Annotated in this window: 35 protein-coding genes and 1 pseudogene; 14 read left to right on the top strand and 22 right to left on the bottom strand. The window is 70.9% G+C overall.

Annotated features, from left to right (window positions below; all coding sequences use genetic code 11):
- Window positions 1-75, top strand: a pseudogene (locus tag ABZT17_RS34795) (RdlA protein); the annotation flags it as partial.
- 102 nt (window positions 76-177) lie between these two features.
- On the opposite strand, the gene ABZT17_RS34790 reads toward ABZT17_RS34795, so the two are convergent.
- From ABZT17_RS34790 to iolC, 10 genes are all read right to left on the bottom strand, one after another.
- Window positions 178-2,118, bottom strand: coding sequence for an AMP-dependent synthetase/ligase (locus ABZT17_RS34790; RefSeq protein ID WP_356354986.1), 1,941 nt, complete (start codon window positions 2,116-2,118; stop codon window positions 178-180).
- Between the two features lie 70 nt (window positions 2,119-2,188).
- Window positions 2,189-3,793, bottom strand: a complete 1,605-nt coding sequence (locus tag ABZT17_RS34785; RefSeq protein ID WP_356354984.1) for a von Willebrand factor type A domain-containing protein — start codon at window positions 3,791-3,793, stop codon at window positions 2,189-2,191.
- A gap of 171 nt (window positions 3,794-3,964) precedes the next feature.
- Window positions 3,965-4,828 carry an ABC transporter permease gene (locus ABZT17_RS34780; RefSeq protein ID WP_356354983.1) on the bottom strand — a complete coding sequence of 288 codons (864 nt, stop codon included), beginning with the start codon at window positions 4,826-4,828 and terminating at the stop codon, window positions 3,965-3,967.
- On the bottom strand, window positions 4,825-7,500 hold the full coding sequence (locus tag ABZT17_RS34775) for an alpha/beta fold hydrolase (RefSeq protein WP_356354981.1): 2,676 nt from the start codon (window positions 7,498-7,500) through the stop codon (window positions 4,825-4,827). Before ABZT17_RS34775 ends, ABZT17_RS34780 begins: the two co-directional genes overlap by 4 nt.
- A 181-nt stretch (window positions 7,501-7,681) precedes the next feature.
- On the bottom strand, window positions 7,682-9,079 hold the full coding sequence (locus ABZT17_RS34770) for an APC family permease (RefSeq protein WP_356354979.1): 1,398 nt from the start codon (window positions 9,077-9,079) through the stop codon (window positions 7,682-7,684).
- 206 nt (window positions 9,080-9,285) lie between these two features.
- Window positions 9,286-10,788 carry a CoA-acylating methylmalonate-semialdehyde dehydrogenase gene (gene mmsA / locus ABZT17_RS34765; protein ID WP_356354977.1) on the bottom strand — a complete coding sequence of 501 codons (1,503 nt, stop codon included), beginning with the start codon at window positions 10,786-10,788 and terminating at the stop codon, window positions 9,286-9,288.
- Window positions 10,789-10,802: 14 nt separating this feature from the next.
- The gene (gene iolD / locus ABZT17_RS34760; protein ID WP_356354975.1) at window positions 10,803-12,692 is read right to left on the bottom strand and encodes a 3D-(3,5/4)-trihydroxycyclohexane-1,2-dione acylhydrolase (decyclizing); all 1,890 of its coding nucleotides are present in this window, start codon (window positions 12,690-12,692) and stop codon (window positions 10,803-10,805) included.
- Window positions 12,689-13,516, bottom strand: coding sequence for a 5-deoxy-glucuronate isomerase (gene iolB, locus ABZT17_RS34755; RefSeq protein WP_356354973.1), 828 nt, complete (start codon window positions 13,514-13,516; stop codon window positions 12,689-12,691). Before iolB ends, iolD begins: the two co-directional genes overlap by 4 nt.
- Before the next feature lie 7 nt (window positions 13,517-13,523).
- On the bottom strand, window positions 13,524-14,528 hold the full coding sequence (locus tag ABZT17_RS34750; protein ID WP_356354972.1) for a deoxyribose-phosphate aldolase: 1,005 nt from the start codon (window positions 14,526-14,528) through the stop codon (window positions 13,524-13,526).
- Window positions 14,525-15,481, bottom strand: a complete 957-nt coding sequence (gene iolC, locus ABZT17_RS34745; protein WP_356354970.1) for a 5-dehydro-2-deoxygluconokinase — start codon at window positions 15,479-15,481, stop codon at window positions 14,525-14,527. The genes ABZT17_RS34750 and iolC overlap by 4 nt, the downstream gene beginning before the upstream one ends.
- Window positions 15,482-15,606: 125 nt before the next feature.
- Between iolC and ABZT17_RS34740 the strand changes: the two genes are divergently transcribed.
- The 3 genes from ABZT17_RS34740 (at window position 15,607) to ABZT17_RS34730 (ending at window position 18,136) form a co-directional block, all read left to right on the top strand.
- Entirely contained in the window at window positions 15,607-16,524 is a 918-nt protein-coding gene (locus tag ABZT17_RS34740; protein WP_356354968.1) for a sugar phosphate isomerase/epimerase, read from the top strand.
- A gap of 192 nt (window positions 16,525-16,716) precedes the next feature.
- Window positions 16,717-17,574, top strand: coding sequence for a helix-turn-helix domain-containing protein (locus ABZT17_RS34735; RefSeq protein WP_356354990.1), 858 nt, complete (start codon window positions 16,717-16,719; stop codon window positions 17,572-17,574).
- Window positions 17,575-17,935: 361 nt separating this feature from the next.
- Window positions 17,936-18,136 (top strand): MerR family transcriptional regulator, encoded by a 201-nt coding sequence (locus ABZT17_RS34730; protein ID WP_356354966.1) that lies wholly within the window; start codon window positions 17,936-17,938, stop codon window positions 18,134-18,136.
- A gap of 87 nt (window positions 18,137-18,223) precedes the next feature.
- Here ABZT17_RS34730 and ABZT17_RS34725 read toward each other — a convergent pair whose 3' ends face one another.
- Together ABZT17_RS34725 and ABZT17_RS34720 are read right to left on the bottom strand one after the other, a co-directional pair.
- Entirely contained in the window at window positions 18,224-19,267 is a 1,044-nt protein-coding gene (locus ABZT17_RS34725; protein WP_356354964.1) for a zinc-dependent alcohol dehydrogenase family protein, read from the bottom strand.
- Entirely contained in the window at window positions 19,227-21,503 is a 2,277-nt protein-coding gene (locus tag ABZT17_RS34720) for an MMPL family transporter (RefSeq protein WP_356354962.1), read from the bottom strand. The genes ABZT17_RS34725 and ABZT17_RS34720 overlap by 41 nt, the downstream gene beginning before the upstream one ends.
- 130 nt (window positions 21,504-21,633) lie before the next feature.
- Here ABZT17_RS34720 and ABZT17_RS34715 point away from each other — a divergent pair, with 130 nt between their 5' ends.
- The 3 genes from ABZT17_RS34715 (at window position 21,634) to ABZT17_RS34705 (ending at window position 25,191) form a co-directional block, all read left to right on the top strand.
- Entirely contained in the window at window positions 21,634-22,347 is a 714-nt protein-coding gene (locus ABZT17_RS34715; RefSeq protein WP_356354960.1) for a TetR family transcriptional regulator, read from the top strand.
- A 259-nt stretch (window positions 22,348-22,606) separates the two neighbouring features.
- Complete coding sequence (locus ABZT17_RS34710; RefSeq protein WP_356354958.1) at window positions 22,607-22,846, top strand: cation transporter; 240 nt, start codon at window positions 22,607-22,609, stop codon at window positions 22,844-22,846.
- An 89-nt stretch (window positions 22,847-22,935) separates the two neighbouring features.
- The gene (locus tag ABZT17_RS34705; RefSeq protein ID WP_356354956.1) at window positions 22,936-25,191 is read left to right on the top strand and encodes a heavy metal translocating P-type ATPase; all 2,256 of its coding nucleotides are present in this window, start codon (window positions 22,936-22,938) and stop codon (window positions 25,189-25,191) included.
- Between the two features lie 706 nt (window positions 25,192-25,897).
- On the opposite strand, the gene ABZT17_RS34700 is transcribed toward ABZT17_RS34705, so the two are convergent.
- Both ABZT17_RS34700 and ABZT17_RS34695 read right to left on the bottom strand, forming a co-directional pair.
- Window positions 25,898-27,187, bottom strand: coding sequence for a citrate synthase (locus ABZT17_RS34700; protein WP_356354955.1), 1,290 nt, complete (start codon window positions 27,185-27,187; stop codon window positions 25,898-25,900).
- Between the two features lie 179 nt (window positions 27,188-27,366).
- A complete protein-coding gene (locus tag ABZT17_RS34695) occupies window positions 27,367-29,643 on the bottom strand; it encodes an ATP-dependent RecD-like DNA helicase (RefSeq protein WP_356354953.1) in 2,277 nt (758 codons plus the stop codon).
- Between the two features lie 421 nt (window positions 29,644-30,064).
- Here ABZT17_RS34695 and ABZT17_RS34690 point away from each other — a divergent pair, with 421 nt between their 5' ends.
- Complete coding sequence (locus ABZT17_RS34690; RefSeq protein WP_356354951.1) at window positions 30,065-30,970, top strand: MBL fold metallo-hydrolase; 906 nt, start codon at window positions 30,065-30,067, stop codon at window positions 30,968-30,970.
- A gap of 75 nt (window positions 30,971-31,045) precedes the next feature.
- Here the strand turns inward: ABZT17_RS34690 and ABZT17_RS34685 are convergent, their stop codons facing one another.
- The 4 genes from ABZT17_RS34685 to ABZT17_RS34670 all read right to left on the bottom strand — a co-directional run bounded on the left by ABZT17_RS34685 (window position 31,046) and on the right by ABZT17_RS34670 (window position 32,775).
- Window positions 31,046-31,267, bottom strand: a complete 222-nt coding sequence (locus ABZT17_RS34685) for a helix-turn-helix transcriptional regulator (RefSeq protein WP_356354949.1) — start codon at window positions 31,265-31,267, stop codon at window positions 31,046-31,048.
- Window positions 31,267-31,758 (bottom strand): DUF2975 domain-containing protein, encoded by a 492-nt coding sequence (locus tag ABZT17_RS34680; protein ID WP_356354947.1) that lies wholly within the window; start codon window positions 31,756-31,758, stop codon window positions 31,267-31,269. The genes ABZT17_RS34685 and ABZT17_RS34680 overlap by 1 nt, the downstream gene beginning before the upstream one ends.
- A 75-nt stretch (window positions 31,759-31,833) precedes the next feature.
- On the bottom strand, window positions 31,834-32,178 hold the full coding sequence (locus ABZT17_RS34675) for a hypothetical protein (RefSeq protein WP_356354945.1): 345 nt from the start codon (window positions 32,176-32,178) through the stop codon (window positions 31,834-31,836).
- An 87-nt stretch (window positions 32,179-32,265) separates the two neighbouring features.
- Window positions 32,266-32,775 carry a hypothetical protein gene (locus ABZT17_RS34670; RefSeq protein WP_356354943.1) on the bottom strand — a complete coding sequence of 170 codons (510 nt, stop codon included), beginning with the start codon at window positions 32,773-32,775 and terminating at the stop codon, window positions 32,266-32,268.
- 258 nt (window positions 32,776-33,033) lie between these two features.
- On the opposite strand from ABZT17_RS34670, the gene ABZT17_RS34665 reads away from it, so the two are divergent.
- From ABZT17_RS34665 to rbsD, 5 genes are all read left to right on the top strand, one after another.
- A complete protein-coding gene (locus ABZT17_RS34665; protein ID WP_356354941.1) occupies window positions 33,034-34,053 on the top strand; it encodes a LacI family DNA-binding transcriptional regulator in 1,020 nt (339 codons plus the stop codon).
- A complete protein-coding gene (locus ABZT17_RS34660; protein ID WP_356354939.1) occupies window positions 34,050-35,579 on the top strand; it encodes a sugar ABC transporter ATP-binding protein in 1,530 nt (509 codons plus the stop codon). The genes ABZT17_RS34665 and ABZT17_RS34660 overlap by 4 nt, the downstream gene beginning before the upstream one ends.
- Window positions 35,569-37,515, top strand: a complete 1,947-nt coding sequence (locus tag ABZT17_RS34655; RefSeq protein WP_356354937.1) for a substrate-binding domain-containing protein — start codon at window positions 35,569-35,571, stop codon at window positions 37,513-37,515. The genes ABZT17_RS34660 and ABZT17_RS34655 overlap by 11 nt, the downstream gene beginning before the upstream one ends.
- A 70-nt stretch (window positions 37,516-37,585) precedes the next feature.
- Entirely contained in the window at window positions 37,586-38,575 is a 990-nt protein-coding gene (locus tag ABZT17_RS34650) for a ribokinase (RefSeq protein ID WP_356354935.1), read from the top strand.
- Window positions 38,572-38,961, top strand: a complete 390-nt coding sequence (rbsD, locus tag ABZT17_RS34645) for a D-ribose pyranase (RefSeq protein WP_356354933.1) — start codon at window positions 38,572-38,574, stop codon at window positions 38,959-38,961. The genes ABZT17_RS34650 and rbsD overlap by 4 nt, the downstream gene beginning before the upstream one ends.
- Window positions 38,962-39,197: 236 nt before the next feature.
- Here the strand turns inward: rbsD and ABZT17_RS34640 are convergent, their stop codons facing one another.
- The 4 genes from ABZT17_RS34640 to ABZT17_RS34625 form a co-directional block, all read right to left on the bottom strand.
- On the bottom strand, window positions 39,198-40,037 hold the full coding sequence (locus ABZT17_RS34640; protein WP_356354931.1) for an MOSC N-terminal beta barrel domain-containing protein: 840 nt from the start codon (window positions 40,035-40,037) through the stop codon (window positions 39,198-39,200).
- Window positions 40,038-40,153: 116 nt separating this feature from the next.
- Window positions 40,154-40,951, bottom strand: a complete 798-nt coding sequence (locus ABZT17_RS34635; protein WP_356354988.1) for a sugar phosphate isomerase/epimerase family protein — start codon at window positions 40,949-40,951, stop codon at window positions 40,154-40,156.
- 44 nt (window positions 40,952-40,995) lie between these two features.
- Window positions 40,996-42,147: a dihydrodipicolinate synthase family protein gene (locus ABZT17_RS34630; RefSeq protein ID WP_356354929.1), complete on the bottom strand. Its 1,152-nt coding sequence runs from the start codon at window positions 42,145-42,147 to the stop codon at window positions 40,996-40,998.
- Window positions 42,144-43,301 (bottom strand): Gfo/Idh/MocA family oxidoreductase, encoded by a 1,158-nt coding sequence (locus ABZT17_RS34625; RefSeq protein ID WP_356354927.1) that lies wholly within the window; start codon window positions 43,299-43,301, stop codon window positions 42,144-42,146. Before ABZT17_RS34625 ends, ABZT17_RS34630 begins: the two co-directional genes overlap by 4 nt.
- Window positions 43,302-43,596: 295 nt before the next feature.
- On the opposite strand from ABZT17_RS34625, the gene ABZT17_RS34620 reads away from it, so the two are divergent.
- Entirely contained in the window at window positions 43,597-44,658 is a 1,062-nt protein-coding gene (locus ABZT17_RS34620) for a LacI family DNA-binding transcriptional regulator (protein ID WP_356354926.1), read from the top strand.
- Window positions 44,659-44,745 lie beyond the last annotated feature (87 nt).

Genomic DNA, 44,745 nt, shown 5'->3' with positions numbered 1-44,745 from the left:
AAGGGCGACGAGCCGCTCTCGCACATCCTGGACAACATCCCGGTCCTGTCCGGCAACGGCGCCCAGGGCAGCTGATCGCAGAACCTGTGCAGCGGGCCGCCGAGCGTATCGGCGGCCCGCTTCGCTGTGCGCTCGCGCCTGTCGTGCCCGGGTGAGCCCGTTGTGCCCGGGGAGCCCTCAGCGCTTGTAGAGCGCCTCGATCTCGTCCGCGTAGGCGGCGTGCACCGCGTGCCGCTTGACCTTCAGCGACGGGGTCAGCATCCCGTTGTCCTCGGTGAACTCGCCCTCGACCAGGGTGAACGCCCGGATCGACTCGGCGCGGGAGACCGCCTCGTTGGCGTAGTCGACGGCCTTCTGGACGTCGGCGCGGATGCGCGCGTCCTGGGCGACCTCGGACATCGGGGTGTCGGCCGGCAGCTTGCGGACCGCCAGCCAGTGCGCGACGGCCTCCGGGTCGAGGGTGATCAGGGCGGCGACGAACGGGCGGTTGTCGCCGACGACCAGGCACTGCCCGACCGGCGAGCGGCTGCGCATCCGGTCCTCCAGGACGGCCGGGGAGACGTTCTTGCCGCCGGAGGTGACGAGGATGTCCTTCTTGCGTCCGGTGATGGTGAGGTATCCGTCCCCGTCCAGTGATCCCAGGTCGCCGGTGGCGAACCACTCGTCCCGCAGTACGGCGTCGGTGGCCGCCGGGTTGTTCCAGTAGGCGCCGAAGACGATGCCGCCCTTGATCAGCACCTCGCCGTCGTCGGCGATACGGACCGCGGTGCCGGGGACCGGCCGGCCGACCGTGCCGGGGCGGGGTTCGAGGGGCGGGACGATGGTGGCGGCCGCCGATGTCTCGGTCAGGCCGTAGCCCTCGTAGACGATGATGCCCGCGCCGTAGAAGAACAGGTTGAGGTTGCGGTCGAGTGGGGAGCCGCCGCTGATGGCGTATCGCATCCGGCCGCCGAGCTCCTTGCGGACACGGCGGTAGACGAGCAGGTCGTAGAGGGCCCAGGCGGCGTAGAGGGCGGGGCTCGGGCCCTTGCCGGTCCCCAGGAACTTGTCCAGGTACGCCTGCCCGAAGCGGACGCCGACGCGGTCCGCGCGGTCGAAGGAGGCGCCCCGGCCGATCTTCTCGGCGGTCGCGCGGCCGGTGTCGTGGATCTTCTCGAAGAGGTACGGGACGCCGACGAGGAAGGTCGGACGGAACTCCTTGAGGGCGGGCCGGAGTTCGTCGGGCTTGATGCTCGGGAAGTGGCCGATCTCGATCCGGGCCATCAGGCACGCGATCTGGAGGGTGCGGCCGAGGATGTGCGCGAGGGGGAGGAAGAGGAGGGTGGAGGCGGTCTGCCGGGTGACCTCCTTGAAGATCGGGTGCAGCAGCTCGACCATGTTGGCGGCCTCGGCGTACAGGTTCGCGTGGGTGAGGACACAGCCCTTGGGCCGGCCGGTGGTGCCGGAGGTGTAGCAGATCGTCGCGATGGTGTCCGGGGTGAGGGCGGTACGGCGCTTGGTGACCTCCTCGTCGGGGAGGTCCCGGCCGAGGACGGTCAGGTCGTCGATCGCTCCCCCGGCCGCGGCGACTGGCGTCGGGCTCAACTCCCAGATGCGGGGCGGCGTTTGATGGCCCGCGGTGGCGGTCGTCACGGTGGCCGTGTTCTCGGGCGTCTCGGTGACGACGAAGACGGCGCCCGAGTCGCGGACGATCCACTCGACCTGCTCGGCGGAGGAGGTGGCGTAGACCGGGACGGTCTGGCCGCCGGCGGCCCAGATCGCGAAGTCGAGGACCGTCCACTCGTAGCGGGTGCGGGACATCACGGCGACCCGGCCGCCCGGTTGGAGTCCGGCGGCGATCAACCCCTTGGCGACGGCGGTGACTTCGCGGGCGAAGGCGGCGGCGGTGACGGGCTGCCAGCCGTTGTCCCGCCCGCGGCACAGGACCACGGCGTCGGGGGCCTCGGCCGCGTTGGTGAAGGGAAGGTCGGCGGTGCTGCCGGTGGTGGGGGTGGTGGACAGCGGCGCGGTGCGGACCTCGCGCACCACGCCGTCCTCGTCCCTGACCACGTCGATCCTGGTACGGGAGGCCAGGTCACCGCGCTTCTTCGCCCGCTTCAGATCCTTGCGTACGCCCATGACGGCTCCCGGTCGACTGCGACTGGCAGGCCAACTTACTCGCAGGTAAGGAAACGTCAATGGGGCGTGCTCACTTCATGAGGCTCGCCTCGTCGATGGCGTCCGCCAGGTGCTGGACGTCGGTGTCGTCGGTCTGGTCCGCCAACGCGTGGGCTCGTTCGCCGAGTTGGTCGAGGCCGGGGTTGCCGGGGAGGGAGCCGGTCTTGGTGTCGAGTTCGCCGGACCGGTCGTCGCCGGTGCGCAGCGAGTCGGCGAAGTAGGCGGCGACCGCGGTGACCTGGAAGCTCTTCGGGGCCTCCCAGAGGTCCCCGTGGAGGGCGCCGGTCTCCAACTGGCCGCTCTCCTCGTGCGGGGAGCGGGTGTCGGGGTCGAGCCAGCGGACGCTCGCGGTGGCGAGATGGCCGTCGGCGCCGGGCCTGGTGCGGACGGCGTAGAGAGCGGTGACGGTGTGGCCGGGGCCGACCTCGCCGCCGTCGACGTTGTCGTCGCGGAAGTCGTCGTCGGCGACCTTGCGGTCCTCGTAGCCGACGAGGTGGAACTCGGCGACCGTCTCGGGGTCGAAGGCGACCTGCGCCTTGGCGTCCCGGGCGGCGAGGTCGATGTTCTGCGGGAGCTGGTCGACGAAGACCTTGCGGGCGTCGGCGTCGCCGCCCACGTAGGCGGTGTGGCCGTCGCCCTTGTCGGCGAGGCGTTCCATCAGGGCGTCGCCGTAGTCGCTGCCGACGCCCACGCCGAAGAGGGTGATGCCGTGGTCGCGGCGCTCGTGCGCCACACGCTCCAGGATGGAGTCGGCGTCGGTGTCACCGGTGTTGGCGAGGCCGTCGGAGATGAGGACGACACGGTTGGTGGCGCCCTTGCGCAGCCCCTCGGTGGCGGTCGCGTAGCCGGTCTCGACGCCCGCGCCGAGATTGGTGGAGTCCTCGGTCTCCAGGGAGTCGATCGCGTCGTGGACCCTGCCCCGGTGGTCGCCCAGACGGGTCATCGGCAGGACGGTCTTCGCCTCGTCGCTGAAGGTGACCAGGGCGACCGAGTCGTCGTCGCGCAGCTTGTCGGTCATCGTGTCGAGGGACCTCTTGGCGAGGTCGAGGCGGCCGATCTCCTGCATGGAGCCGGAGACGTCGACGACGAAGGTGAGGGCCGCGGGCGGCCGTTCGTCGTCCGACTCGGCGGCGCGGGTGGCGAGGCCGACGCGGACCAGGGACCAGCGTGGACGGTCGGTGCGGGCGCCGTCGACGGTGACCGTGAAGCCGTTGCCGTCGGGCCGCTCGTAGTCCTGACGGAAGCTGTTGATGAACTCCTCGGGCCGTACGTCCGACGGGTCGGGCAGCCGGCCCTCGTCGAGGACGCGGCGGGCGTAGCCGTAGGAGGCGGTGTCGACGTCCAGGGCGAAGGTGGAGAGGTAGTCGGTGGACGGCGAGCGGGTGGGTTCGCCCGTCGCGCGGCGGTTCTCGCCGGCGGCCGCGCTGCCGGCCGGGCCGGGGGCCGGAAGGCCCGCGCTGTGATGGGAGTCCGAGTGGTCGCTGGAACCGGAGCTGCTGGTGTCGCTCGCGCTGCACGCTGTCAGCAGCAGGCCGCTCGTCGCCGTGAGGGCGAGAAGAGCGGTGTGCAGCCTTCGCCGGGTACGGCGGTGCGGTGGGCCGTCCGGCCTTGACGGTGGTGTTCGGTGCCGCTGCATCTTCCTTGCCCCCTCTGTCGTCTGACGCCTCCGAGAACCGGGGTGCGGACCGGGCTCTCAGTGACTGTGACGGCGGAGGGGGGCGGAACGTGCGACACGGGGCATTGCGGATGGATCTCGAAGCGGCCACGATCATGGCCCGTCGAGACCGGTGGGAGATCCTCCGTTGACCTAGGAGACCACGTCCTTGCGGGCGAAACCCCGGAAGGCCAGGGCGAACAGCACCAGCGCGTACGTTATGGAAATCGCCGTGCCCTGGATCATGCCGGACCACTCGGGGTGCGGCTGGACGGCGTCCGCCCAGGCGAACTGCCAGTGCGCGGGCAGGAAGTCGCGCCAGTGGCCGAGGGCCGTCACCGCGTCCAGGACATTGCCGACGATGGTCAGCCCGACCGCGCCGCCGACGGCCCCGAGGGGCGCGTCGGTCTTGGTCGACAGCCAGAACGCCAGTCCCGCGGTGACCAGTTGGGAGACGAATATGTACGCCACCACGACCAGCAGGCGCTGGGTGGCGGTGCCGGTGGCCAAGGAGCCGCCGGTGGGGATCTGCAGGGGCCCCCAGCCGTAGGCGGCCGTGCCCACGGCGAGGGCGACCACGGGCAGCAGGATCATCGCGGCCAGGCTGAGGCCGAGCCCGACGACGAGCTTGGACCACAGGAGGCGGGCCCGGGGGACGGGTGCGGCGAGCAGATAGCGCAGGGAGGACCAGCCCGCCTCGGAGGCCACCGTGTCCCCGCAGAACAGGGCGACCGGGATGACGAGGAGGAAGCCGGCCGACACGAAGAGGTTGACGGCGGCGAAGTTGGCGCCGGACGCGGTGGCCGTGTCCATGAGGGTGATCTGGCCGCCGCGGTCGCTCGGGGTGCCGCCGATCGCGAACGCGATCAGCAGGACGAAGGGCAGGGCGGCGAGGATGCCGGCCATGACCAGGGTGCGGCGGCGCTTCAACTGGCGGACCAGTTCGACGCGGAGGGGCAGGGTGCGGCCCGCCCTGTACCCCGAGGCAGTTTCGGCGCGCTCGACCAAGGTGGTCATGCGGAACCTCCGATCAGGGTGAGGAAGGCGTCTTCCAGGCGGCGGTGGGGGCCCAGGGAGGAGACGGGTACCTCCAGGCGGACCAGTTCCATGAGGAGGTCGGCCGCGGTGGCGGCTGCGCCCCTCGGCGGCGTCGCGGCCAGGCGTACCAGGAGGCCGCCGTCCGTTCGGGTCGCCGAGTCGACATCCGGTAGTGCCGCCACCTTCTCCACCAATGGGTCCGGGATGTCGGTTGCCAGGCCTACCAGCAGGGTGTCACCGGACCCGACGATCTCGGACACCGGTCCCGCCTGGACCAGTCGGCCCCGGTCCATCACCACCAGGTGGGTGCAGGACTGTTCGACCTCTGCCAGGAGGTGGCTGGAGACGATGACCGTGCGGCCCGCGGCCGCGTAGCGGATCATCACCCCGCGCATCTCGCGGATCTGCGGCGGGTCGAGGCCGTTGGTCGGTTCGTCGAGGATGAGGAGGTCCGGGAGGCCGAGCATGGCCTGGGCGATGGCGAGGCGCTGGCGCATGCCCTGCGAGTACGTGCGGACGGCTCGGGCGAGTGCGTCGCCGAGGCCCGCGATCTCCAGGGCCTCTTCCATGTGCGCGTCCTCGGGCGGGCGGCCCGTGGCCTGCCAGTACAGCTCCAGGTTCTCGCGGCCCGAGAGGTGCGGCAGGAAGCCGGCGCCCTCGACGAACGCGCCGACCCGGGAGAGGACGGGAGCGCCCGGGCGGATCGCGTGGCCGAAGACGCGGATCTCGCCGTCGTCCGGCTTGATCAGGCCCATCAGCATGCGCAGGGTCGTGGTCTTGCCCGCGCCGTTGGGCCCCAGCAGGCCGAGGACCTGGCCCTTCTCGACGCGGAAGGAGAGGTCCCGGACCGCGTAACGGTCCGTCGACCTGGCGTACCGCTTGCTCAAGTCGGTGATCTGGAGCGGGACTTCGGCCAGCTCGGGGTCGGGGGGCGGTGCCGTGGTCGTACGGCGGCGGCTGGTGAGGAGCAGGGCCAGGGCGATCAGCGCGCCGGTCAGCGGGAGCCACCAGACCCAGGAGGGCAGGGCGGCGGCCGCGGTCGTGACACCGGGGGCCGTCGGCACCGTCAGGTCGCCCTTGAGGGAGACGGTGTACTTCGCCGGGGCGGTCGGGGAGGCGTAGCCGAGGTCCGTGGAGGCGAGGACCAGACGGAGGCGGTGGCCCTGCTCGATCTCGTGGTCGATCGCCGGGAGGGTGATCGTGACGTCCTTGCCGGACTTGGCGCCCTGGACGCGGATCGGGGTCACCAGCTGCGAGGGCAGTACGGGTGTGCCGCCGCCGGGTCCGACGTCGTAGACCTTGGCGAACAGTACGGCGTCGTCGCTCGTCGAGGTGATGTGGACGGTGGCCGTAGGGGATCCGGTGATACGCAGGCCGCGGCTCACCGGCGCCGACTCGAACCGCGCGTACTGGCCCGGGAAGTCGAGCGAGACGCCTACGCCGAGGGAGGAGAGCTGGGCGAGGCCTCCCGCGCCGCCGAGGCCGGGGAGGGCGGAGACGGCGGGCGGGTCGGAACCGGCCGGGTTGTCGAAGGTCTGCTGCCCGCCGGTCAGGGCGACGGACTTCCGCCCGCTCTCCAGGCCCGGGTAGGTGTCGTCGCTCGCGCCCCGGAGCTGGGCCGCTCCGTCGGTCGAGTCGACGCCTCCGGTGCGGGTGACGCGGAAGGCGGGGCCGGTGTCGGTGGCCTTGTCGTCCTTGAGGTACCGGTCGAACCAGGCACGCACGCGTGACTGGACGCGGCTCGCCTCCAGGTCGCCGCCGTCATGGCCGCCCGCGATCCAGTCGACGTCGACGGGTGCGCCGTTGGCCCGGATGGCCTTGGCGGCGGCGTCGGCCTGGCCGAGCGGGAAGAGGGAGTCGGTCTGGCCCTGGGTGAGGAGGGTGGGGACCTTGATCCGGGACGCCACGGCTTGGGGCGAGCGGGCTTCCAGAAGCTGCTCGGCCTGTGCGTCCGGCCTGCCGGACTCGGCGACCCGCTCGTACATCTGGCACAGCTGTGGTTCGAACTTGTCGCAGCCGCCGCCGGAGTTGACGAAGATGCCGGCCCAGAGCTTCTTGAAGACGCCGTTCGGGAACAGGGCGTCCGCGAGGTTCCAGTACGTGATCGACGGGGCGATGGCGTCCACGCGGTGGTCGTAGCCGGCCGCGAGGAGGGAGATCGCGCCGCCGTACGAGGCGCCCGCGACGCCCACCCGCGGGTCGCCCGCCCTGTCCAGCTGGACCTGGGGCTGTTTCGCCAGCCAGTCGATCAGCCGGGAGACGTCGGCGACCTCGCCCTTGGGGTCGTTCAGGCCGATCTTGCCGGTGGACCTGCCGAAGCCGCGGGCGGACCAGGTGAGGACCGTGTAGCCGTCTCCGGCCAGGTCTTCGGCCTGTCCGCGTACGTCGTCCTTGGTACCGCCGAAGCCGTGGGCCAGCAGGACCGCGGGGTGACGCGAGCCGCTCGGGCCGGACGTGAAGTACGAGGTGTCGATGCGGACGCCGTTCATCGCCATGATCCGGTCGGTGCGGTGCACCTTCGGGGTGGCGTCGGAGGCGGCGGCCACCGTCCAGGTCCCGGCTCCGGCGAGCACTACGACGGCGGCCCCGGCGGCCAGCAGCCTCCGGGGCCTCCGCAGCAGCCCTCGCGGCGCGGGCAGTCGAAGATCCATGCGTCAACGGTACGGGGTGTCTCTGACAGTCGGAGCAGACCCGAGGGTGAGGGGGTGGCCATCCTGTGGGCGTATGGCTGGCAGGCTTGTACCGCGAGTGAAGTACGGCTACTGGGTTGGTGCGTTCGGTGGATCGCCGTCTGCGGGTGCGTGGGGGCTGGTCGCGCAGTTCCCCGCGCCCCTAACCACGCTGGTCCTCGGGGAGTGAGATGAGCCACCGGGTCTCCCTGCGGGGGCGGAGGTACAGGGCCCAGTACAGGGTCGCGGCCGCCGTGATGCCTCCCGTCCACAGCAGGTAGCTCGTCTCCTGCTGGGTGAGGATGTAGGTCAGGACGGCGATCAGGAGGACCGGCATCGCGGGCCACAGGGGCATGCGCCAGGCCGGGGTGTGCTTGTGGTGGCCCCGGCGGGAGAGCAGGGCGGCGACCGCGACCAGGAGGTACATGCCGGTCACGGAGACGCCTGTCACACCGTAGAGGGTGTCGAGGTTCACAAAGCAGAGCAGGGCGCCGGGGACGCCCACGGCGAGGGTGGCGACCCAGGGGGAGCCGAAGCGGCCGAGCTTCGAGAAGACCTGGTTGACCGGGGCGGGCCAGGCCTTGTCGCGGGCGGAGGCGAACAGGACGCGGGAGTTCTGGATGACCATGACGATGCCCGCGTTGATGATCGCGAGGGCCACGCAGAGGCTGACGAAGGTGCCGACCGCCGAGTCGGACCAGGCCGTGACCATGCTGCTGATGTCGCCCCCGGTGAGGGCGGAGAGGTCGGGGGCGCCCATGGTGATCGCCGCGACCGGGATCAGGATGACGAAGGTGGAGATCGCGAGGGTGGCCAGGACCGTGCGGGCCACGTTGCGGCGCGGGTGCTCCAGTTCCTCGGAGAGGTAGACGGCCGTCGAGAAGCCCTGGGTGACGAAGAGGGCGATCGCGAGGCCCGAGACCACCAGCATGGCCGTCACGGTGTCCGTGTGGCCGTGGGCGCCCGCCACCCGCATGGAAGTGAGGCTGCCGAGGCCGCGCTCGCTGTGCGAGAAGCCCAGGACCGCGACCACGCCCGCCGCGACGACCTCCAGAACAAGGAAGATGCCGGTGATCCAGGCGTTGGCGCGCAGGTCGAGCAGACCGGCGAGGGTGGCCAGGAGCATGACCCCGGCGCCGGTGAGGGCCGGGTCCAGATGGACGACCGGGGCCAGGTAGTCCGCCGTACCCATCGCGATCACCGGCGGGACGATCATCACCACGAGCAGGGAGAGGACGAAGACCAGCCAGCCCGCGAGGCGGCCCGCGAGCGTCGACACCATCGCGTACTCGCCGCCCGCGCTGGGGATGAGGGTGCCCAGCTCGGAGTAGCAGAACGCCACGGCGATACAGAGGAGGGAGCCGATGGCGATCGTCAGGGCGGTGGCCGTGCCGAGGGTGCCGAACAGATCGGGGACGACCACGAAGAGCGTGGAGGCGGGCGTCACGCACGAGAGCGTGAGGAGGGTCCCGCCGACGACTCCGATGGAGCGCTTGAGCTTCTGGGGGCTGCCGGACGCCGCGACGGCAGCGGTCTCGACAGGGCGGAGCGTGTCGGTCATACGGCGGTTCCGATCGACTCGTACAGCAGGTCGTACAGCAGGACTGCGCTGCATGGAACCCCGACGAAAACCAGCACGTCAATGGCCCTCAACCTACGAAATCCGTAGATCGAGGGCCATTTCTTTGCCGTATTCGCGATATACCGACCGGGCCTACACGGTTTTCGCGCCCTACGGGAACCGCAGGGCGCGGCCGTAAAAAAACCTCAGTGGTTGCGCGGGAAGCCCAGGTCGACGCCGGCGGGGGCGTCGGCCGGGTCGGGCCAGCGGGTCGTGACGACCTTGCCCCGGGTGTAGAAGTGGGTGCCGTCGTTGCCGTAGATGTGGTGGTCCCCGAAGAGGGAGTCCTTCCAGCCGCCGAAGCTGTGGTAGCCGACCGGGACCGGGATCGGGACGTTCACGCCGACCATGCCGGCCTCGATCTCCAGCTGGAAGCGGCGGGCGGCGCCGCCGTCCCGGGTGAAGATCGCGGTGCCGTTGCCGAACGGCGAGGCGTTGATGAGGGCCACGCCCTCCTCGTACGTCTCCACCCGCAGGACGGACAGGACGGGGCCGAAGATCTCGTCCTGGTAGGCCTTCGCGGTGGTGGGGACCTTGTCGAGGAGGGAGATGCCGATCCAGTGGCCGTCCTCGAAGCCCTCGACGGTGTAGCCGGTGCCGTCCAGGACGACCTCGGCACCCTCGGCGGCGGCGCCCTCGACGTAGGAGGCCACCTTGTCGCGGTGGACCTTGGTGATCAGCGGGCCCATCTCGGAGGCCGGGTCGTTGCCGGGGCCGATCTTGATCTTCTCGGCGCGCTCACGGATCTTCTCGACGAGTTCGTCGCCGATGGAGCCGACCGCGACGACCGCGGAGATGGCCATGCAGCGCTCACCGGCCGAGCCGTAGGCGGCGGAGACGGCCGCGTCGGCCGCCGCGTCCAGGTCGGCGTCCGGGAGGACCAGCATGTGGTTCTTGGCACCGCCCAGGGCCTGTACGCGCTTGTGGTTGGCGGAGGCGGTGGTGTGGATGTACCGGGCAATGGGGGTGGAGCCGACGAAGGAGACGGCCTTGACGTCCGGGTGCTCCAGGAGGCGGTCGACGGCCACCTTGTCGCCGTGGACGACGTTGAAGACACCGTCGGGCAGGCCCGCCTCGGCGAGCAGTTCGGCGATCTTGATCGAGGCCGAGGGGTCCTTCTCGGACGGCTTGAGGACGAAGGTGTTGCCGGTCGCGATGGCGATCGGGAACATCCACATCGGGACCATCGCCGGGAAGTTGAACGGGGTGATGCCCGCGACGACACCCAGCGGCTGGCGGATGGACGAGACGTCCACCCGGCTCGCCACCTCGGTCGACAGTTCGCCCTTGAGCTGCACGGTGATCCCGCACGCCAGGTCGACGATCTCCAGGCCGCGGGCGACCTCGCCCAGCGCGTCGGAGTGCACCTTGCCGTGCTCGGCCGTGATCAGCTCGGCGATCGCGTCCCGGTTCGCCTCCAGGAGCGCGCGGAACCTGAACAGGATCGTGGTCCGCCTGGCCAGCGAGGAGGTGCCCCAGGACAGGAAGGCGTCCTTGGCGGCGGCCACCGCCGCGTCCACCTCCTCGACCGACGCGAACGCGACCTTCGTGGTCACGGCGCCGGTCGCCGGGTCGGTGACCGGGCCGTAGTTCCCCGACGTGCCCTCGGCGGTCTTGCCGCCGATCCAGTGGTTGACGATCTTCGTCATGCCCAGTTGCTCCTTCACAGATGGCGGCGTCGGGTGGAGACGTGCCGTTCGTACAGCTCTCGTGCCTTGACCGCCGACGGTCGGGTCGCGGTCTCGGCCACAGGAACATCCCACCAGGCCTGCGCCGGAGGCGCGCCCGACACAGTGTCTGCGGTTTCGGTCTCGACGTAGACACATGTGGGTGTGTCGGCGGCGCGGGCCTCGGCGAGCGCGTCCCGGAGGTCGCTCACGGTCTTGGCGCGCAGGACCCGCATACCCAGGCTGGCCGCGTTGGCGGCGAGGTCCACGGGCAGCGGAGTGCCCGTGTAGGAACCGTCGGCAGGCGAACGATGGCGGTACGCCGTGCCGAACCGCTCGCCGCCGACCGACTCGGACAGACCGCCGATGGACGCGTACCCGTGGTTCTGGATCAGCAGGATCTTGATCGCGATGCCCTCCTGTACGGCCGTCACGATCTCCGTCGGCATCATCAGATAGGTGCCGTCACCGACCAGCGCCCACACGGGACGGTCCGGGGCCGCCATCTTCACGCCGATCGCGGCCGGGATCTCATAGCCCATGCAGGAGTAGCCGTACTCCAGGTGGTACTGGTCGCGCGAGCGGGCCCGCCACAGTTTGTGCAGGTCGCCGGGGAGGGAGCCGGCCGCGTTGATGAGTACGTCCGACTCGTCCACCAGGGAATCGAGCACCCCCAGCACCTGCGGCTGGGTCGGACGTACGTCCGGTTCGTCGGCTTCGTAACAGGCGTCGACGCGCTGCTCCCAGCGCTCCTTGTCCTCGGTGTACTCGGCGACGTACGCGTCCGTGACCCGGTGGTCGTGGAGCTCCAGCGCCTCGGTCAGCTCCTCCAGGCCCGAGCGGGCGTCCGCGATCAGCGGCATGCCGGCCAGCTTGTGGCCGTCGAAGGGCGCGATGTTGAGGTTGAGGAAGCGGACGCCGTCGCCGGTGAAGAGGGTGCCGGAGGCGGTGGTGAAGTCGGTGTAGCGGGTGCCGACGCCGATCACCAGGTCGGCGGTGCGGGCGAGTTCGTCCGCGGTCGCCGTGCCGGTGTGGCCGACGCCGCCGACGTCCTGCGGGTGGTCCCAGGTCAGACTGCCCTTGCCGGCCTGGGTGGAGGCGACCGGTATGCCGGTGGACTCGGCGAACTCGGCGAGCGCGCCCTCGGCCCGGCTGTGGTGGACACCGCCGCCCGCGATCACCAGCGGCCGGCGCGCGTTCCTGATCGCGACGACGGCTTCGGCGAGTTCGGTGGGATCGGCACCCGGACGTCGTACGACCCAGGTGCGTTCGGCGAAGAACTCGTCCGGCCAGTCGTACGCCTCGGCCTGGACGTCCTGCGGGAGCGCCAGGGTCACCGCTCCGGTCTCGACGGGGTCGGCGAGGACCCGCATGGCGCCCAGCGCGGCGGGGATCAGCGCCTCCGGGCGGGTGACGCGGTCGAAGTACTTCGACACCGGGCGCAGACAGTCGTTGACGGACACATCGCCGGCGTAGGGGACTTCGAGCTGCTGGAGGACCGGGTCGGCGGGGCGGGTCGCGAAGACGTCGCCGGGCAGGAGCAGGACCGGGAGGTGGTTGATCGTGGCGAGCGCCGCACCGGTGACGAGGTTGGTGGCGCCCGGGCCGATGGAGGTCGTGACGGCGTGCGCGGACAGACGGTTCGACTGGCGGGCGTAGCCGACCGCCGCGTGCACCATGGCCTGTTCGTTGCGGCCCTGGTGGTACGGCATCTCGTCGGCGTACTCCACGAGTGCCTGGCCGATGCCCGCCACGTTGCCGTGGCCGAAGATGCCCCAGGTGGCGCCGATCAGCCGCCGGCGTACCCCGTCCCGCTCCGTGTACTGCGCGGACAGGAAGCGGACGAGCGCCTGCGCGACCGTGAGCCTCGTCGTTGAGGTCGTCATCGGTAACCCTCCGTGTGATCCGGATGGAAGCAGATCCGCCACTCCCGGGTCTCGCCCGGGCCCGCCATGACGTTCAGGTAGTACATGTCGTGACCGGGCTGGGCGACGGACGGGCCGTGCCATCCGTCGGGGACGAGGACGGCGTCGCCGGAGCGGACCTCGGCGAGGACGTCGGTTCCGCCCTCACGGGAGGGAGATACGCGCTGATAGCCGAAACCGTTCGGACCGTCGATCTCGAAGTAGTAGATCTCCTCCAACTCCGCTTCCACGCCCGGCCGGTGCTCGTCGTGCTTGTGCGGCGGATACGACGACCAGTTGCCGCCGGGGGTGATGACCTCCACGGCGATCAGCTTGTCGCAGTCGAAGGCGTCGGCCGAGGCGAAGTTGCGGACATGGCGCAGCTGCCTGCCACTGCCGCGTTCTTCGACGGGGACCTCCGGCGCGGGGCCGTAGCGGGCGGGGAGTCGTCGCTCGCACTTCGCTCCTGCCAGGGCGAAGCGGCCTCCCGCGCCGGAGGCGATCTGGACCCGGGCGTCTCGGGGTGCGTACGCGAAGTCGGTGGCCGACGCGAACACGCTTTCCCTGCCCAGGAGTTGGAACTCGTCTGTGCTGCCTTCGATGCCTATTTGCACCGTACATCCGCCTTCCAGCGGAAGCACGATCCACTCACTGTCGCCGGTGGTGAAGGTGTGCGTACCGCGCTCCGCCAGCTCGACGATCCGCAGACTGCAGAACGACCATCCGGCCCGCTTGGGATCGATGTCGAGGGCGTGGTTCGCGTCCGCGGTGGCGCCCTTGACGACATGGAGCTCGGTGCTGCTCATACGGCCCTCACAACAGTCCTACGGCGGTGTCCACGGCGGCGGCCACATCGCCGTCCGCCGGATAGAGCAGCGACCGGCCCACCACCAGGCCCCGCACGGTGGGGAGTTGGAGCGCGCCGCGCCACTTCTCGTACGCCCCGTCCTGATCGTCGCCGACCTCGCCGCCCAGCAGCACGGCCGGGAGCGTGGACGTCTCCATCACCTCGGCCATGTCGTCGGGGTTCTCGGTGACCGGGAGCTTGAGCCAGGTGTAGGCGGAGGTACCGCCCAGTCCGCTCGCGATGGCGATGGACTTGGTCACGGCCTCGGCGGACAGGTCGTTCCTCAGTCTGCCCTCGTCCGTGCGGCGGCTGAGGAACGGCTCGACGAACAGGGGAAGCCGGCGCGCCGCCATGTCGTCGATGGCACGGGCGGTCGACTCGAGGGTGGTCAGCGAGCCCGGGTCGTCGTAGTCGATCCGCAGGAGCAGCTTGCCGGCGTCGAAGCCGAGGCGCTCGATGTCCTCGGCGCGGTGGCCGGTGAAGCGGTCGTCGAGTTCGAAGCTGGCGCCCTGGAGACCGCCGCGGTTCATGGAGCCCATGACGACCTTGCCGTCCAGGGCGCCCAGCAGAAGCAGGTCGTCGAGGATGTCGGCGGTGGCGAGGACGCCGTCGACGCCGGGGCGGGACAGTGCCAGGCAGAGGCGTTCGAGCAGATCGGCTCGGTTGGCCATGGCGAACTTGCGGTCGCCGACACCGAGCGCGCCACGGGCCGGGTGGTCGGCGGCGACGATCATCAGCCGGCCGGAGTCGCCCAGCAGCGGACGCCGGGTGCGTCGGGCCGCCGCCTCGGCGATCGCCTCGGGCCGGTGGGCGCGGAGGCGGACGAGCTCCGCCACGTCCACCTTCGGCGGCGGGCTCGATGGCGCCCCGGCCGGCGTGGCGAGGGCCTCGCTCGTCGGCGTCACCGTCATGCCCAGGCAGCCCGTGTCGCCCGTCTCGTCCACGCCCTTGCGGCGTCCGCGGGTGCTCACAGCACCGCCCCGGCCTTGAGCGCCGCCTCGATCTCGTCGACGGTCGGCATCGCGGAGGAGCACTCCAGACGGGAGGCGACGATCGCCCCGGCCGCGTTGGCGTGCCGCATGATCGTCTCCAGGTCCCGGCCCTCCAGCAGCCCGTGGCAGAGCGAGCCGCCGAAGGCGTCGCCGGCGCCGAGCCCGTTGAGGACGTTCACCGGGAGCGGGGGCACCTCGGCGGACTCGCCCTTGCTGTTGACGGCGAGGACGCCCTTGGGGCCCTGTTTGACGACCGCGAGTTCGACACCCGCGTCCAGCAGGGCCTGCGCGGCGGCCCGCGGTTCGCGGACGCCGGTCGCCACCTCCACCTCGTCGAGGTTGCCGACCGCGACGGTGGTGTGGCGCAGGGCCTCCTTGTAGAAGGGGCGGGCGGAGTCGAGGTCCGCGTCCTGCCAGAACATGGGGCGCCAGTCGAGGTCGAAGACCGTCGTACCGGCCTTGGCGCGGTGGGCGAGGGCCGCGAGGGTCGCCGTACGGCTCGGCTCCTCGCTCAGGCCGGTGCCGGTGACCCAGAAGATGCTCGCCTCGTGGATGGCGTCGAGGTCCAGCTCGTGGGCGTCGATCTCCAGGTCCGGGGCCTTGGGCCGCCGGTAGAAGTACAGCGGGAAGTCGTCCGGCGGGAAGACCTCGCAGAAGGTGACCGGTGTGGGCAGGCCCGGGACGGGGGTGACCCAGCGGTCGTCGACGCCGAAGCCCTGGAGGGCCTCGTGGAGGTAGGTGCCGAAGGGGTCGTCGCCGGTGCGGGTGATCACCGCGGTCCGCCGTCCCAGCCGGGCCGCGGCGACGGCGACGTTGGTGGCGGAGCCGCCGAGGAACTTGCCGAAGCTCGTCACCTGCGGCAACGGGACACCGGTCTGGAGCGGATACAGGTCCACCCCGATCCGCCCCATGGTGATCAGGTCGTACGCCATCGGTTTCCCTTCGTTACGGCTCTCCCCGCGTTTCTAGTCCCGTGCGCTCGGCCCTGTCAATGTTTTGTCCAGACATTCGGACGACAGCTTGACAGCGCTTACCGCCGCCGCTGAGGCTGGCCGCTATGAACGCACCCGCGCCCCAGTCCTCACTGTCCCGCATCCGCATCGGGTCGGCTCCCGACTCATGGGGTGTGTGGTTCCCCGACGACCCCCAGCAGGTCCCCTGGCAGCGGTTCCTCGACGAGGTGGCCGGTTCCGGTTACGAGTGGATCGAGCTGGGCCCGTACGGGTACCTGCCGACCGATCCGGCCGTGCTGACCGAGGAGGTGAACCGGCGGGGCCTGAAGGTGTCCGCCGGAACCGTCTTCACCGGGCTGCACCACGGTGCGGCCGTCTGGGAGAAGACCTGGGCGCATGTCGCCGACAACGCGGTGCTCGCGCAGGCGATGGGCGCCTCCCACCTGGTGGTCATTCCGTCCTTCTGGCGGGACGACAAGACCGGCGAGGTGCTGGAGCCGGACACGCTGACGGCCGAACAGTGGCGCAATCTCACCTCTCTGACCGAGCGGCTCGGACGTGAGGTGCGGGAGCGGTACGGGCTGCGGATCGTCGTGCATCCGCATGCGGACACGCATATCGACAGCGAGGAGAACGTCGTCCGGTTCCTGGACGGCACGGACTCCTCGACCGTGTCCCTGTGCCTGGACACGGGGCACTACGCCTACTGCGGCGGGGACAGCGTCAAGCTGATCGAGACCTACGGGGAGCGGATCGGGTATCTGCATCTCAAGCAGGTGGATCCGGAGATCCTCGCGGACGTGCGGGCGAAGGGGACGCCGTTCGGGCCGGCCGTTGCACAGGGCGTGATGTGCGAGCCGCCCACGGGGGTGCCGGCCCTCGGACCCGTTCTGGAGGCGGCACAGAAGCTGGACGTGGACCTGTTCGCGATCGTCGAGCAGGACATGTACCCGTGCGAACCGGACAAGCCACTGCCGATCGCCCAGCGGACCCGGGCGTTTCTGCGGTCCTGTGGGGCTTAGGGAGTTTGACTCTGTCCGGCGCCCCTGAGGGGGTTGCAGCATGGGGGCATGGATAGTGCCGTTCGTGTGCGGGCCGGGCGAGGGCCCTGGGGGGCGCGGGAGAGTGTGGTCGCGTTGCCGGATCCTCGGCTGCGGCCTGGTGTGATCAGTTATCGCGGGATCCGGCTGGCCTTGGATCGGCCCCGGCGGCGGTTGGAGGTGCCCATCGGGGCCGCGACCCTGTTGCTCGGGTTCGAGGAGCCGGTGCGGGTCACCCGGGCCGGGCGGGCTCCGGCCACGCTCGTCTCCGTGTTCGCGGGGCCCACGACCACGCCGGCCATCGGGGAGCACGGTGGGCGGCTGTCGGGGATCGAGGTGCTGATGACGCCCTGGGCGTCGTTCACGCTGTTCGGGACTCCCCTCCATGAGGTCGTCGACCGGACCGTCGATCCCGACGATCTGCCGCATGTCCTGGGCACCCGGGGCATGGGTGAGCGACGGAAGACCATCGGTGAACTCTCCGCCGCGCTCGCCTCGTCGCCCACCTGGGAGGCGCGGTTCGCGCTGCTCGACGATGTGCTGGTGCGGTGGTCGCGGGCGGGGGCGCCCAGTTCGGCGCGGGTCGTACGGGCCTGGTCGGAGCTGGTGCGGACCTGGGGCGCGGTGCCGGTGCGGTCGCTCGCCGATGAAGTGGGGTGGAGCGTACGGCAGTTGGAGAACCGGTTCCGGGAGCAGATCGGGCTGGGGCCGAAGGTGGCCGCCCGGGTGCTGCGGTTGCAGCGGGCACGGCGGCTGTTGGCCGAGGGGTGCGGCCAGGCGGAGACCGCGGCCGTCTGCGGGTTCTACGACCAGGCCCATCTCAGCGGTGAGTTCAGGGCCATGACCGGGTGCACGCCCCGTGAGTTCACCCGGGCGCGCGGGACGGTGCCGATCTCGCAACCGGGAGTGCCGGCCGCCGACCGGATGACCGGCGAGGCCACGAGCCTTCTGCTCACTTCCACCCCGAGTGCGGATTTCTCCAAGACCGGCAGGGTGCGTCGGCTGCACGATGATCGGCGTCCGGCCGGATGATCCCCCTGGGGGAGAACTCTTCGGCGGCAGCGCCACCGGGAGGCGGGGGAGCCGGTGGGTCGGGCCCGGCGCAGCGGGTCCGGCCCACCTCGCCCGGGGCGGTGCGGAAAGCGGCCGATGTCAATGCGCCGCGCCCATGAGCCCGCGTACGCCTCTGCAGCACTCGTGTCACAAACACCCCCTCCGTGTCACACATGTCGCGTGTACGCGGGTTGTGCGTCACGCCCCGTGCACAGGCCCTGACCTGCCCTCACTCTCCGTCGTTCACGGGGCACAGGCTTTGTGATCGCCAGCGCAGCGCCCGGCTCCCCCGACGGCCGCCCCCGGCCGCCCCCGCGGTGCGCGCAGGGAGGTGCACCTCATGACCGACCGACGGCTCTGGTCCTACAAGGAGATCGCGGCGCACATCAATGTGCAGCCGGACACCGTGCGGTCCTACCGCAAGCACGGGCTGCTCCCGCCGCCCGACCATGTCGAGGGCGGCAAGCCCTTCTGGTACGCCGACACGGTCCGCGCCTGGGTGGCGGCCCGCCCCGGCAACCGGGGCCGCAGGGACGCCTGATCCACCCCCTCCCCCCTGAAACCTCCGGTGCCCCACCCCACCCGTGGGGCACAGTCACCCCCATGGCGGCCCGTCACCGGGTCGCCCTCAGCTCCACGGCTCGATGACCGTCACCCCCGCTCCCGGTGCTGTGCCCATCGCCGCCAGTGCCGCCGGGGTGGCGTCCAGGGTGATCGTGGACGTGACGAGGAGGTCGGGGCGCAGGACGGCAGCCCTCACCAGCTCCAGCATCGGCGGATAGGTGTGGGCCGCCATGCCGTGACTGCCCAGGAGTTCCAGCTCCAGGGCGATTGCCCGGGCCATCGGGACGGGGGTCGTGCCGTCCGCCGAGGGGAGCAGGCCCACCTGGATGTGGCGGCCCCGGCGGCGCAGACCGTTCACGGAGGCCGCGCAAGTCGTCGGTGAACCGAGCGCGTCGAGGGACAGATGCGCCCCGCCGCCCGTCAGTTCACGGATCGCCTCGGCCGTGTCCGGGGTGCGGGAGGCGTCGACACACTCCGCGGCCCCGAACTTCCTCGCCAGGTCGAGAGCTTGCCGGGACACGTCGACGGCCACCACCCTCGCCCCGGACGCCGCCGCGATCATCACCGCCGACAGGCCCACTCCCCCGCAGCCGTGCACCGCGACCCACTCCCCGGCCGCGACCCTGCCCTGCTGCACCACCGCCCGGAACGCCGTGGCGAACCTGCAGCCCAGCGAGGCCGCCGTGGCGAAGGAGAGCTCCTGCGGCACGGCGACGAGGTTCACGTCGGCGTGGTCCAGCGCCACGTACTCGGCGAAGGAGCCCCAGTGGGTGAAGCCGGGCTGTGTCTGGCGTTCGCAGACCTGCTGGTCGCCGGCGGCGCATGCCGCGCAGGTGCCGCAGGCGCAGACGAAGGGGACGGTGACCCGGTCACCCGGGCGCCAGGCGGTCACCCGGGGGCCGACCGCCTCGACGACGCCCGCGAGTTCATGGCCCGGTACGTGCGGGAGGGTGATGTCCGGGTCGTGACCCTGCCAGCCGTGCCAGTCGCTTCGGCAGAGGCCGGTGGCTTCCACACGGACGACCACGCCGTGTTCGGCGGGGACGGGGTCGGCGACCTCCCGCACCTCAGCGGGTTCGCCGTACCGTTCGAAGACCACCGCTCGCATCTGCCATCCCCTCGCCGTCGCTCTCCGCGGGCACCTCGTGGCCGGTCGCACCGGCCCCCGCGCCCCTGCCGGGGCGCTCATTCTCGCCCTCGCCCAGGCCGAACCGCGCGTGGAACCTCCGCAGCGGGGCCGGCGCCCACCACGTCGCCCTCCCCGTCAGCCTCATCACAGCCGGCACCAGCAGGCTTCGGACGATCATCGCGTCCATCAGGACCGCGAGGGCGATGCCCAGGCCCAGCATCTTGGTGTTGGTCACCCTGGAGGTGCCGATGGCCACCATGACCACCGCCAGGATCACCGCTGCCGCCGTGATCAGGCCGCCCGTGCGTTGCAGACCGTGGCGGACCGACTCGTTGTGGTCGCCTGTTCTGTCGTACTCCTCCTTGATGCGGGAGAGCAGGAAGACGCCGTAGTCCATGGAGAGGCCGAAGGCCACGCAGAACATCAGGACCGGGAGGGTCGTCTCTATGGAGCCGGGGCTGGTGAAGCCGAGCAGACCGGAGAGGTGGCCGTCCTGGAAGACCCAGACCACCGCGCCGAACATCGCCGTCAGGCTGAGCGCGTTGAGGACGACCGCCTGGAGGGGGATCACGACGCTGCCGGTCAGCAGGAAGACCAGGAGCAGGGTGACGACCGCGATGAAGGCCGCCGCCCACGGGAGGCGTTCGGCTATGGCGTGCTTGGAGTCGACCAGGACCGCGGCCGTGCCCGTCACCTCGGTGTCGAAGGGGGCCTTCGTGGCACGCAGTTCGTGGACCAGGTGCTGGGCCGTGCCGTCCACGGCCTCGCCCTGGGGCAGGACCGTGAAGTACGCGGAGTCGCCCTTCACCAGGGGGCCGTCGACGGAGAGGACGCCGGGGAGGGCCGCCATGTCGTCCTTGTAGGCCGCGTACTGCGCGGGGGTCGCCCTTCCTTCGGCCAGGACCTCCAGGCCGCCGCCCGGGTTGCCCGGGAAGCCGTCCCTGATGTGCTGCTGGACGACATGGGACTCGGCGGTGGACGGGAGCTGGCGGTCGTCCGCGGTGCCGAACCTCACCCCCTGGAACGGGAGTCCGAGCAGGACCAGCACCACCGTGGTCCCGAGGGCGAAGAAGGGGGCCCTGCGCATGACCAGTGCGGCCGTACGGGCCCAGGCGGTGCCTTCCTCGCCGGAGGTCCTCGACGGGCCGCGTCCGCGGCGGAACAGCCGGCGGAGGTCCAGGGCGTCGACCCGGCGGCCCAGCAGGACCAGGGCCGCCGGGAGAAGGATCAGGGCGGCCGCCGCGGCCAGGAGGACCACCGCGATGCCGGCGTAGGCGAAGGACCGCAGGAAGTACTGCGGGAAGACCAGCATCGCCGCCAGGGAGACCGCGACGGTGAGGGCCGAGAAGAGGACCGTGCGGCCCGCTGTGCGCAGGGTGGTGGCGACCGCCGGAAGGGGGTCCGCGCCGGTGGAGAGTTCTTCCCGGAAGCGGCGGACGATGAAGAGGGCGTAGTCGATCGCCAGGCCCAGGCCCAGGGCGGTGGTGAGGTTCAGGGCGAAGACGGAGACGTCGGTGAAGGCCGTCAGACCGCGCAGCACCGCGTTGGTGCCCAGGATGGCGACGATGCCGATGCCCAGCGGGAGCATGGCCGCGACCGCCGAGCCGAAGACCATCACCAGCAGGACGAGCGTCACCGGGAGGGCGATCAGCTCGGCGCGGGCCAGATCCTCCTTGATGGTCGTCTGCATCTCGTGCCGCACCGCGACCATGCCGCCGACCTTCACCGTGAGCGGGCCGTGCGCGCCCCGGTAGTGGGGTGCGATGCGGTCCAGGGTGTCGCTCTGCGCCTTCTCGTCGCCCGTGAGGTGCGCGGCGATCAGCGCCTCGCGGCCGTCCTCGGCGCGCAGGGCCGGCGATTTGGTCCGCCAGTAGGAGCCGACGCCTTCCACGCCCCGCTCGGAGGCCAGCCGGGCGGTGAGGCGGTTCGCCTCGGCGGCGACCGACGGGGCGTCGACGGAGGAGCCGCCGGAGTCGACCAGGAGCAGCAGGTTGGGCTGGGAGGCCGGGAACTCGCGCTCCAGGGCCGCGGTCGCGTAGGTCGACTCCGCGGCCGGGTCCTGCCAGCCGCCGCTGCCGAGGCGGTCGGCGACACCACTGCCGGCCAGCACGGCGAGCGCGGTGATGACGAGGGCCGCCAGCAGGGAGAGCCGCGGGCGCGCGGTGACGAACCGCGTCCAGCCTCCGGGCCTCGGCGGCTTGTTGACTTCGGTCATCGCGCGATGTCCCCTTCATCGTGGCACCATGAAATCGGAAACACGAGAGATCGCTCGCATTTCACTGAGACCCAGAATGCGAGCGACCACTCGTGTTTGTCAATCACGTTCGGAGAGCTGGGGATAACGCGTGCCCGACAACCCGCAGAAGGAACAGGCCGACCAGCCGCGACAGGGCGAGCAGGCGGAACAACCGCGCCGTCGCCAGGCCCGTGGTGAGCGCCGTATCGCACAGCTGCTCGAAGCGGCCGCGAACGTCTTCTGCACGACCGGATACACGGCCGCCAGCACCAACGCCATCGCCCGCGAGGCCGGCGTCTCCCCCGGCACGCTCTACCAGTTCTTCCCGAACAAGGAAGCGATCGCGATCGAGCTGGGCGAGCGGCTCATGCACGAGATGCGGGAGACGTACGGCGAGGCGCTCGCGCCGGTCGACCCCGCGACCCCACTGGAGGAGGCGGTCGGGGCGGCCGTCGACCGGTTCATCGCCTTCAACTGCGACCATCCGGTGTTCTTCGCGCTGATGCACGGTCCGGACGTGCCGGGCCGGATCACCGAGGAGCACGACGCCCTGCACGCGACACTGCTCGGCCGGATCGGGGACCTGCTCGGCAGCATCCTTCCGGACGCGGCCCCGGCCGACCTCGGCCGCACCGCCCAGGTCTGCCTCGGCGTGTACAAGGCCGGGCTGGAGCTGGTCCTGGCCCATGAGGGCGCCGAACGCGACGCCTACGTCCAGGAGCTGAAGAACATCCTGATCCGCTATCTCGGCCCGCTCGTCGGCGACCGCCTCGGCCACCCGGCCACGCTCACGGGACCCCGCTCCGGGACCCGGTCCGCCTGACCGGCGACACCCTCACCGGGAGCACCGCCACCGGACGGCCGAAGCACGTCCCCCGCCCAGCCCAGCGCGAGCGCCCCGGACTGCGGCACCGGGGGCACCTACCTTAAGGTGCGGACAAATCCGTCCAAGCAGAGGGATTGTGCGGTCGCTCGCCCGGCGCGACTCCTCTTGGAGAAATACCCCCTAGGGGTATAGTCTCGATGGTGCGGACCCCACCGTGGGTCCCGTCAGCCCCACACGCCTCCACGAGGAGAACGACATGACCGCGCAGACCGACACCCCGGGCCCCGTCACCGCCGTCTACAAGGTGAGCGGGATGAGCTGCGGGCACTGCGAGGGTTCCGTCTCGAGCGAGCTCTCCGAGCTCCCCGGCGTCAGCTCGGTGAAGGCCGTCGCCTCCACCGGCGAGGTCACCGTGGTCTCCGAGGCCGCCCTCGACGAGGCCGCGGTGCGCGCCGCGGTGGACGAGGCGGGCTTCGAGCTCGTCGGCCCGGCCTGAGCACCGACCCGTTCCTGTTCTCCGACCGGGCCGCGCCGACCAGCTGATACTGGCTCCGCACGGTCCGGTCCGATGTCTGGAGTCCGGACATGACCAGCAGTACGACCTCGCAGACACCGATAGCCGGGTCCTCGGGGGCCACGGAAGTCGAACTGCAGATCGGCGGGATGACCTGCGCGTCCTGCGCGGCCCGCGTCGAGAAGAAGCTCAACCGGATGGACGGGGTCACCGCCACGGTGAACTTCGCGACGGAGAAGGCCAAGGTCAGCTATCCCGCGGGCATCCAGGTCGCCGACCTGATCGCGACCGTGGTGAAGACGGGGTACACGGCCGAGGAGCCGCCCCCGCCGCGACCCGAGGTGACCACCCGGGAACAGCCGGAAGGGCCGGAGGACCCCGAACTCGCCGCCTACCGCGAGCGTTTCACGGTCTCCGCCCTCCTCGCGGTCCCGGTCGTCCTCCTCTCGATGATCCCGGCCCTGCAGTTCGACAACTGGCAGTGGCTGGCGCTCACCCTCGCCGCGCCCGTGGTCGTCTGGGGAGCGCTGCCCTTCCACCGGGCCGCCTGGACCAACGCCCGGCACGGCGCCGCGACCATGGACACGCTGGTCTCGGTGGGCACGCTGGCCGCGTTCGGCTGGTCCCTGTGGGCCCTGTTCTTCGGCGACGCGGGCATGACCGGCATGCACGACGAGTTCCGGCTCACCGTCTCGCGCATGGACGGCGCCTCGACGATCTACCTCGAAGTGGCCGCCGGCGTGGTCGCGTTCATCCTGCTGGGCCGCTATCTGGAGGCCCGCTCCAAGCGACGCGCGGGCGCCGCGCTGCGCGCGCTGCTGGAACTGGGCGCGAAGGACGTCTGCGTCCTCAGGGACGGGCGCGAGGAGCGGATTCCGGTGTCCCGGCTCGCCGTCGGCGACCGTTTCGTCGTACGGCCGGGCGAGAAGGTCGCGACCGACGGCACCGTCGTCGAGGGCGCGTCGGCGGTGGACGCGTCGATGCTGACCGGCGAGTCGGTGCCGGTGGACGTCTCCGTGGGCGACGCGGTGACCGGGGCGACCGTCAACGCCGGTGGCCGGATCGTCGTGGAGGCCAAGCGCGTGGGCGCCGACACCCAGCTCGCGCGGATGGCGAGGCTGGTCGAGGACGCGCAGAACGGCAAGGCGGAGGTACAGCGGCTCGCCGACCGCATCTCGGCGGTCTTCGTGCCGGTCGTCATCCTCCTCGCGCTCGGCACCTTCGGGGTGTGGCTCGGCGTCACCGGCGACACGGCCGCCGCCTTCACCGCGGCCGTGGCGGTCCTGATCATCGCCTGTCCGTGCGCGCTGGGCCTGGCCACGCCGACCGCGCTGCTGGTGGGCACCGGGCGCGGTGCCCAGCTGGGCATCCTGATCAAGGGCCCGGAGGTCCTGGAGTCCACGCGCCGCGTCGACACCGTCGTCCTCGACAAGACAGGCACCGTCACCAGCGGCCGGATGACCCTCCAGGAGGTCTACGTCGCCGACGGCATCGACGAGAAGGAGCTCCTGCGCCTCGCGGGCGCCGTCGAGCACGCCTCCGAGCACCCGGTCGCCCGTGCCGTGGCCGCGGGGGCCGAGGAGCGGGCCGGGCGGCTTCCGCGGGTCGAGAGCTTCGAGAACGTGCCCGGGCGAGGCGTACGCGGGCGCGTGGAGGGCCGTGACGTGGCCGTGGGGCGGCTGTACGACTCGCTGCCACGGGAACTGGCCCGCGCCAAGGAGGAGGCCGAGAAGGACGGTCGTACGGCCGTCGTGGTCGGCTGGGACGGGGTGGCACGGGGTGTCGTCGCCGTCGCGGACGCGGTGAAGCCGACCAGCGCGGAGGCCGTGCGCGAACTGCGTGCCCTTGGGCTCACGCCGGTGCTGCTGACCGGGGACAACCGGGCGGTCGCGGAGGCGGTCGCGCGCGAGGTCGGGATCGAACAGGTGATCGCCGAGGTGCTGCCCGAGGACAAGGTGGACGCCGTACGGCGGCTGCAGGGCGAGGGGCGGGTCGTCGCCATGGTCGGCGACGGGGTCAACGACGCCGCGGCGCTCGCCACCGCCGACCTCGGGCTCGCGATGGGCACCGGGACGGACGCGGCGATCGAGGCCGGCGATCTGACACTGGTGCGCGGGGATCTGCGGGTGGCCGCGGACGCGATCCGGCTGTCCCGGAAGACGCTGTCGACGATCAAGGGCAACCTCGTGTGGGCCTTCGGCTACAACGTGGCCGCGCTGCCGCTGGCCGCCCTGGGACTGCTGAACCCGATGATCGCGGGGGCCGCGATGGCGTTCTCGTCGGTGTTCGTGGTGACCAACAGTCTCAGATTGCGGACGTTCCGGTGAACTCGGCCGAAGTTACTGGCGGTTACTCCAAACTCGTGACCAGAGCCCCTCTGGAACGGCGGGCCGGGCTCACATAAGCTCTTCACAAGGCTCGCGCATCATCCTTACGCTTGAGTCCCGATCACCGCATCGGGCCTCTTGCGTATCAAACGGACAAATGCAAGAGACGCAGATCACAGTGATGTGAACGTAACCATCGAAGGGGTTCGAAGGTCTAAGTTGGCGATGTCAGGAAGCGTCTTGGGGGGCGCGACCTGGCATCTGGGGATGTCTTGGGGGACTTCCTCAGAGATGCGTTGCCGGGACACGTACTTCGGGAAGCTTTGAGCGGCCCTCCCGACCGTGCGCTGTCCCGGCAGACCGCACACCGAGTAGTACGGCGAGTTTTGCTCGTTCTGCTCAATCGCCGCACAGAAGCATCACCAGCAACACCAAGCAGTACCGAAAGAACAGCGATTCAGGCGCTGTCCTCTCAAAGCGCCCGGCCGGATCCCGTGGGGGGAATCCGCACCGGGACATGGGAAGGCGCCCTGGACGTCGGCCCGTGGGGGGACCGGCGCCAGGGCGCCTTCCGCTTTGCTGGATTCAGCCGGGGGGTTCGTGGAGCTTCCTGTCGTCTCCCGGCTCGCGGCCGGTGGGGGCTGGTCGCGCAGTTCCCCGCGCCGCTAAGAACAAAGACCAGAGCCAGCCCCGGCACCGGCGTTCATCAGCGCTGTTCGACCGGGATGAAGTCGCGCTCCACCACGCCCGTGTAGATCTGGCGGGGGCGGCCGATGCGGGAGCCCGGCTCCTTGATCATCTCGTGCCACTGGGCGATCCAGCCCGGGAGGCGGCCGAGGGCGAACAGGACCGTGAACATCTCGGTCGGGAAGCCCATGGCCCGGTAGATCAGGCCGGTGTAGAAGTCGACGTTCGGGTAGAGGCTGCGCGAGACGAAGTAGTCGTCGGAGAGCGCGTGCTCCTCCAGCTTCAGCGCGATGTCCAGCAGCTCGTCGGACTTGCCGAGGGCCGAGAGGACGTCGTGCGCGGCGGCCTTGATGATCTTGGCGCGGGGGTCGAAGTTCTTGTAGACCCGGTGGCCGAAGCCCATCAGACGGACGCCGTCCTCCTTGTTCTTCACCTTGCGGATGAAGGAGTCGACGTCACCGCCGGAGGTCTGGATGCCCTCCAGCATCTCCAGCACCGACTGGTTGGCACCGCCGTGCAGGGGGCCCCAGAGCGCGTTGATGCCGGCCGAGATCGACGCGAACATGTTCGCCTGGGACGAGCCCACCAGACGGACCGTGGACGTCGAACAGTTCTGCTCGTGGTCGGCGTGCAGGATGAGCAGCTTGTCCAGGGCGGCGACCACGACCGGGTCGAGGTCGTACTCCTGCGCGGGGACCGAGAACGTCATGCGCAGGAAGTTCTCGACGTAGCCGAGGTCGTTGCGCGGGTAGACGAACGGGTGACCGATCGACTTCTTGTACGCGTACGCGGCGATCGTCGGAAGCTTCGCGAGCAGGCGGATCGTCGAGAGGTTGCGCTGCTTCTCGTCGAAGGGGTTGTGGCTGTCCTGGTAGAACGTGGACAGCGCGGAGACGACCGAGGAGAGCATGGCCATCGGGTGGGCGTCGCGCGGGAAGCCCTTGTAGAAGTTCTTGACGTCCTCGTGCAGCAGGGTGTGCTGCGTGATGTCGTTCTTGAACAGCGAGAGCTCGTCGACGGTCGGAAGCTCGCCGTTGATCAGCAGGTAGGCGACCTCCAGGAAGGTGGAGCGCTCCGCCAGCTGCTCGATGGGGTAGCCGCGGTACCGGAGAATGCCCCCCTCGCCGTCGAGGTAGGTGATCGCGGATTTATAGGCGGCGGTGTTGCCGTAACCGCTGTCCAGAGTCACCAGCCCGGTCTGGGCGCGGAGCTTCCCGATGTCGAAGCCCTTGTCGCCGACGGTGCTGTCGATCACCGGGTAGGTGTACTCGCCGTCGCCGTACCGCACTACTACAGAGTTGTCGCTCACGTCATCCCTCACCGACGTTGTGCCTCTTCTTCGAGGTTGCCCTGACTGTCTCTACCATCCCCCAATTGGCTCAGGAGAGTGCACTCGGGGTCGACCATCGGGCCTATCGGCGGCACTGAGTGCCGCCAACTTGCTCATCCTGCCCCCTGTCCTTCCCATCCGGAAGGGCTCTGTGACCTTCATGACTCATTTGATCGATCATTTTTTGAGATGAGCCGGAAGTCGAGGGCGGTGCAGCGTCTTCCCGCGGACACCGTGCGGACCGCCTGGCCGATCGCCTTGCGCGAGCCGACGAGGACGACCAGCTGCTTGGCCCGGGTGACCGCCGTGTACAGCAGGTTCCGCTGGAGCATCATCCACGCTCCCGTGGTGACCGGGATCACCACCGCGGGATATTCACTGCCCTGCGAGCGGTGAATGGTCACCGCGTACGCGTGCGCCAGCTCGTCCAGTTCGTCGAATTCGTACGGCACCTCCTCGTCCTCGTCGGTCAGCACCGTCAGGCGCTGGTCGACCGGGTCGAGCGAGGTGACCACGCCCACGGTGCCGTTGAAGACGCCGTTCTTGCCCTTCTCGTAATTGTTGCGAATCTGGGTGACCTTGTCGCCGACCCGGAAGACCCGGCCGCCGAACCGCTTCTCCGCCAGGTCGGGGCGGCCTGGGGTGATCGCCTGCTGGAGCAGACCGTTGAGGTTGCCGGCGCCCGCGGGCCCCCGGTGCATCGGCGCGAGCACCTGCACGTCCCGGCGCGGGTCGAGTCCGAACTTGGCCGGAATTCGACGGGCGGCCACATCCACGGTGAGCCGCCCGGCCTCCTCCGTGTCGTCCTCGACGAAGAGGAAGAAGTCCTTCATGCCGTCGGTGACGGGGTGTTGCCCGGCGTTGATCCGGTGCGCGTTCGTCACGACGCCGGACTGCTGGGCCTGCCGGAAGACCCGGGTGAGGCGCACGGCGGGGATGGGGCCGCCGTCGGCGAGGAGGTCGCGCAGCACCTCCCCCGCACCGACGCTGGGCAGTTGGTCGACGTCGCCGACGAAGAGCAGGTGGGCGCCGGGAGGGACCGCCTTGACCAGCTTGTTGGCGAGCAGCAGGTCCAGCATGGACGCCTCGTCGACGACCACCAGGTCGGCCTCCAGCGGGCGGTCCCTGTCATAGGCCGCGTCACCGCCCGGCTTCAGCTCCAGCAGCCGGTGGACGGTGGAGGCCTCGGCTCCGGTGAGTTCGGCGAGCCGTTTCGCCGCGCGGCCGGTGGGGGCGGCGAGGACGACCCTGGCCTTCTTGGCGCGGGCCAGCTCGACGATCGACCGCACGGTGAAGGACTTGCCGCAGCCGGGGCCGCCGGTGAGCACGGCGACCTTCTTCGTCAGCGCCAGCTTGACGGCGGCCTCCTGCTCGGGGGCGAGGTCCGCGCCTGTACGGCCCTTGAGCCAGGTCAGCGCCTTGTCCCAGGCCACGTCGTGGAACCCCGGCATCCGGTCCTCCCCGGTGCGCAGAAGGCGCAACAGCTGGGAGGCGAGGGCCGCTTCGGCGCGGTGGAAGGGGACGAGATAGACGGCGGTGACGGGTTCGGCGCCCGGATCGGGTCCGGGGACCTTCTCCCGTACGACACCGGGGTCCTCGCCCTCCTCCGCCGGCTCGGCCAGTTCGGCGAGGCACTCGATGACGAGCCCGGTGTCGACCTGCAGCAGCTTCACCGCGTCCGCGATCAGCCGCTCCTCGGGGAGATAGCAGTTGCCCTGGTCGGTGGCCTGGGACAGCGCGTACTGCAGGCCCGCCTTCACTCGCTCGGGGCTGTCGTGCGGGATGCCCACGCTCTGGGCGATCTTGTCCGCGGTGAGGAAGCCGATGCCCCAGACGTCGGCGGCGAGGCGGTAGGGCTGGTTCTTGACGACCGAGATCGACGCGTCGCCGTACTTCTTGTAAATACGGACCGCGATGGACGTCGACACCTCGACGGTCTGGAGGAAGAGCATGACCTCCTTGATCGCCTTCTGCTCCTCCCAGGCGTCGGCGATCTTCTTGGTCCGCTTGGGCCCGAGACCGGGGACCTCGATCAGCCGCTTCGGCTCCTCCTCGATGATCTGGAGGGTGTCCAGCCCGAAGTGCTGGGTGATGCGGTCGGCGAAGACGGGTCCGATGCCCTTGACCAGGCCCGAGCCGAGGTAGCGCCGGATGCCCTGGACGGTGGCGGGGAGGACGGTCGTGTAGTTCTCGACGGTGAACTGCTTGCCGTACTGGGGGTGGGACCCCCAACGCCCCTCCATCCGCAGGGACTCCCCCACCTGGGCACCGAGCAGCGCACCGACGACCGTGAGGAGGTCTCCGCCGCCTCGGCCGGTGTCGACGCGGGCGACGGTATAGCCGTTCTCCTCGTTGGCGTACGTGATGCGTTCGAGCACGCCTTCGAGGACGGCGAGTCGTCGCTCGTCCGTCGGGTTCCCCGCCTGCTGAGCCATGATCCGACGGTACCGGTGGGGACTGACAGCCGGTGATTCCTCGTATGGTTTGCCAAATCTGAAGGGTGCCGGGCGGAGTGAGAGGTTCGAGCGGCGGCGGGCAAAGGTCGGTCGCGGCCCCTACCTCGGCCGGGATCACCTCGTGCTGGCAGCACTCCGGCTGACAGGACGGCGCAGCGCCTGGGAATCGATGGCCGCCTCGCTCACTCCCGGACTGCGAGCGAGGGGTTGGCGGCCTCGCGGCATCTTGTCCGCCGCACGCAACCGGGGCCGTGCGGACACCGCCTGCCGGCAAGCCGAAGCAATCGCCCATGAGTCCACGCGACCGCGAGGACGAAACCGCAGGAGAGCAGCCCCGCGTCGTAAGTGCCAGATCCGGCGCCCCTTCCGCTTTCCGTGCGGAGGGGCATACCTCTGGAACATGAGTGCGTCCATGGAAGCCGGATCGCCCGCGCACCGCTGGGCCGTCGATGAGCGGTGCACGAACTGCGATGCCGCCCGGCAGCTCGCCCCCGGTCTGATCAGCGAGGTCGGCGGTCGGTCCGTCGTTCGGCGCCAGCCGCAGGGGCCGTACGAGACGGGGCAGTTGTACGCCGCCGCGCACGCCTGCCCCACCCGGTCCATCCGTCCGCCCGGCGGGCTGCTGGACGAGGGCCGGGACCCCTTCCCGATGCCGTTGGACGACACCGGCGCCGTGCGGCTGTGTGGGCACAACTCCCGGCACACCGCCGGCGCCAACTCGTACCTCCTGCGCCGCCCCGACGGAACCACCATGATGGTGGACACCCCGCGATGGAGTCCGGCCCTCGCCGCGCGCCACGAAGCACTCGGCCCCGTCACCGACGTACTGCTCACCCACCGCGACCACGCCGCTCACGGCCGCCGCTACGCCGACCGCTTCGGCGCCCGGCTCTGGATCCACGAGGGCGATCTCGACGCCGCCCCGGACGCGGATCGTGTGCTGCGCGGCGAGGAGCCGGCCGAGGTCGGGGAAGGGGTGCTCGCCATCCCCTTCCCCGGGCACACCAGGGGCAGCGTCCTCTACCTCGCCGACGAGCGGTACTGCTTCACCGGCGACAGCTTCTACTGGTCCCGTACGACCGACGACATCGAGGTGGTCGACAGCGTCACCTGGTACTCGATCCGGGAGCTGGCCGACTCCCTGGCCCGGACCGTCGACCGTCTTCGGTTCGAGTGGCTGCTCCCCGGGCACGGCGGCCGCCGGCGTCTCCCCCACGACGAGATGTCCCGCCGCCTGCGGGCGCTCGCCTCACGGGTCCGTCAACTCCCGCCCCGGCCGGTGGACTTCACTGCGGTGCGCTGGTGAGGAGATCCGAAGGTCCGGTCGTTGAGTCGTGGGAAACCGACCGTTTCCCCGACTCCGCCCCCTCCCTGGACCGACTCACCCCTCCGCCGCGTCCGTCGCCTCCCACCGCAGCAGGTCACCCGGCTGGCACTCGAGGACCTCGCACAGCGCGGCGAGTGTCGTGAAGCGCACCGCCTTGGCTCGGCCGTTCTTGAGGACCGCCAGGTTGGCGGGGGTGATCCCGACGCGGTCCGCGAGTTCGCCCACGGACATCTTCCGTTTGGCCAGCATCACGTCGATGTCGACGGTGATCGGCATCAGATCACCTCGTCCAGCTCGGCCCGCATCCGCGTCGCCTCGACGTCACGCGCGACGGCCTGGGCGAGCAGCATCCGCAGGACGAGCACGATCAGCGCGACCCCCAGGATCGCCACGCCGACCCCGGCCATGATGACGGTGACACCCGGGTCGTCCCGCTGGCCGGGCGCGTTGATCGCCGTGACCGTGAACCACACCAGGGAGGCCGCCACGATCGCGCCGATCACCATGTCCACGTAGCGGAAGGCGGCGTGGGAGAACACGGTTCCGCTGCGCACCATCGTCACCAGCCGGCCTACGCAGACCACGGCGACCTGGACCGACACCATGCCCAGGATGGTGACCACGCGCAGGGGGGTCAGCGGGAGCGACCCGTCCTCCGGGTCCTTCCCGCTGACCAGCGCCCACACCATCCCCGCCTGTACGAACACGGTGCCGGTGAACACCACCACGAGCACGGCGCGCAGCGCGGCCACCGCCAGCTTTCCCATGCCCTGTCCTTCCATCGATTCCCGATGGAAAACTATCGAATCTCGATAGGTGCGGCAAGGGTGGGAGCGCCCGGGTCAGTTCTCCGTGATCGTCACGCACGTGCCGACCACATAGCCGGTCACCCCGCTCCGCGTCACCTTCACCCAGCGCTTGCTGACGATCCCGCACTTCTCGTACGACGTCGTCCCGTAGTACATCGTGCAGGACGCCGACGCGCTCTCCCCCTTGTTGAGCTGGGCCAGAGCCGTGCCGCCCGTACTCGTGGTGGAGCGGATGATCACGGTCTCCAGGGCCTTGGCCGTGCAACTCGCCGCCGCCGCCGGGGTGGCGGCCACCACGGAGGTGCCGACCAGGGCGACGGCCGCCGCCGCGGACGCCCCGAGAATCCGGCCCGTGCGCGCACCCGTACGCAGACCCATACGCATAACTGCTTCTCCCCGTTGTGTGGTTGGCACGGGCATGCCACCCGTGCCGGACAGGGGCAGCCTAGCTCCAGCCTTCGGTGGTCACTTGAGCGTCCGACGCCCGAGCCTGAAGACGATCATGGACACGAGAGTGAGGGCCAGCCCCACGCCGGCGACCGCGGTGTCCGCCTTCGGCGCCAGGCCCGTCCAGTGCCAGATCAGGGCCCCGAAGAGAGTGACGCCCCCCGCGAGGAACCCGATGGCCGCGCCCACGAGCAGACGCGCGCGCCGGCCCATCGGGGTCCTGGCCATGACGGTCGATTCCGAGGTCCGCGCCTGTCGCAGGGTGATGTAGCTGCCGCCGCCGTCGCCGACCGCGGCGAGTCCCTCGGACGCGTCGCCTCCCGGAGCACAGATGAAGCGGACCGTCCCGCCCTCTTCGACCAGGGTCGAGAGCGCTCGGCTGGTGCACCAGTCGATCTTCAGCTGGAGTTGGTGGGTTCCCGCCGGCACGTCGAAGCGGAGCGTCTGGCCCCGACGGATGCTGCCCGCCTGAGCGCCGTCGATGAGCACGGCATAGCCGCGGAGCGCGTCGCGACCGCCTCCGCGCACCCGTGACAGCAGGACGGTTCCGTGTCCGGGCGATGCGGGCGATGCGGGCGATGCGGGCGATACAGCTCTTTCGGCGTCGTCCATCTCCGACCCCCTCCACACGAACGAACATCCGGCGCCCCGAGCGTACTCACCACCCCACCTTCATCACGATCCGGTTTCAGCCGCGCCAGGCACTTGCACCGCGGGCGTGTAATCGATTCCAATCCTCACTGCACAGAGCTGTGTAATCGATTCCACGAGGAGGTGGATCCGGCGATGGCGAGTATCAAGGACGTCGCCGCCGAGGCGGGGGTCTCCGTCGCCACGGTGTCGCGTGTGCTGAACGACCATCCGTCGGTCAGCGACGACGCACGCACGCGCGTGCTGGCCGCCGTCGAGGCGCTGGGCTACCGCCCGAACGCCGTCGCCCGCTCGCTGCGCACCGACCAGACCCATACCCTCGGCCTGGTCATCAGCGACGTGATGAACCCCTACTTCACCGAGTTGGCCCGCTCCGTCGAGGAGGAGGCCCGCGCGCTCGGGTACAGCGTGATCATCGGGAACGCCGACGAACGGCCCGAGCTTCAGGACCATCATGTGCGGACGCTGCTCGACCGGCGGATCGACGGGCTGCTCGTCTCCCCCACCGACGGCGGTTCGCCGCTCATGCTGGAGGCGGCGGGCGCCGGGACGCCCATGGTGTTCGTGGACCGCTGGATCCCGGGTGTAGATGTGCCGGTCGTCAGGGCCGACGGACGGGACGCCGTACGGGATCTCGTCGCGCATCTGTACGGGCTGGGGCATCGCAGGCTCGCGATCATCGCGGGACCCGCGGCCACCACGACCGGGCGGGAGCGTGTCGAGGTCTTCCGGGAGGCCCTCCAGGCATACGGCCTGGACCTCCCCGACGCGTACATCGGACAGGGCGACTTCCAGGCCGAGAGCGGCCGCCGGGTCACCGAGGGCTTCCTCGACCTGCCCGAACCGCCCGAGGTCGTCTTCGCGGCCGACAACCTGATGGCGCTGGGCGCGCTGGACGCCGTACGCGCGCGTGGGCTGCGTGTTCCCGAGGACCTCGCGCTCGCCGCCTTCGACGACATCCCGTGGTTCGTGCACACCGATCCGCCGATCACCGCGATCGCCCAGCCCACGGGCGAGCTGGGGCGTGCCGCCGTGCGCGCGCTCGTCGACCGCATCGAGGGACGGCCCCCCGAGTCCGTCACCCTCCCCGCCCGTCTCGTCGTACGCCGCTCGTGCGGTGAGGACCCCACCCCCGTACGAAGGAGCACGTCGTGAGCGACCGGGACGAGTTGCTGCGCATCGAGGGCATCCGCAAGACCTTCCCCGGCGTGGTCGCGCTCGACGGCGTCGACTTCGACCTGCGCCGGGGCGAGGTCCACGTGCTCCTCGGCGAGAACGGCGCCGGCAAGAGCACGCTGATCAAGATGCTGTCCGGTGCCTACCACCCCGACGAGGGCCGGGTGCTGGTGGACGGCGAGGAGGCGCACATCCGTGACACCCAGGACGCCGAGCGGCTGGGTATCGCCACCATCTACCAGGAGTTCAATCTCGTACCCGACCTCACCGTCGCCGAGAACATCTTCCTGGGGCGGCAGCCGCGCCGGCTCGGGATGATCGACCGGAAGCGGATGGAGGCCGACGCCGAGGTGCTGCTCGCGCGCGTGGGCGTCAAGGTGTCGCCACGCGCGCGCGTGCGTGAACTCGGTATCGCCCGCCTTCAGATGGTCGAGATCGCCAAGGCGCTGAGCCTGGACGCGCGGGTGCTGATCATGGACGAGCCGACCGCCGTGCTCACCTCCGAGGAGGTCGAGAAGCTCTTCGCGATCGTGCGGAAGCTGCGCGAGGAGGGCGTGGGCATCGTCTTCATCACGCACCATCTGGAGGAGATCGCCGCCCTGGGCGACCGGGTGACCGTGATCCGGGACGGCAGGAGCGTCGGCCAGGTGCCCGCCTCCACCCCCGAGGAGGAGCTGGTACGGCTGATGGTGGGCCGTTCCATCGAGCAGCAGTATCCGAGGGAGCGGGCCGAGACGGGCACCGCCCTGCTCACCGTCGAGGGGCTCACCCGGGACGGCGTCTTCCACGACGTCGGCTTCGAGGTGCACGCCGGTGAGGTCGTGGGGGTCGCGGGGCTCGTCGGGGCCGGCCGCACCGAGGTCGTACGGGCGGTGTTCGGCGCGGACCCGTACGACAAGGGGGCCGTCAAGGTCTCCGGGACGCCTCTGAAGCGCCATGACGTGGGCGCGGCCATGAGGGCCGGCATCGGGCTCGTCCCCGAGGACCGCAAGGGTCAGGGGCTGGTGCTCGACCAGACCGTCGAGGAGAACCTCGGCCTGGTGACCATGCGCGCGGCCACGCGCGCGGGGCTCGTCGACCTCAAGGGGCAGCGCGAGGCCGCGGCGCGGATCGCCGAGCAGCTCGGCGTGCGGATGGCCGGACTCCAGCAGCACGTACGGACGTTGTCCGGCGGCAACCAGCAGAAGGTCGTCATCGGCAAGTGGCTGCTCGCCGACACCAAGGTGCTGATCCTCGACGAGCCGACGCGCGGGATCGACGTCGGCGCCAAGGTCGAGATCTACCAGCTGATCAATGAACTCACCGCCCAGGGCGCGGCCGTACTCATGATCTCCAGCGACCTGCCCGAGGTGCTCGGTATGAGCGACCGGGTGCTGGTGATGGCCCAGGGCCGGATCGCGGGCGAACTCGCGGCCGGTGAGGCCACCCAGGACTCCGTGATGGCGCTCGCCGTCAGCAACCCCATGAATGAGAAGACCGAAACGGAGGCCAGCCGTGGCCACTGACACGCTCAAGAGCCGGGCGGGCGCGGGCGGCGCCACCAGCGGGCTGCGCCGCCTCCTGCTCGACAACGGCGCGCTCACCGCGCTGATCGTCCTGGTCATCGCCCTGTCGGCGCTGTCCGGTGACTTCCTGACGACGGACAACCTGCTCAACGTCGGCGTCCAGGCGGCCGTGACCGCGATCCTGGCCTTCGGCGTCACCTTCGTGATCGTCTCGGCGGGCATCGACCTGTCGGTCGGCTCGGTGGCCGCGCTCTCGGCCACCGTCCTCGCCTGGAGCGCGACGTCGCACGGTGTGCCGGTCTTCCTGGCGGTGCTCCTCTCCGTCGCGACCGGCATCGTGGCGGGGCTGGTCAACGGCTTCCTGATCGCGTACGGGAAGCTGCCGCCGTTCATCGCGACGCTCGCCATGCTGTCGGTGGCGCGCGGTCTGTCGCTGGTGATCTCCGAGGGCTCCCCGATCCCCTTCCCGGACTCGGTCTCGCACCTCGGCGACACCCTCGGCGGCTGGCTGCCCGTGCCGGTGCTCGTCATGATCGTGACGGGTCTGGTCGCGGCCTTCGTGCTGGGGCGGACGTACATCGGCCGCTCCATGTACGCGATCGGCGGCAACGAGGAGGCCGCGCGCCTGTCCGGGCTGCGGGTGAGGAAGCAGAAGCTCGCGATCTACGCCTTCTCCGGGCTGTTCGCCGCGGTCGCGGGCATCGTGCTCGCCTCCCGGCTCTCCTCCGCGCAGCCGCAGGCCGCCGACGGCTATGAGCTGGACGCCATCGCCGCGGTCGTCATCGGCGGAGCCTCGCTGGCCGGTGGCACGGGCAAGGCGTCCGGCACCCTGATCGGCGCGCTGATCCTGGCGGTGCTCAGGAACGGCCTCAACCTGCTGAACGTGTCCGCCTTCTGGCAGCAGGTCGTCATCGGTGTCGTCATCGCGCTCGCGGTGCTCCTCGACACGCTGCGGCGCAAGGCGGGGGCGACCCCGGTGACCGCGGGTTCCGGCGGCAACAGGACCAGGCAGGCGGGGACCTACGCCCTCGCGGCGGTCGTCACCGTCGCCCTCGTGGGCGCGACCTCCTTCCTGCACAACGGCTCCTCGTCCACCACGCCGAAGCTGGGCCTGTCCCTGTCCACGCTCAACAACCCCTTCTTCGTGCAGATCCGCTCCGGCGCCCAGGCCGAGGCGAAGAGGCTGGGTGTGGACCTGACCGTCACCGACGCGCAGAACGACGCCTCGCAGCAGGCCAACCAGCTGCAGAACTTCACCAGTTCGAACCTGGGCGCGATCATCGTCAACCCGGTGGACTCCGACGCGGCGAGCAACTCCGTGAAGGCCGCCGACAAGGCGGGGATCCCGGTCATCGCGGTCGACCGAGGTGTCAACAGGGTGAGCGTGGACGCCCTCGTGGCCTCCGACAACGTCAAGGGCGGTGAGCTGGCCGCGCGGACGATCGGCGAGAAGCTCGGGGGCAAGGGCAGGATCGTCATCCTTCAGGGCCAGGCGGGCACCTCGGCGGCCCGTGAGCGCGCGGCCGGTTTCGCGGCGGGCCTCAAGGCGTACCCGGGAATCCAGGTCGTCGCGCAGCAGCCCGCCGACTTCGACCGCACCAAGGGCCTCGACGTCATGTCGAACCTGCTCCAGGCCCACCCGGACGTCCGGGGCGTGATCGCCGCCAACGACGAGATGGCACTCGGCGCGGTCAAGGCGCTGGGCTCCAAGGCCGGCACGTCGGTCTCCGTGGTCGGCTTCGACGGCACCCCGGACGGGCTGACCGCCGTGAAGAACGGCACGCTCTACGCGTCCGTGGCACAACAGCCGTCGATGCTGGGCAAAATCGCCGTGGACAACGCGCTGAAGGCCCTTCAGGGCAAGAAGGTCGAGGAGACGGTGAAGGTGCCGGTGAAGGTGGTCACCAAGGAGAACGTGGCCGGCTTCACGGGCTGACGGCGGGGAAGCGGGCGGGCGGTCGTACGGCGACCGCCCGCCCGAAGTCACTGACTAGGGGAGTCACTTCATGTACGACTACGACCTACTGGTCGTAGGGTCGGCCAACGCCGACCTGGTGATCGGCGTAGAGCGGCGGCCCGGGGCCGGCGAGACGGTGCTCGGTTCCGACCTGGCCGTGCACCCCGGCGGCAAGGGCGCCAACCAGGCGGTGGCCGCCGCCCGTCTCGGGGCCCGTACGGCCCTGCTGGCCCGGGTCGGCGACGACGCGTACGGGCGGCTGCTGCTGGACTCGCAGCGGGCGGCAGGTGTCGACACGGTGGGGGTGCTGGTGGGCGGGGCGCCGACCGGTGTCGCGCTGATCACCGTCGACCCGTCCGGGGACAACAGCATCGTGGTGTCGCCGGGCGCGAACGGCCGGCTGACCGCGGCGGACGTGAAGGCCGCCGCATGTCTCTTCCAGGCCTCGCGGGTGGTCTCCGTACAGCTGGAGATCCCGCTGGAGACGGTCGTGGAGGTCGTACGGAGTCTGACTCCGGAGAGCCGTTTCGTGCTGAACCCCTCCCCGCCCCGGCCTCTCCCCACCGAGGTGCTGGCCGCCTGCGACCCGCTGATCGTCAACGAGCACGAGGCGAGGGTGGTCCTCGGCGAGGCCTGTGTCAGCGACCGCCCCGAGGACTGGGCGCGGCTGCTGCTGGCCAAGGGCCCGCGGTCGGTGGTGATCACCCTGGGCGCGGAGGGTGCGCTGGTGGCCTCCGGGGAGGGGGTGACCCGGGTGCCCTCGGTGAAGGTCGACGCGGTCGACACCACGGGCGCGGGCGACGCGTTCACCGCCGCGCTGGCGTGGCGGCTGGGGGCGGGTTCCACGCCGGCCGAGGCGGCGGCGTACGCGGCCCGGGTCGGGGCGGCCGCGGTCACCAAGGAAGGCGCCCAGGTGTCCTTCCCGACCGCCGAGGAGGTCGACGCCCTGGGCTGTGGCGGCCCGGGGGACGCCCCCCGGCCCCCCGGCGGAAAGCCGGACGGCGGACCCGGCACCGCCCCGCGAGGGGAGTCGCTGTGAAGAAGGCGGGAATCCTGAACCGCCGGCTCTCCGGTGCGCTGGCCGAGCTGGGGCACGGTGACCGGGTGCTGGTGTGCGACGCGGGGATGCCGATACCGGACGGGCCTCGGGTCGTCGACCTCGCCTTCCGGGCCGGGGTGCCGTCCTTCGCGACGGTCCTGGACGGGCTGCTGGCCGAGCTGGTGGTCGAGGGCGCCACGGCGGCGGCGGAGGTCCAGGGAGCCAATCCCGGTGCCGCCGCCCTGCTCAAGGGCGAGTTCCCCGAGCTGGAGCTGGTCCCGCACGAGCGGCTGAAGGAGCTGTCGGCCGGGGCGCGGCTCGTGGTGCGCACGGGCGAGGCACGGCCGTACGCGAATGTGCTGCTGCGGTGCGGGGTGTTCTTCTGAGGCCGACGCCCGGCCGGGCCCGCACACTCGGGCCCATACCATCGGGCCGGCACCATCGGGCCGGCACAAATTCGAGGGGGCCCGGTCCGTCGACCAAGCCCCCTCGGGTTTTCCCCTCCGGTATCAGAACCCCCGCGATCCCCCCAGATCCCCCTCCAAGAGTCCTGATGCCAAGTACGACCCGCGGGGTGCCGGAAGGGTTGTACGGCTGCCGGGATTTTTTTCGCGGGCGGTCCTCAGACCCGTACGACATCCCCCTCACGCACCCGCCCACCCCGCACCACCTGGGCATACGCCCCCGCGCACGGTTCCGGCGCCCGGTCCGGGAAGGCGGTGACGCGGTTGTGGCGGGACGGGACGCGCAGGGCGTCGGGGTCGCGGGGGAAGGGGCCGTGGGCGAGGGTGGGGATCGTGCAGCGGGGGGTGAGGGCGATCACCCGGATGATCAGCTCGTCGCCCACGGTCAGCTCCTTGCCGAGCCAGTCGTTCTCGGGGAAGCCGTCCTCGTCGAGGCCGATCACCAGGTTGGGGCGGTAGCGCTCGGCCTCGACCGTGCCGCGCGGGCTCAGGGCGGCGATACGGGCCAGGGTCGCGGTGGTGATCAGATGGACCGGCGCGAAGTCGAAGAAGGTGCCGGGCGGACAGGCCGAGCCGAACTGGACGATGTCCGCCTCCACCCGGGCGTCCGGGCCGGATTCCAGGACCTGTTCCGGGCGGGAGCGGTCGAGCGTCGCGGCGGGCGGTGGTGTGCCGGTCAGGGTGACCGGGCGGCCGAGCAGGTCCGAGAGCGCGTCGTCGGTGCCGGGGCCGGTGCCGTGGAGGGTCCGGCCGTCCGGGGTGGTGATGTCCGCGCCGGTCTCCGTGAGGGTCGCGGCGCAGTTCAGCAACTCCCGCCACAGCCGGGGGGTCTTGGCACTGGCCACCTTGCCCGTCTCCCGGTCCACCAGCGCGAGCCGCCGGTCGCCCGCGAGGCCGCGGTCCGTCACCTCCGTGGCCTTGATCCGCTCGCCGAGCATGGACTTGACCGGGTAGCGCCGCAGGGCGGTCACGGTGCCGGTGGTGGACTGAGTTGTCATGTGACAATCACAGCACGGCTCCGCCCGGCATCCCGCGGATCCGGACGTGGTGAAGGTACGGCCCCGCTCCCGCACCGGTCGTCCCCTCGGTGCGGGGCGCGGTGGCCACGGCGGTCTCAGCCCGCGTGCTCGACGAAGCGCCGGGCCGTCTCGGCCAGCACCTCCCGGCCGTCCCGGGCCCACAGACCGTCGTTGAACAGCTCGACCTCGATCGGGCCGGTGTAGCCGGCGGCCTCGACGTACCCCTTCCACTCCCGCATGTCGATCGCGCCGTCACCGATCTGCCCACGCCCGTTGAGCACGCCCTCCGGCAACGGCGTGGTCCAGTCGGCGAGCTGGAAGGTGTGGATACGGCCGCCGGCGCCCGCGCGGGCGATCTGCGCGGGCGCGTGGTCGTCCCACCAGATGTGGTACGTGTCCACGGTGACGCCGACCTGGTGGGCCGGGAACCTCTCGGCGAGGTCCAGGGCCTGGGCCAGCGTCGAGACCACACAGCGGTCGGAGGCGTACATCGGGTGCAGCGGCTCGATGGCCAGACGGACGCCGTGCTCCTCGGCGTAGGGGCCCAGCTCCCCCAGCGCGTCCGCGATCCGCTCCCGGGCGCCGTGCAGGTCCTTGGAGCCGGCCGGCAGGCCGCCGGAGACGAGCACCAGCGTGTCGGTGCCGAGGGTGGCCGCCTCGTCGATGGCCCGCCGGTTGTCGTCGAGGGCGGCGGCGCGCTCGGCCGGGTCGATCGCCGTGAAGAAGCCGCCGCGGCACAGGGTGGTGACCGTCAGGCCCGCGTCGCGGATCAGCTTGGCGGTCGCGTCGAGGCCGTACGACTGGACGGGCTCGCGCCACAGGCCGATGTTACCGATGCCGAACTCCCGGCAGGCGTCGACCAGTTCGGGCATCGACAGCTGCTTCACCGTCATCTGGTTGATGGAGAAGCGGGACAGGTCCAGGTCCCCGAGCGCGCTCACTGGTCCACCCCGTAGAGGGAGAGAAGGTTCTTCATCCGCTCCTCGGCCAGCTTGGGGTCCGGGAACAGGCCCAGGCCGTCGGCGAGTTCGTAGGCGCGGGCGAAGTGCGGGAGGGAGCGGGCCGACTGGAGGCCGCCGACCATGGTGAAGTGCGACTGGTGGCCCGCGAGCCAGGCGAGGAAGACCACACCCGTCTTGTAGAAGCGGGTCGGTGTCTGGAAGAGATGGCGGGACAACTCGACGGTGGGATCGAGGAGTTCACGGAAGCCGACAACGTTGCCGGTGTCCAGTACCCGTACCGCCTCCGCCGCCAGCGGGCCCAGCGGGTCGAAGATGCCGAGCAGGGCGTGGCTGAAGCCCTTCTCGTCGCCGGCGATCAGCTCGGGGTAGTTGAAGTCGTCGCCGGTGTAGCAGCGGACGCCCTGCGGGAGCCGGCGCCGGATGTCGATCTCGCGCTGTGCGTCGAGCAGCGAGACCTTGATGCCCTCCACCTTGTCGGGGTGGGCGGCGATGACCTCCAGGAAGGTGTCGGTGGCCGAGTCGAGGTCGGCCGAGCCCCAGTAGCCCTCCAGCGCCGGGTCGAACATCGGGCCGAGCCAGTGCAGGACGACCGGCTCGGACGCCTGGCGCAGGAGATGGCCGTAGACCTCCAGATAGTCCTCGGGGCCGGACGCGGCGGCGGCCAGCGCGCGGGACGCCATCAGGATCGCCTGCGCGCCGGAGGCCTCCACGAGCGCGAGCTGCTCCTCGTAGGCGGCCCGGACCTCCACGAGAGACCCGGCGGTGATCTGGTCGGTGCCCACACCGCAGGCGATACGGCCGCCGACCGCCTTGGCCTCGGCGGCGCTGCGGCGGATCAGCTCGGCGGCACCCGCCCAGTCCAGGCCCATTCCGCGCTGGGCGGTGTCCATCGCCTCCGCGACCCCGAGGCCGTGGGACCACAGGTGGCGGCGGAAGGCGAGGGTGGCGTCCCAGTCGACGGCGGCGGGCGAGTCGGGGGTGGTGTCCGCGAACGGGTCGGCGACGACATGCGCCGCCGAGAAGACCGTACGGGAGGTGAAGGGCGCGCCCGGGGTGACGGCGACGGGCTCGGGGCGGGGCTCGTAGGCCCTCGACCCGCCCTTGAAGTCGGGGAGTCGGATGGTCACAGCGAGACCTCCGGTACGTCGAGACGCAGGCCCTCGGCCGAGGACTTCAGGCCCAGCTCGGCGAGCTGGACGCCGCGGGCGCCGGCGAGGAGGTCCCAGTGGTAGGGGGCGGCGGCGTAGACGTGCTTGAGGAAGAGCTCCCACTGGGCCTTGAAGCCGTTGTCGAACTCCTCGTTGTCCGGGACCTCCTGCCACTGGTCGCGGAAGGAGTAGGTGGCCGGGATGTCGGGGTTCCAGACCGGCTTGGGAGTCAGGGAGCGGTGCTGGACGCGGCAGTTGCGCAGGCCCGCGACCGCCGAGCCCTCCGTGCCGTCGACCTGGAACTCGACGAGTTCGTCGCGGTTGACGCGGACGGCCCAGGAGGAGTTGATCTGGGCGATCGCGCCGCCGTCGAGCTCGAAGATGCCGTAGGCGGCGTCGTCGGCGGTGGCGTCGTAGGGCTTGTCGTCCTCGTCCCAGCGCTGCGGGATGTGGGTGGCGGTGAGGGCCTGGACGGACTTCACCCGGCCGAACAGCTCGTGCAGGACGTACTCCCAGTGCGGGAACATGTCGACGACGATGCCGCCGCCGTCCTCGGCGCGGTAGTTCCAGGAGGGGCGCTGGGCGGTCTGCCAGTCGCCCTCGAAGACCCAGTAGCCGAACTCGCCGCGGATGGACAGGATCCGGCCGAAGAAGCCGCCGTCGATCAGGCGCTTCAGCTTGAGCAGGCCGGGGAGGAAGAGCTTGTCCTGGACGACGCCGTGCTTGATGCCGGCGTCCTTGGCCAGCCGGGCCAGCTCCAGGGCTCCCTCCAGGCCGGTGGCCGTCGGCTTCTCGGTGTAGATGTGCTTGCCCGCGGCGATCGCCTTCTTGATCGCCTCCTCGCGGGCCGAGGTCACCTGCGCGTCGAAGTAGATCTCGACGGTCGGGTCCGCGAGGACCGCGTCGACGTCGGTCGAGATGTTCCGCTGGTCCAGGCCGTGCTGCTCGGCGAGCGCCGTGAGGGCGTGCTCGCGGCGGCCGACCAGGACCGGTTCCGGCCACAGCACGGTGCCGTCGCCGAGGTCGAGGCCGCCCTGTTCCCGGATGGCCAGGATGGACCGGACCAGGTGCTGGCGGTAGCCCATGCGCCCGGTCACACCATTCATGGCGATACGCACCGTCTTGCGTGTCACGTCATTCCCTTCGTACGCGGGGTCCGCGCCGCGTACGCCCTGTCTCCTACTGGTGAGCGTCACAGCAAGCGCTTTCTATTCGATAAGAAGCTAGCCTCTGAGCAGCGGTCTGGACAAGACCGTGACGGAGTCGAGTTGTTCGAGGGGGCGAACAACAGGGAGCTTGACCCGTAAGGTCGGCTCGAAACATTTCGGGACCGAGGCCGGGGTGGCCCAGGAACCGCGGCCGCCTGCGGCCCTGTCTACGAGCACGTACGACGACGTACGAAGAGATGCGCGACCGGAGGACGACGAGATGACGGTGACCCTGGCGGACGTGGCAGCGCGCGCGCAGGTCTCGCCCGCGACGGTGTCGCGCGTGCTGAACGGGAACTATCCCGTGGCCGCCTCCACCCGTGAGCGGGTGCTGAAGGCTGTCGACGAGCTGGACTATGTGCTGAACGGGCCGGCGAGTGCGCTGGCCGCCGCCACTTCCGACCTGGTCGGCATCCTGGTCAACGACATCGCGGACCCCTTCTTCGGGATCATGGCGAGTGCGATCCAGTCGGAGATCGGGGGGCCGGGGGGCCGCGCGGGGGGTGAGCGCCTCGCCGTGGTCTGCAACACGGGGGGTTCGCCGGAGCGTGAGCTGACCTATCTGACCCTGCTGCAGCGGCAGCGGGCGGCGGCCGTGGTGCTGACCGGTGGGGCGGTGGAGAACGAGCCGCACGCGGCGGCGGTGGCGTCGAAGCTGCGGAAGCTGGCGGACGCGGGGACGCGGGTGGTGCTGTGCGGGCGGCCGCCGGCGGAGGCCACCGGGGCGATCGCGCTGACCTTCGACAACCGTGGGGGCGGGCAGCGGCTGACCGAGCATCTGATCGGGCTGGGGCATCGGCGGCTCGGCTATATCGCGGGGCCGGAGGAGCGGACGACGACGCGGCACCGGCTGGAGGGGCACCGGGCCGCGCTGGCGGCGGCGGGGATCGAGGAGGACCCCCGGTGGACCGTGTGGGGGCGGTACGACCGGCAGGCCGGCTACGAGGCCACGCTGGAGCTGCTGCGGCGGGACGCGTCGCTCACGGCCGTGGTGGCGGCGAACGACTCCGTCGCGCTGGGGGCGTGTGCGGCGCTGCGGGAGTCGGGGCTGCGGATCCCGGAGGACGTCTCCGTCGCCGGGTTCGACGATCTGCCGTTCAGCGTGGACGCGGTGCCCGCGCTGACGACGGTGCGGTTGCCGCTGGCGGAGGCGGGGGCCCGGGCGGGGCGGATCGCGATGGGGCGGGAGGAGCCGCCGCCGGGGGGGATCGCGGCGATTCGGGGGGAGCTGATGGTGCGGGGGTCCTCCGGGGTGCCTCGGTCCATGCCGGCGTCGGCCTGACTCCACCGCCTGACTCCACCGCCTGGGGGCTGCCGCCCCCAGACCCCCGCTTCGGCCTGAACGGCCTCGTCCTCAAACTCCCCCAGA

Origin of the sequence: Streptomyces sp. NPDC005648 (assembly GCF_040605395.1) — a bacterium.
Taxonomy (GTDB): Bacteria; Actinomycetota; Actinomycetes; order Streptomycetales; family Streptomycetaceae; genus Streptomyces.
This window is presented reverse-complemented; position numbering and strand designations above follow the sequence as displayed.

Bases quoted from the DNA above. Each gene is read 5' to 3' on its own strand.
- ABZT17_RS34790 (WP_356354986.1), bottom strand. From the start codon at position 2,118: ATGGGCGTACGCAAGGATCTGAAGCGGGCGAAGAAGCGCGGTGACCTG.
- ABZT17_RS34785 (WP_356354984.1), bottom strand. From the start codon at position 3,793: ATGCAGCGGCACCGAACACCACCGTCAAGGCCGGACGGCCCACCGCAC.
- ABZT17_RS34780 (WP_356354983.1), bottom strand. From the start codon at position 4,828: ATGACCACCTTGGTCGAGCGCGCCGAAACTGCCTCGGGGTACAGGGCG.
- ABZT17_RS34775 (WP_356354981.1), bottom strand. From the start codon at position 7,500: ATGGATCTTCGACTGCCCGCGCCGCGAGGGCTGCTGCGGAGGCCCCGG.
- ABZT17_RS34770 (WP_356354979.1), bottom strand. From the start codon at position 9,079: ATGACCGACACGCTCCGCCCTGTCGAGACCGCTGCCGTCGCGGCGTCC.
- mmsA (WP_356354977.1), bottom strand. From the start codon at position 10,788: ATGACGAAGATCGTCAACCACTGGATCGGCGGCAAGACCGCCGAGGGC.
- iolD (WP_356354975.1), bottom strand. From the start codon at position 12,692: ATGACGACCTCAACGACGAGGCTCACGGTCGCGCAGGCGCTCGTCCGC.
- iolB (WP_356354973.1), bottom strand. From the start codon at position 13,516: ATGAGCAGCACCGAGCTCCATGTCGTCAAGGGCGCCACCGCGGACGCG.
- iolC (WP_356354970.1), bottom strand. From the start codon at position 15,481: ATGGCGTACGACCTGATCACCATGGGGCGGATCGGGGTGGACCTGTAT.
- ABZT17_RS34740 (WP_356354968.1), top strand. From the start codon at position 15,607: ATGAACGCACCCGCGCCCCAGTCCTCACTGTCCCGCATCCGCATCGGG.
- ABZT17_RS34730 (WP_356354966.1), top strand. From the start codon at position 17,936: ATGACCGACCGACGGCTCTGGTCCTACAAGGAGATCGCGGCGCACATC.
- ABZT17_RS34725 (WP_356354964.1), bottom strand. From the start codon at position 19,267: ATGCGAGCGGTGGTCTTCGAACGGTACGGCGAACCCGCTGAGGTGCGG.
- ABZT17_RS34720 (WP_356354962.1), bottom strand. From the start codon at position 21,503: ATGACCGAAGTCAACAAGCCGCCGAGGCCCGGAGGCTGGACGCGGTTC.
- ABZT17_RS34710 (WP_356354958.1), top strand. From the start codon at position 22,607: ATGACCGCGCAGACCGACACCCCGGGCCCCGTCACCGCCGTCTACAAG.
- ABZT17_RS34705 (WP_356354956.1), top strand. From the start codon at position 22,936: ATGACCAGCAGTACGACCTCGCAGACACCGATAGCCGGGTCCTCGGGG.
- ABZT17_RS34695 (WP_356354953.1), bottom strand. From the start codon at position 29,643: ATGGCTCAGCAGGCGGGGAACCCGACGGACGAGCGACGACTCGCCGTC.
- ABZT17_RS34690 (WP_356354951.1), top strand. From the start codon at position 30,065: ATGAGTGCGTCCATGGAAGCCGGATCGCCCGCGCACCGCTGGGCCGTC.
- ABZT17_RS34685 (WP_356354949.1), bottom strand. From the start codon at position 31,267: ATGCCGATCACCGTCGACATCGACGTGATGCTGGCCAAACGGAAGATG.
- ABZT17_RS34680 (WP_356354947.1), bottom strand. From the start codon at position 31,758: ATGGGAAAGCTGGCGGTGGCCGCGCTGCGCGCCGTGCTCGTGGTGGTG.
- ABZT17_RS34675 (WP_356354945.1), bottom strand. From the start codon at position 32,178: ATGGGTCTGCGTACGGGTGCGCGCACGGGCCGGATTCTCGGGGCGTCC.
- ABZT17_RS34665 (WP_356354941.1), top strand. From the start codon at position 33,034: ATGGCGAGTATCAAGGACGTCGCCGCCGAGGCGGGGGTCTCCGTCGCC.
- ABZT17_RS34650 (WP_356354935.1), top strand. From the start codon at position 37,586: ATGTACGACTACGACCTACTGGTCGTAGGGTCGGCCAACGCCGACCTG.
- ABZT17_RS34640 (WP_356354931.1), bottom strand. From the start codon at position 40,037: ATGACAACTCAGTCCACCACCGGCACCGTGACCGCCCTGCGGCGCTAC.
- ABZT17_RS34635 (WP_356354988.1), bottom strand. From the start codon at position 40,951: ATGACGGTGAAGCAGCTGTCGATGCCCGAACTGGTCGACGCCTGCCGG.
- ABZT17_RS34620 (WP_356354926.1), top strand. From the start codon at position 43,597: ATGACGGTGACCCTGGCGGACGTGGCAGCGCGCGCGCAGGTCTCGCCC.